Annotated in this window: 45 protein-coding genes (1 of these 45 running past the window's edge); 22 read left to right on the forward strand and 23 right to left on the reverse strand. The window is 43.3% G+C overall.

Annotated elements, in window-relative coordinates:
• Together DN068_RS19155 and DN068_RS19160 are read left to right on the forward strand one after the other, a co-directional pair.
• Nucleotides 1–548: the 3' portion of a C40 family peptidase gene (locus DN068_RS19155; protein WP_165836464.1), read on the forward strand. It extends 235 nt beyond the left edge of the window; 548 of the gene's 783 nt are visible here — the last part of the coding sequence; its start codon lies off the left edge, out of view; the stop codon is at nucleotides 546–548.
• 283 nt (nucleotides 549–831) lie between these two features.
• On the forward strand, nucleotides 832–1,890 hold the full coding sequence (locus DN068_RS19160; protein ID WP_111000554.1) for a tetratricopeptide repeat protein: 1,059 nt from the start codon (nucleotides 832–834) through the stop codon (nucleotides 1,888–1,890).
• Nucleotides 1,891–2,068: 178 nt separating this feature from the next.
• Here the strand turns inward: DN068_RS19160 and DN068_RS19165 are convergent, their stop codons facing one another.
• The 4 genes from DN068_RS19165 to DN068_RS19180 all read right to left on the reverse strand — a co-directional run bounded on the left by DN068_RS19165 (nucleotide 2,069) and on the right by DN068_RS19180 (nucleotide 6,783).
• Nucleotides 2,069–3,154, reverse strand: a complete 1,086-nt coding sequence (locus tag DN068_RS19165; protein ID WP_111000555.1) for a hypothetical protein — start codon at nucleotides 3,152–3,154, stop codon at nucleotides 2,069–2,071.
• A 414-nt stretch (nucleotides 3,155–3,568) separates the two neighbouring features.
• Nucleotides 3,569–4,126 (reverse strand): translation initiation factor IF-3, encoded by a 558-nt coding sequence (infC, locus tag DN068_RS19170; protein ID WP_111000556.1) that lies wholly within the window; start codon nucleotides 4,124–4,126, stop codon nucleotides 3,569–3,571.
• Between the two features lie 72 nt (nucleotides 4,127–4,198).
• Nucleotides 4,199–6,157 carry a threonine--tRNA ligase gene (gene thrS, locus DN068_RS19175; protein ID WP_111000557.1) on the reverse strand — a complete coding sequence of 653 codons (1,959 nt, stop codon included), beginning with the start codon at nucleotides 6,155–6,157 and terminating at the stop codon, nucleotides 4,199–4,201.
• 122 nt (nucleotides 6,158–6,279) lie between these two features.
• Nucleotides 6,280–6,783, reverse strand: coding sequence for a hypothetical protein (locus tag DN068_RS19180; protein ID WP_111000558.1), 504 nt, complete (start codon nucleotides 6,781–6,783; stop codon nucleotides 6,280–6,282).
• A gap of 236 nt (nucleotides 6,784–7,019) precedes the next feature.
• Between DN068_RS19180 and DN068_RS19185 the strand changes: the two genes are divergently transcribed.
• Nucleotides 7,020–8,291 carry a sensor histidine kinase gene (locus DN068_RS19185; RefSeq protein ID WP_111000559.1) on the forward strand — a complete coding sequence of 424 codons (1,272 nt, stop codon included), beginning with the start codon at nucleotides 7,020–7,022 and terminating at the stop codon, nucleotides 8,289–8,291.
• Nucleotides 8,292–8,432: 141 nt separating this feature from the next.
• Here the strand turns inward: DN068_RS19185 and DN068_RS19190 are convergent, their stop codons facing one another.
• Together DN068_RS19190 and DN068_RS19195 are read right to left on the reverse strand one after the other, a co-directional pair.
• Nucleotides 8,433–9,017 (reverse strand): carboxymuconolactone decarboxylase family protein, encoded by a 585-nt coding sequence (locus tag DN068_RS19190; protein ID WP_207799040.1) that lies wholly within the window; start codon nucleotides 9,015–9,017, stop codon nucleotides 8,433–8,435.
• Nucleotides 9,018–9,129: 112 nt separating this feature from the next.
• On the reverse strand, nucleotides 9,130–9,693 hold the full coding sequence (locus tag DN068_RS19195) for a peroxiredoxin (protein ID WP_111000560.1): 564 nt from the start codon (nucleotides 9,691–9,693) through the stop codon (nucleotides 9,130–9,132).
• A gap of 156 nt (nucleotides 9,694–9,849) precedes the next feature.
• Between DN068_RS19195 and DN068_RS19200 the strand changes: the two genes are divergently transcribed.
• Nucleotides 9,850–10,119, forward strand: coding sequence for a hypothetical protein (locus tag DN068_RS19200; protein ID WP_111000561.1), 270 nt, complete (start codon nucleotides 9,850–9,852; stop codon nucleotides 10,117–10,119).
• A gap of 18 nt (nucleotides 10,120–10,137) precedes the next feature.
• Here the strand turns inward: DN068_RS19200 and DN068_RS19205 are convergent, their stop codons facing one another.
• Together DN068_RS19205 and DN068_RS19210 are read right to left on the reverse strand one after the other, a co-directional pair.
• The gene (locus DN068_RS19205; RefSeq protein WP_111000562.1) at nucleotides 10,138–10,434 is read right to left on the reverse strand and encodes a hypothetical protein; all 297 of its coding nucleotides are present in this window, start codon (nucleotides 10,432–10,434) and stop codon (nucleotides 10,138–10,140) included.
• Between the two features lie 17 nt (nucleotides 10,435–10,451).
• Nucleotides 10,452–12,467 carry a T9SS type B sorting domain-containing protein gene (locus DN068_RS19210; RefSeq protein ID WP_111000563.1) on the reverse strand — a complete coding sequence of 672 codons (2,016 nt, stop codon included), beginning with the start codon at nucleotides 12,465–12,467 and terminating at the stop codon, nucleotides 10,452–10,454.
• Nucleotides 12,468–12,571: 104 nt separating this feature from the next.
• Here DN068_RS19210 and DN068_RS19215 point away from each other — a divergent pair, with 104 nt between their 5' ends.
• Together DN068_RS19215 and DN068_RS19220 are read left to right on the forward strand one after the other, a co-directional pair.
• A complete protein-coding gene (locus DN068_RS19215) occupies nucleotides 12,572–14,749 on the forward strand; it encodes a S46 family peptidase (RefSeq protein WP_111000564.1) in 2,178 nt (725 codons plus the stop codon).
• Between the two features lie 251 nt (nucleotides 14,750–15,000).
• Nucleotides 15,001–16,626 carry a T9SS type A sorting domain-containing protein gene (locus DN068_RS19220; RefSeq protein WP_111000565.1) on the forward strand — a complete coding sequence of 542 codons (1,626 nt, stop codon included), beginning with the start codon at nucleotides 15,001–15,003 and terminating at the stop codon, nucleotides 16,624–16,626.
• Between the two features lie 111 nt (nucleotides 16,627–16,737).
• Here DN068_RS19220 and DN068_RS19225 read toward each other — a convergent pair whose 3' ends face one another.
• The 5 genes from DN068_RS19225 to xerD all read right to left on the reverse strand — a co-directional run bounded on the left by DN068_RS19225 (nucleotide 16,738) and on the right by xerD (nucleotide 22,157).
• Complete coding sequence (locus tag DN068_RS19225; protein ID WP_165836465.1) at nucleotides 16,738–17,670, reverse strand: LysM peptidoglycan-binding domain-containing protein; 933 nt, start codon at nucleotides 17,668–17,670, stop codon at nucleotides 16,738–16,740.
• A 37-nt stretch (nucleotides 17,671–17,707) separates the two neighbouring features.
• Nucleotides 17,708–19,075 carry a methyltransferase RsmF C-terminal domain-like protein gene (locus DN068_RS19230; protein WP_111000567.1) on the reverse strand — a complete coding sequence of 456 codons (1,368 nt, stop codon included), beginning with the start codon at nucleotides 19,073–19,075 and terminating at the stop codon, nucleotides 17,708–17,710.
• Between the two features lie 156 nt (nucleotides 19,076–19,231).
• Nucleotides 19,232–19,609: a four helix bundle protein gene (locus DN068_RS19235; protein WP_111000568.1), complete on the reverse strand. Its 378-nt coding sequence runs from the start codon at nucleotides 19,607–19,609 to the stop codon at nucleotides 19,232–19,234.
• A gap of 153 nt (nucleotides 19,610–19,762) precedes the next feature.
• Entirely contained in the window at nucleotides 19,763–21,112 is a 1,350-nt protein-coding gene (purB, locus tag DN068_RS19240) for an adenylosuccinate lyase (RefSeq protein ID WP_111000569.1), read from the reverse strand.
• 142 nt (nucleotides 21,113–21,254) lie between these two features.
• Nucleotides 21,255–22,157 (reverse strand): site-specific tyrosine recombinase XerD, encoded by a 903-nt coding sequence (gene xerD / locus DN068_RS19245; protein WP_111000570.1) that lies wholly within the window; start codon nucleotides 22,155–22,157, stop codon nucleotides 21,255–21,257.
• Between the two features lie 26 nt (nucleotides 22,158–22,183).
• Between xerD and aroQ the strand changes: the two genes are divergently transcribed.
• On the forward strand, nucleotides 22,184–22,624 hold the full coding sequence (gene aroQ, locus DN068_RS19250) for a type II 3-dehydroquinate dehydratase (protein WP_207799042.1): 441 nt from the start codon (nucleotides 22,184–22,186) through the stop codon (nucleotides 22,622–22,624).
• Nucleotides 22,625–22,635: 11 nt separating this feature from the next.
• Complete coding sequence (locus DN068_RS19255; protein ID WP_123985415.1) at nucleotides 22,636–22,992, forward strand: hypothetical protein; 357 nt, start codon at nucleotides 22,636–22,638, stop codon at nucleotides 22,990–22,992.
• Between the two features lie 124 nt (nucleotides 22,993–23,116).
• Here the strand turns inward: DN068_RS19255 and recN are convergent, their stop codons facing one another.
• Together recN and DN068_RS19265 are read right to left on the reverse strand one after the other, a co-directional pair.
• A complete protein-coding gene (recN, locus tag DN068_RS19260; protein WP_111000572.1) occupies nucleotides 23,117–24,775 on the reverse strand; it encodes a DNA repair protein RecN in 1,659 nt (552 codons plus the stop codon).
• Between the two features lie 183 nt (nucleotides 24,776–24,958).
• On the reverse strand, nucleotides 24,959–26,836 hold the full coding sequence (locus DN068_RS19265; protein WP_111000573.1) for an acyltransferase family protein: 1,878 nt from the start codon (nucleotides 26,834–26,836) through the stop codon (nucleotides 24,959–24,961).
• Between the two features lie 94 nt (nucleotides 26,837–26,930).
• Between DN068_RS19265 and DN068_RS19270 the strand changes: the two genes are divergently transcribed.
• A complete protein-coding gene (locus DN068_RS19270) occupies nucleotides 26,931–28,103 on the forward strand; it encodes a class I SAM-dependent rRNA methyltransferase (protein ID WP_111000574.1) in 1,173 nt (390 codons plus the stop codon).
• Between the two features lie 554 nt (nucleotides 28,104–28,657).
• Here the strand turns inward: DN068_RS19270 and DN068_RS19275 are convergent.
• Nucleotides 28,658–29,194: a hypothetical protein gene (locus DN068_RS19275; RefSeq protein ID WP_123985416.1), complete on the reverse strand. Its 537-nt coding sequence runs from the start codon at nucleotides 29,192–29,194 to the stop codon at nucleotides 28,658–28,660.
• A 271-nt stretch (nucleotides 29,195–29,465) separates the two neighbouring features.
• Here DN068_RS19275 and secA point away from each other — a divergent pair, with 271 nt between their 5' ends.
• Both secA and DN068_RS19285 read left to right on the forward strand, forming a co-directional pair.
• Nucleotides 29,466–32,795 carry a preprotein translocase subunit SecA gene (secA, locus tag DN068_RS19280; RefSeq protein ID WP_111000576.1) on the forward strand — a complete coding sequence of 1,110 codons (3,330 nt, stop codon included), beginning with the start codon at nucleotides 29,466–29,468 and terminating at the stop codon, nucleotides 32,793–32,795.
• Between the two features lie 190 nt (nucleotides 32,796–32,985).
• Nucleotides 32,986–34,482, forward strand: coding sequence for a S8 family peptidase (locus tag DN068_RS19285; protein WP_111000577.1), 1,497 nt, complete (start codon nucleotides 32,986–32,988; stop codon nucleotides 34,480–34,482).
• Here the strand turns inward: DN068_RS19285 and DN068_RS19290 are convergent.
• The gene (locus tag DN068_RS19290; RefSeq protein ID WP_111000578.1) at nucleotides 34,463–35,032 is read right to left on the reverse strand and encodes a 2'-5' RNA ligase family protein; all 570 of its coding nucleotides are present in this window, start codon (nucleotides 35,030–35,032) and stop codon (nucleotides 34,463–34,465) included. The two genes, DN068_RS19285 and DN068_RS19290, sit on opposite strands and share 20 nt — an antisense overlap.
• A 136-nt stretch (nucleotides 35,033–35,168) precedes the next feature.
• Here DN068_RS19290 and DN068_RS19295 point away from each other — a divergent pair, with 136 nt between their 5' ends.
• The 9 genes from DN068_RS19295 (at nucleotide 35,169) to DN068_RS19335 (ending at nucleotide 44,405) form a co-directional block, all read left to right on the forward strand.
• Nucleotides 35,169–35,723, forward strand: coding sequence for a DUF6580 family putative transport protein (locus DN068_RS19295; protein ID WP_111000579.1), 555 nt, complete (start codon nucleotides 35,169–35,171; stop codon nucleotides 35,721–35,723).
• A gap of 169 nt (nucleotides 35,724–35,892) precedes the next feature.
• Nucleotides 35,893–36,201: a DUF4157 domain-containing protein gene (locus DN068_RS19300; RefSeq protein ID WP_111000580.1), complete on the forward strand. Its 309-nt coding sequence runs from the start codon at nucleotides 35,893–35,895 to the stop codon at nucleotides 36,199–36,201.
• A 128-nt stretch (nucleotides 36,202–36,329) separates the two neighbouring features.
• The gene (locus DN068_RS19305) at nucleotides 36,330–36,584 is read left to right on the forward strand and encodes a 2TM domain-containing protein (RefSeq protein WP_111000581.1); all 255 of its coding nucleotides are present in this window, start codon (nucleotides 36,330–36,332) and stop codon (nucleotides 36,582–36,584) included.
• Nucleotides 36,585–36,670: 86 nt separating this feature from the next.
• Entirely contained in the window at nucleotides 36,671–39,301 is a 2,631-nt protein-coding gene (locus DN068_RS19310) for a tetratricopeptide repeat-containing hybrid sensor histidine kinase/response regulator (RefSeq protein WP_111000582.1), read from the forward strand.
• Nucleotides 39,302–39,402: 101 nt separating this feature from the next.
• The gene (locus DN068_RS19315; RefSeq protein ID WP_111000583.1) at nucleotides 39,403–39,915 is read left to right on the forward strand and encodes a response regulator; all 513 of its coding nucleotides are present in this window, start codon (nucleotides 39,403–39,405) and stop codon (nucleotides 39,913–39,915) included.
• Between the two features lie 72 nt (nucleotides 39,916–39,987).
• Nucleotides 39,988–41,178, forward strand: coding sequence for a pyridoxal phosphate-dependent aminotransferase (locus DN068_RS19320; RefSeq protein WP_111000584.1), 1,191 nt, complete (start codon nucleotides 39,988–39,990; stop codon nucleotides 41,176–41,178).
• A gap of 95 nt (nucleotides 41,179–41,273) precedes the next feature.
• On the forward strand, nucleotides 41,274–42,020 hold the full coding sequence (locus tag DN068_RS19325) for a hypothetical protein (protein WP_123985417.1): 747 nt from the start codon (nucleotides 41,274–41,276) through the stop codon (nucleotides 42,018–42,020).
• A 256-nt stretch (nucleotides 42,021–42,276) separates the two neighbouring features.
• Nucleotides 42,277–43,077 carry a GIY-YIG nuclease family protein gene (locus DN068_RS19330; protein WP_111000586.1) on the forward strand — a complete coding sequence of 267 codons (801 nt, stop codon included), beginning with the start codon at nucleotides 42,277–42,279 and terminating at the stop codon, nucleotides 43,075–43,077.
• A gap of 77 nt (nucleotides 43,078–43,154) precedes the next feature.
• Nucleotides 43,155–44,405 carry a PDDEXK family nuclease gene (locus DN068_RS19335; RefSeq protein WP_111000587.1) on the forward strand — a complete coding sequence of 417 codons (1,251 nt, stop codon included), beginning with the start codon at nucleotides 43,155–43,157 and terminating at the stop codon, nucleotides 44,403–44,405.
• 417 nt (nucleotides 44,406–44,822) lie between these two features.
• Here DN068_RS19335 and DN068_RS19340 read toward each other — a convergent pair whose 3' ends face one another.
• From DN068_RS19340 to DN068_RS19360, 5 genes are all read right to left on the reverse strand, one after another.
• Nucleotides 44,823–45,185, reverse strand: a complete 363-nt coding sequence (locus DN068_RS19340; protein WP_111000588.1) for a DUF4296 domain-containing protein — start codon at nucleotides 45,183–45,185, stop codon at nucleotides 44,823–44,825.
• Nucleotides 45,186–46,100, reverse strand: coding sequence for a type IX secretion system protein PorD (gene porD, locus DN068_RS19345; protein ID WP_111000589.1), 915 nt, complete (start codon nucleotides 46,098–46,100; stop codon nucleotides 45,186–45,188).
• A complete protein-coding gene (gene coaBC, locus DN068_RS19350) occupies nucleotides 46,081–47,292 on the reverse strand; it encodes a bifunctional phosphopantothenoylcysteine decarboxylase/phosphopantothenate--cysteine ligase CoaBC (protein WP_111000590.1) in 1,212 nt (403 codons plus the stop codon). The genes porD and coaBC overlap by 20 nt, the downstream gene beginning before the upstream one ends.
• A 77-nt stretch (nucleotides 47,293–47,369) precedes the next feature.
• Nucleotides 47,370–47,759, reverse strand: a complete 390-nt coding sequence (locus DN068_RS19355; protein WP_111000591.1) for an energy transducer TonB — start codon at nucleotides 47,757–47,759, stop codon at nucleotides 47,370–47,372.
• 38 nt (nucleotides 47,760–47,797) lie between these two features.
• Nucleotides 47,798–48,160 carry a toxin-antitoxin system YwqK family antitoxin gene (locus DN068_RS19360; RefSeq protein WP_111000592.1) on the reverse strand — a complete coding sequence of 121 codons (363 nt, stop codon included), beginning with the start codon at nucleotides 48,158–48,160 and terminating at the stop codon, nucleotides 47,798–47,800.
• Between the two features lie 89 nt (nucleotides 48,161–48,249).
• Between DN068_RS19360 and DN068_RS19365 the strand changes: the two genes are divergently transcribed.
• Both DN068_RS19365 and DN068_RS19370 read left to right on the forward strand, forming a co-directional pair.
• Nucleotides 48,250–48,669 carry a GNAT family N-acetyltransferase gene (locus DN068_RS19365; protein ID WP_111000593.1) on the forward strand — a complete coding sequence of 140 codons (420 nt, stop codon included), beginning with the start codon at nucleotides 48,250–48,252 and terminating at the stop codon, nucleotides 48,667–48,669.
• Between the two features lie 19 nt (nucleotides 48,670–48,688).
• Nucleotides 48,689–49,720, forward strand: coding sequence for an MBL fold metallo-hydrolase (locus DN068_RS19370; protein WP_207799044.1), 1,032 nt, complete (start codon nucleotides 48,689–48,691; stop codon nucleotides 49,718–49,720).
• A gap of 290 nt (nucleotides 49,721–50,010) precedes the next feature.
• On the opposite strand, the gene DN068_RS19375 is transcribed toward DN068_RS19370, so the two are convergent.
• Nucleotides 50,011–50,694, reverse strand: a complete 684-nt coding sequence (locus DN068_RS19375; protein WP_207799046.1) for a MarC family protein — start codon at nucleotides 50,692–50,694, stop codon at nucleotides 50,011–50,013.
• Nucleotides 50,695–50,953: the final 259 nt, after the last annotated feature.

Consider the following 50,953-nt stretch of genomic DNA (forward strand, 5'->3'; position numbering starts at 1 on the left):
TCGCGGCAAGCCATTCTGGTAAGCTCATCTTCGACGAAGCGGAAATGCAGCTGCCTTTAGGTGCCGAAATTCACCTCAAATCGGGTAAAGTCACCGCGGGTTTTTTCCACGGAAAATTCAAAGGCAAAAGATATTCTGTAAAAAAATTAAATATTGCGGAAGCAAATCTAAAGCAGACTGCCATGTTATACATGAACGCGCCTTATCAATGGGGCGGCCGTTCTGTATCAGGAATTGATTGTTCAGGGCTTTCGCAGATGGTTTATAAACTCTCCGGCCAGAAACTGCAGCGTGATGCGTGGCAACAGGCATTGGAAGGCGAAACCGTCGATTTCCTGCAAAATGCACGTTGTGGCGATCTCGCTTTCTTTGACAACGCAGACGGAAAAATAACGCATGTGGGCATGCTACTGGATGAGGCAACCATCATCCATGCAACTGAAATTGCCGGCCGTGTAGTAGTAGATCGCATCGACCCGGGAGGGATTATCAGCACCACGCTCAAAAAGCGAACGCACAACCTGCGTTTAGTGAAACGGTTCTTTTAGACGCACATTTAGATTTCACATTTCTTTATATTTTACCAAAACGTTGGTTTCTACCGTCGTAGCAATAACTACACGTTAACTTTTCGTTCCTTTCCTTTTTTTTAAAGAAAAGTATTTTTTGGTTGAGAACTTTTCCATAATTTCGAATTCTGAGAAAGAGTTATATAAGCAAATATTCTCCCCCCGACATCATTTGTTATTTGCTTCTATTACTTACCTGAAATAACCCACATTTTACGAGGTAACGTAGTTATCATTTTTTTTAATCCATTTTAACATTAAAATGAAGAGCATTCTTATTGCCAGCCTAATGGGGTTAGGTCTGACGACATTAAATCCGTCTGCGTCAAAAGCAGCTGACAGCAACACTATTGTCAACAAAGACAGTTCTGAGCATTACTACACTTTGGGGAAGGATGAGTATAATGCGCGCAAATACTCAAACGCATGGAAGTATTTTGAAAAAGCGGCGGGATTCGACGCCAACAATGAAAATATACAACGCAGCATTGCTGATGTGTGTATGTTGATGAATAAACCTGCGCCCGCCATTAAAGCGCTGGAAAGTGCATATCGCATCAACCAGAACAATGAAGAGGTATTGGTAAAACTCAATCAACTTTATTTCAATTTCGGCAACTGGGACAAAACCATTGAAATGAGCACGAAGATCAAAAAGAAAATGCCACAACAAAAAGGCATTGACTTCATGCTCGGTAAAGCATACTACACGCAGCAAGATTTCGGTAAATCAATACCGGCATTACAAGCCGCAATTAAAGAAGACCCGAAAAATGCGGAGGCCAATTATATGATCGGCCGTATGTATGTGCAAATGTCTAACTATTCAACTGCCGTTCCGTACTATGACATGGCAATGAAACTGGACACTACGCAGCCGCAAAGATTCTACGAATATGCAATGGTACTGGCTACTGCTGAACAATTCGACAAATCGCTTATATGGTTTGAAACGGCTTTACAGAAAGGCTACAAACCTCGCGACGATTTCTTTATGAACATGGCCTATACAATGGCCGATGCTAAGAAATCAGATAAGGCAATAGCTATTCTTCAGGATATCCTGAAACGCAGGCCACAAGACATGAGTCTGTTGAATGGTCTCGCAGATATCAGCTACCACGCCGGTAAATACAAGGAAGCAATCGGCTATTGGGATGATGTACTTGCTAACGACGAAAAGAACGCACGTGCACTTTATATGATCGGCGTTACTTATATCCATATGGGTAAAGATGTCGACGGTAAGCAACTCTGCGATCGTGCTATCCAGATGGATCCGTCACTGGCAGTTCTCAAACACGAGAAACGCCTTCAATAATCAGTCTCTTATTACAAAACCACCAATAAGAAAAGCACCGTTTATACGGTGCTTTTCTGCTTTTATGTATAGTTCTCAATTATTACTTAACTACCTCTTGACTCTAAATACGTAAGGCAAGAATTGCCGGCAATCCCCATCGTCAATTAAAAGAAAGATTCCCTTGAGGGATGGGTGACTATTCATACTCCCTTCCCTGATAAAACACCCGGAAAATATTCTGTCCGATCTGGTATTGAACCACATCATAAAAAAGATCCCAGTTAACCAAATCTGCTGTTGTCACATCATAAGTTTCCCCTTCAGAAAACATACGCAGCGTATTTGTACGATTTACATAAGCGAGTGAATTGTATTTGATCTTGAAGTTCTCAGGATAATAACTTTCAAGTGTATAAATTTCGCCTTTGTAGAATACTTTAAAATAACCGCTCGGATCTTCGTAGGCTACAATGTAATCACCCACCTGATAGGTTGGTGTAAAAAAGCCGATATTATATACACTGTCGTTATAATAGATTTTGAAGTGGTTATCACTGCCTACAAAAGCGACCAGATTATCCCCCACCACGTAACTCGCAGGTTTAAAATCGTCCACTTTTCTTGTTTTTCCGTTCTGGAAAATCCGGAACTGATTGTTGATATCAACGTAAGCGACCGTATTACGGCCCACATCAAAACTATTCACCTGGTAGTTGTCCTGATTAATAATATTTCCATGATAGAAAAAATGGAATTGCCCCGCATAATTGATATATGCCGCAATATTGTCAGACACTTTAATCACATCGATTGGCGCACCAGCCAGGAAGTTTTCGATTGGGTAAACATTACCGTTATAGTATGCCTTGTATTCGCTTCGAACACCATCGTAAAACAAAACCAGACTATCGCCCATAAAATATTGCTGACACATGCCAGAAAGATTCTTCACATTACCATGGTCAAAAACATTCAATGAACTGGCGTTCAAAAATGTCACCAGATTATCCGATACATCAAAAGAATTGGTAAAACCAACATTGATCGTCTTCACACCGCCACCATAGTAAATCTTGAATGACCGGGAATTGTCGAGATATGGGATTGCCGTTCGGCCTACTTTCGTCTGAATTGGCTGCAGATAATCTACCTTCCGAATCATCCCATTGTCCCAAACCATCATCTGATTTTGGATATTGGTGAATGTGGTAAGCGGCTGCGCAATTGCGTAGTTAAAAGAGAGCAGAATGAATGCTAACAGGAAGGCCGGTTTTCGTAGCATAAAAAGCTGAGTTTGGCATGTAAAATACGAGGATAATCGTAAAATAAAAAAGCCAGCCTGAGAACAGGCCAGCCCCTATAAACCCTATCACTATGAAAACTGTTACAAAATTAAAAATGAATCCTGTTTTTCCAAACAAAATGATTTGTAATAACAAAACAAAAACAAAAAAGCCAGCCTGAGAACAGGCCAGCCCCTATAAACCCTATCACCATGAAAACATCTTGGTTGCTATATATGCAAAAATGTCTTTGAGATCACGTTATTTGAAGGCACAAAGTTACGTTTATTTTATTTTTCAAACAAGGAATTGCTAAAGCCACCCTATAACAGAAAAATCTAAAGTACCTAAAGATTCAACGAATTATATAGAATGACTAAACACAATTAACTTATTTCCAACAAATATAAATTTTACTTCTTCTTCTTAGGTGTAAAAATCACCAGCATTCTACGGCCTTCCATCTTTGGCATTGATTCCAGTGAACCGAATTCAGCCAGACGCTCCGCGAATTTGAGCAGCAACAGCTCCCCTCTTTCCTGGAACATGATGGCACGTCCTTTAAACTGAACGTAACATTTTACTTTATTTCCTTCCTGAAGGAACTTTTCGGCGTGCTTGGCTTTAAAATCAAAGTCATGCTCGTCGGTATTTGGCGTAAAACGAATTTCTTTTACCTCAGACTGTTTTGCTTTTGCCTTTTGTTCTTTATCCTTTTTCTTTTTCTCGTAAAGGAATTTTTTATAATCTATAAGACGGCAAACAGGCGGTACTGCATTAGGAGAAATTTCTACGAGATCCACTTCTTTTTCGCGCGCCATCCGCAATGCATCTTGCAGCGAGTAAACGGCAGGCTCGACGTCCTCGCCTACTAAGCGTACTTCCGGTGCGGTGATTTCTTCATTGAGACGGTGCTCATTTTGTGGTACTCTAGGCCGAAATGGCGGTTTTCCTTTGCTTCTTTTTTGCATTAATGGTTATTAAAATGATGGCAAAAATAGTGCATTTGTATTATCAAAACACTTTTGCCGTTAGTAAAAACTTTATGCCAGTGCGTTTACTTTTTTGCCGCTGGTCTGATGCGCTACCAGTTCTCTCATTTCAGAAACAAATGCTTCGAACAACATAGTTCCTTTGTCTCCTTCTCCGTGTTTGCGCACAGCAACTGCGTTATCGTTCATTTCTTTTTCACCGATAACAAGCATGTAAGGCACTTTCATCAATTCTGTATCGCGGATTTTCTTACCGATTTTCTCATTACGGTCATCCACTTCCGCGCGGATGTCTGCTGCTTTCAGCTGATTGGCAACCAGATGTGCATATTCGCTGAATTTTTCGCTGATCGGCAACACTTTTACCTGTACCGGCGCCAGCCAGAAAGGCAAATTACCACCACAGTGTTCCAGCAATACGGCGATAAAACGTTCCATAGAACCAAACGGCGCACGGTGGATCATTACCGGACGTTTGCGGGAATTATCTGAATCAACGTATTCCAGTTCAAAACGCTCAGGCAGGTTGTAATCTACCTGAATGGTACCAAGCTGCCAGCTGCGGCCCAGCGCGTCTTTCACCATAAAATCGAGCTTAGGACCGTAAAACGCTGCTTCACCGTACTCAATAACGGTTTTCAGGCCTTTTTCCTGCGCTGCTTCCATGATAGCGCTTTCTGCAATCTGCCAGTTTTCTTCGCTACCAATGTATTTGCTGCGGTTTTCTTTATCGCGCAGAGAGATCTGAGCTGTAAAGTCAGGGAAATCAAGTGAATTCAATACAAACAATACGAGATCGATTACTTTCTTGAATTCTTCTTTTACCTGATCCGGACGACAGAACAAGTGTGCATCATCCTGAGTAAATCCACGTACACGAGTCAGGCCGTGCAATTCCCCGCTTTGTTCGTAACGGTAAACAGTACCGAATTCAGCCAAACGCAATGGCAGATCTTTATAAGAACGCGGTGAAGACTTGTAGATTTCACAGTGGTGCGGACAGTTCATCGGTTTCAGCATAAACTCTTCGCCTTCCTGTGGTGTAGTAATCGGGCGGAATGAATCCGCACCGTATTTCTCCCAGTGACCAGAAGTTACGTAAAGCTGTTTGCTACCGATATGCGGAGTAATTACCGGCAGATAGCCGCTCTGCATCTGCGCTTTCTGCAAGAATTGCTGTAATCTTTCGCGAAGTAATGCACCTTTTGGCAACCACATTGGCAAGCCGCTACCTACTTTTTCGGAGAAAGTAAACAGTTCCAGTTCTTTACCGAGTTTGCGGTGATCACGTTTTTTAGCTTCTTCCAGCAAAGTCAGGTATTCGTCCAGTTCTTTCTGAGCCGGGAATGTAACACCATAAATGCGGGTAAGCATTTTATTTTTCTCATTACCACGCCAGTATGCACCGGCAATGTTCATGAGTTTGATCGCCTTGATAAAGCCTGTATTCGGGATGTGCGGGCCACGGCAGAGATCGGTAAAATCACCTTGTGTATAAAAAGTGATTTCGCCATCTTTCAATCCTTCCAGCAATTCCAGTTTATACTGATCGTCTTTTTCTGTGAAATAAGCGACAGCTTTATCTTTTGGCATATCCTGACGGAGATAGGCACTATTCTTCTTCGCCAGTTCTTTCATTTTGTCTTCCAGCTTTTTCAGGTCTTCTTCACCAATGGTACGGTCGCCCAGATCCACGTCGTAATAAAAACCATTTTCGATAGAAGGGCCGATACCGAATTTTACACCCGGCATTGTTGCTTCCAGCGCTTCTGCCAGCAGGTGGGCAGATGAGTGCCAAAACGTTGATTTTGCACCTTTGTCATCCCACGTCAGCAAACGCAGCGTAGCATCACTATTAATAGGACGGGTTGCGTCCCAAACTTCTCCGTTAACTTCTGCGGCCAATACTTTACGTGCAAGGCCTTCGCTGATCGATTTTGCGACATCAAGGGAGCTTACCCCTTCCTGATACTCGCGCACTGAGCCATCTGGCAAAGTAATATGTATCATAAAATAAAAAAACTCGTTAGAATGGATGCAAAGGTACAATTTGCGCTCTGCATTCGATAAATGCTATAAAAAACCACCGGTTAGCAAAACTAACCGGTGGCAAATGTAAAATATCTGACCGGTTAAAACTTGTTATACGTGCTAGCAATGTGTGCCGTATCTATATCGCCGAGCTTGCCGTTCGGATTTGGATAATACACATCATAGCGGATAGAAAAACTGTTGTCTGAAAAACTTACAATAGCTCCTTTTACTTCATCCGTATTAAAATAAGACGGCGCACCCGATATAATTAACTCATTATCACTATTTACGATCTGCCAGGTAAAAGGCAGCGTCGGCTGATCGGTCGGAGAACATTTTCTCGTACCGCCGTTTACGTCGCCGGTATAGTTAACACCAAATTCCAAATAGTTGTCTGCTTCGCAGGAATCCATGTATGATGTACCGATTCCGTTGAAAGAAGAGTCACCTTGCTTAGTGCCATATTTTTTCGTCGTGACCCTGAAACTACCAAGGTTCCATTTGCCGCTGCGCAGCGTGTCCTGACGACTGGTGGGTTCATCTACTTTTTTGCAGGAATAAACGAGGGTTGCCAGTAAAAAAACAACTAAAGTTTGTTTCATTGCTTACTTCTGATTAAAAAACACCTAAAGCTAATGAATTAATTATGTTTACAAAATATTCCGATCAAAACTATTATTTCGCAGAAACCATACGCGGGAATCATTATCTTGACCTTCGCCACCGGATTTCCGCAGGCAAAACGAATTAATAAACATTTCACATGAAGTTAAAACCGCGTTAAACCGTTCATTCCCTGATGCATCGGGCTGTTTTGCTTATGTAAATTTGTTGCTGCATGAAAAAAGTTTTCCCCGTAATAGTCTTACTGATCACCCTTTCCGTACTCGGCATCATGTTCATTCAGATGCAATGGATACGTAATGCCATTATTGTAAAAAAAGATCAGTATACGCGTGACATCCAGAATACGCTGGAAGATGTAAAGGAAGATACTTACAAAGGCTTTCTCGCGGGCCGCAATGTAAATTATGTCAGCACGCCGGAAGACCGCGAAATGCTGCTGGAACACCTGTACAGTTCGCAATATTTCTCGGTGGAGGAAATGTCGCACTACATCGAAAAAGACCTGAAAGCGAACAACATCAAGCAAACTTTCGAATTCAGCATTGTGAATTTTATGAATACACAAGTGCTGTACTCACCTGGTTTTAGAAACGAATATTTCAAAACGGCCAATCATATTCTGTTGACACCGGACAATTCTTTTAACCAGGAAGTTCTTTACCTGCACTTAAAAGAGCCGCAGAATTATATCATCAGCAAAATGGGCTGGATGATTGCTGCGTCTATCCTTTTCACCTGTATTATCATTTCTGCTTTCGCATTAACCATTCGTACCATGTTCAATCAGAAAAAACTTTCCGAAGTGAAATCTGATTTTATCAACAATATGACGCACGAATTTAAGACGCCGCTGGCAACTATTTCTTTAGCGGTTGATGCGCTGAATAATGATAAGGTCATTCACGATGAATCAAAAATCCGTTATTACAGCGGCATCATCAAAGACGAAAACAAACGCATGAACAAGCAGGTCGAAAAAATCCTGCAGGCAGCCCGCATCGAGCGTCAGGACATTAAACTGAACTTACAGACACTGGACGTACATGAAGTAATCCGTAAAGTGGCTGATAATTTCGCGCTGCAGATTCAGGAAAAATCCGGCACGCTCAATCTTGACCTTCATGCTACAAAACATGTGATTCAGGCCGATGACGTGCATTTCTCCAACATTATTTTTAACCTGCTGGATAATGCCATTAAATACTCAAAAGAGAACCCGAAAATCGAGGTAGAAACCCTGATGGCCGGCAATCAGCTTGCGATCCGTTTTAAGGATAATGGTATCGGTATGAATAAGGAAACGCAGGCAAGAATCTTCGAGAAATTCTACCGGGCACATACGGGCAATCTCCACAATGTAAAAGGTTTCGGGCTTGGGCTCAGTTATGTAAAAGTCATGATTGAAGCACATGAAGGCCGGATCAAAGTGGATAGTACACCTGGCAAAGGAAGTATTTTTACGATAACATTACCAGCCACTTAATCGTTGATTTCTGATCGCTGAGTTTTGATTTTGTTCAGCGCTAAAATACATTTTCAAAGTAAAAGCGGATCAAAATTCGATCCGCTTTTACTTTTTTATTAATACCCATAAACCAGAATTCGGGAACTCGGCCGTCAGCGATTAAAGAATGACCGCCAGGCTTTTGATCACTGCAACCAGGCGGATCGCATCATAGATACGTTGTTCCGAAGCGCCATGTTGTTTTACAGAAGCTTCGTGAGAAGTCACGCAACGTTCGCATCCGTTAAGTGCGGAAACTGCCAGACTCATCAGTTCAAAAAATTCTTTACCCAATACCGGATTCATCATAATACTCATGCGAAGGCCGGCAGGTTGGTTATTGTAGAAATCCACATTATGCATATAGTGACGGAAACGGTAGAACACGTTATTTGTGTTCATCAACGCTGTACAAGCATGTGTTTCTGCGATTTCCGCGTCCGTAGCACCTTCTTTACGTGCCAGCGCATCAAATGCGTCAATCAGGATTGTATGCTTTTCATTTACCGCAACGGACAACGCCAGCAGATATGCCTCTTTTTTATTAAGGTTGGTACTATTCAAAGTCGTACTGACATTCAGCTTTAAATCTTTAATAAAGCGGCTGTCTGCAGCGGCCAGTTTTTCAAGACTGATGCTGTTTATAGACACATCAATCCCCAGATCGTTCAGCATATTCTGAACGGTTTCATTTTGTATTGGCATAATTGATTCTTTTGAAAGGAAATTCATAATAAAGCACCTGCTGAAAAAGCTCAAAACAGGTGCTTTGTATGATTGATAACTAAGACATGACGTCTGTTGTAAAAGAGAAGAACTAAGCTACTTCTTCAGCCATTTGCTGAGACAGCGTAGTTTCGCCTTTGTTCCAGTTACAAGGACAAAGTTCGTCAGTTTGCAGAGCATCCAGTACACGCAGTACTTCAGCTACGTTACGGCCTACACTCAGGTCGTTTACATTCACCCAACGGATGATGCCTTCCGGATCAATGATGAATGTAGCACGGTAAGCGATTTTTTCGCTTTCTTCGAGGATACCCAGATCTTCAGCGAGGCTTTTTGAAGTGTCAGCGATCATTGGGAAACGCAGACCACGCAGATCAGCGTGATCATGACGCCAGGCGAGGTGAACGAATTCGCTATCTGTAGAAGCACCCAAAAGCAGTGTGTCGCGGTCTTCGAAATTGGTAAAGTTTTTGTTGAATTCAGCGATTTCCGTAGGACAAACGAATGTAAAATCTTTTGGCCACCAGAACATTACTGACCATTTGCCAGCGATATCCGCACTTCCGATTTCTTGAAATTCTTTACCTTTTTCTAAAGATACTACTGCCTTTTTCTTGAATTCAGGAAACTTCTTTCCTACAGTTGCAATGCTCATAAATTGTGTTTGTTTTTTGATTGATAACGACGCAAAGTTCGTACGAAAACACAAAAGCTGCAACGCCTACGTCTTCTATTTTGACTATTAAAAAATAGGCGTTATCAATCTATCTTCCAATAGATGAAACAAATAGGCAAAATTTGTCTTATTGGTATGACCCCGTCTGATTGGAAGCAGCGCGTTCAGGGAACTAAGCGTCTGCGCGAAGATATTAGTCATCCGCACGAAGGAACTAACCGTCCGCACGAAGGAACTAACCGTCTGCACGAAGGAAGTAACCGTCTGCACGAAGGAAGTAAGCATCTGCACGAAGGAAGTAAGCGTCTGCACGAAGGAACTAACCGTCTGCACGGAGGAAATAAGCGTCTGCACGAAGGAAGTAATCGTCCATTATGGCAAATAAAAAAGGATGTTTCTGATTGAAACATCCTTTTGAGGTATTTAATTCATTGAAATATCTGGCATTGAGGTGGAAAACTCGTGATGGTAAAGCAAAAGATGGCATTGCACATCAGAAAAAAACGAAAAAAGAGGAAAATCCGCAATGTATCCTGAAGCTTCTGTCTCGTCTTCGGCACGAATAATGCACCAGATAAAATTTTTCAGCGCCGCCACACTGTAGGAAAGTAATCTTCCATCAGACGCCAGCCTGTCTATATGCTGTTTTTGTTCTTCTACTGCAGTTACCGGAATTTCGGCATATTGCGGTAAGGAAAGCTGAAAAAAGAATGCTGCCATTTCTATTCGTTTTTAAATCATCGTAGCAAAGTAACGTTTCCTTTTTTAGTAAGGCGTTGGCCCGTAGTACAGAAACCGTCCGCTTCCCACACGTAGACACCTACTGCTGCAGGATCGCCGTTGATTTTTCCATCCCATTGTTTAGTAGGATCAGTCGTAGAAAACACTTGTTTGCCCCAACGGTCATAAATATTGAAGTAATTCAGCTTTATGATTTGTTTGTTGAGCAGACCAAAACGATTCTGGCCGGCCACATTGGTTTCTGGCGCGAAAGCATTAGGCAGTACGAGATCTTCGCAAGAAAGATGTACCACTACGGTATCGATCGCGGCACAATGTAATGTATCATTCAATTCAGTTACCTGCAGATAATAAGTCATATCCTGCAGCGGTGTTGCCACCGGATTAGTGATCATCGTATTGCTCAGGTACTGACCTGGCGTCCAGGTGTACATAAAATTGCCGTTAGTACTTGTAAGCGGGCCGCCAAGTACGGTAGATGAACCATCAGCAAGCACGCGATCCGGACCAGCATCGGCTACCACTTTACTTACATTTACATGAATTGGCGTATCTACAATACAACCGTTCGGGTAAGTAAGTGTTACGTAGTAAGCATTAGAATATGTCGGCCATACTTTTACTTTCAGACCTGTAGTGTCATCAATATTATAATACGGATGCCACAGGTATTTTGCCTGATAAGACTGAATAAACAGGTTAATGCTGTCGCCCTGGCAAATAGTAGTATCATTACTGATATTCATTTTCGGGATCGGCAACACTGTAATTTGTTTACATTCTACAGACATCGTTGGCAAACCTTCATCTACTGCGAGATAAACCGTATAGGTACCTGGTGCATTATAGATAACAGAAGGAGGTGTTGCGGTGTTAGAAGAAGCTACACTGGAATTGGTACACTGAGGAAAACCAACCTGAGTGAGTGAATTGTCGGCATTTGTAGCATAAGCATACAATTGATCACCCATGCGCATTACGTTGGAAAGACCCGCCGGATTAATAAACGCACCGCTACCGGTACCATATAAATGAGCAGAGAAAGTACCACCTGTGAAAGAAGGAATATCAATACGAGTCAGTTCGCTGCTTACGTAATCAGTAATAAACGCATAAGTACTACCGCAGTCCTTAATAACAGAGATTGCAGAAGGGCCGAACAGTTTGCCATCCACATTACCTACGTTCGCGCCAGTAGGTGTACCAGACAGACCAGTGCCCATATCTAATACAGAAAGAGAACTGTTTGTTTCGTTAGTCACCAGGAAATACCAGTTACCGGCGTCCATCACGGCAGCCATATCGCTTGGACCAGAAAGGCTACCCACGTTTCCTAATGTAGTAATGATCGGCGTAAATGAGATATTATTACCAAAGTTGAGTCGGATCAATTCATCTTTTTGCTGATCTACGAGATAACCGTAATAGTTAAAGCCGTCACTCGCAACAAAAAGACCGCGTGGTGCTTCCATCAGGCCGCCCGGGTTACCGAAGTTCACACCGCTTGGTGTGTTTGCCAGCGTGTTTCTGAAATCATAGCGCGCCACAGATGCGTTCCCAGCGCTGGTACCACCTGCTACAAACACATACCACTTACTGGAATCCTGTATGATATAGATGGAAGAAACAGAATCTGGCAGCGTCCCTTCTACATTACCGAAATTGGTAACTGTAGGGATATTTGTAAGACTGTTACCATAATCGAGACGCAACAATTCCGACGAATACTGATTTGCTACGAACCCATAATAATTACCGCCGTCTTTAGCGATTTCGATACCTGCAGGGCCATTGAAAGAGAAACCTTTTCCTTGATTAGTCAATACCGGCGTATTGGTAAGATAGCCAGAGCAAAAACCCCAGTAATAAGAAGAGGCGTTTGTGGTATTGTTGGTCAGGTAAACAGGTTGTCGCACACAGACAGTGTCGGGCGCGTCAAACAGGTTTTGGGCTTTCAAAATATTCAGTTGTGACACTATCAGGAGTGCTACAAAGAGTAGGCATTTTCTCATAATACTGAAAAGAGTTTCACTTTCTAATCGGCTAATATAACAAAATGACTAAAACTTTTATAGCAATGGACATTTTTTATTTTCTTTAGGCCCAAATTCAGACTATGTCTCAAACCACACTAATTTCCCGCGTGTTATCGCGCACTGCGGTCCTGATTTTATCGGTGGCTTCCAGTTTCACTACACATGCAAAAGAAGGTATGTGGCTGCCTCCTACCGTTAAAAATCGCGAAGCTGACATGAAAGCGATGGGGCTCGAAATCCCTGTTGAAAAATTATACAACGACAATGGTACCGGCTTCAATAATGCGGTGGTATTGTTTGGTAAAGGTTGCACCGGCGAACTCGTTTCATCCAAGGGGCTGATCCTTACCAACCACCATTGCGGTTATGGTTCTGTACAAGCTTTAAGCGGACCAGGTAAAGATTATTTTGCCAACGGTTTCTGGGCGATGAACAATGGCGAAGAACTTCCATGTCCGGGTCTCACGGTTACATTCATCCGTAAAATGGAAAATGTGACAGACAATATCCTCAGCAATCTCGCAGATACTATGAGCGGTCCGTCCCGCGACAGCATCATTGCACGCCGCATTAAAAATCTGGAAAAAGGATATCAGTATGCCACAAAACTGGATGCCATGATCAAACCGTATTTTAATGGCAACCAATATTGGGTCATCGTCAGCGAAACTTACCGCGATATCCGTCTGGTTGGTTTTCCGCCAAACGGTGTAGGTGTTTTCGGTGGCGATTATGACAACTGGATGTGGCCGCGCCATAACGGCGATTTCAGCGTGTTCCGCATTTACGCAGGCAAAGACAACAAACCTGCTGACTACGCGAAAGACAACAAACCTTACGAAGCCAAACAATTCTTTACCATCAACGCCAAAGGTTATAAAGAAGGTGATTTCACCATGGTTTATGGTTTCCCCGGCACTACGCAGGAATATATTTCTTCGTTTCAGCTGAACCAGATTTATTCCGTCACCGATCCGATCCGCATTGAAGCGCGCACCAAAAAACTGGATGTGTGGGGTAAAAACATGAAAGCTAATCGTGATATTTTCCTGAAGTATACTTCTAAACGTGCTGGTATTGCTAACGGCTGGAAAAAATGGCAAGGTGAAGTACGAGGTTTGCAGATCAACAATGTGATGAGCAAAAAACAGGGTTTTGAAACTGACTTCCAGGAATGGGCTTCGCGCGATACATCTACTCCATTTGCAGAGAACCTGCTTGCGGAACTGGAAGCTTCTGCGACGGCTGCCGACAGCCTTATCAAAGCAGAGGAATATATCCGCGAAGCAGTACTTGGCATTGAACTCATCAATGAAGGATCAGCACTCAACGAAATGATGATGCAGTTCCGCAAAGGCAAAAGCGCTGCCAACGGCGGTGCTGACTGGGAACGCATGGTCAATAACTGGGCTGGTTTCTATAAAAATTATGACCTCAACACCGACAAACAGGTATTCACTACATTGATGCCTTTCTTCTTTGATAAAGCCGGAAACTTTGTCCCTGATTATTTCAAACAGGAATACAAACGCCACGGAAGTGATTTTAATAAATGGGCGGATGATATTTACAGTAGTTCGCTTTTAACTAGTGCAGACAAACTAAATGAATTTGCACAAAAAGCATCGCCAGCCGACAGCAACGAAATCAAAAAAGATCTGGCTTATCAATTATATAAATCAATTATCGTTGAGCGTAATGAACGTGTCGTACCAAAACTGAGCGCCTTCAACGCCCGGCTGGCAACATTGAATCGCCTTTATATGAAGAGTCAGATGAACAAAGATGAAGGCAAAAAAGCTTTTTATCCGGATGCGAATCTGACGCTGCGCCTTACTTATGGCAAAGTTCAGGGTATTGATCCCGATGGACCAGCGCCCTATAGTTTCCAGACCAATCTCGACGAGATCATGACGAGAGAAAATCCGGCGATCGAAGAATTTCATGTTCCGGCTAAATTGAAAGAACTGCACGACAAGAAAAATTACGGCAAATGGGCTGCAAATGGAACAGTGCCTGTAGCATTTACAGCCAGCAATCATACTTCAGGCGGAAACTCCGGTAGTCCGGTGCTGAATGCAAAAGGAGAACTGATTGGTATCAACTTCGATCGTATCTGGGAAGGAACGATGAGCGATCTCTATTTTGACCCGAATCTTTGCCGCAATATTTCAGTGGATATTCGCTACACGCTTTTCATCATTGAAAAATTTGGTGGTGCAGGCTGGTTACTGAAAGAAATGAAATTTGCGAAGTAAGCCCAAGGCGTAAAACTGAAAGTGATCCCACAACGTTAATATCACGAGAGACACCTTCTTTCGTCCATGGCATATAAAAATTGGAAAAAGTAAAAGGTCAATGAAATTTCATTGGCCTTTTTTATGTCCAACCGCTATCAATTTTACACACAACTTCCCTGCTTCTCATTCTTAAACATCCACTTTTAAATAAACCGGCACGTTTTTTGATAGGTCTTAAATAATTATACATATACATTAATACACACACAATGAAAACCATTTTTACACCATTCATCAACCTACTATTTTTTTTTCTACTCTTAACGACTGTTGCAACCGCGCAACCAACTAGTGCTCCTATTTCAGCCCAGCCCTCCCTATTTACTTACTTCACGCCGTTATCTCCAGACATGCCCGAAGGATCTAATATGGCTAGTAAAGCAATCGTTCTTTTGAATAGAGGTTTTCCTTATCCAGAGATGTACGGAAATGAGTGGCTTAGAGGCGCAGATGGTACTGCATTTTTTATTCGTACATTTTTAGATAATACGTCCGACGCTAATAAATTATGTATATGCATGACCGGCCATCAGATAGCTAATTTGTTTCCTGATGGCACTACACCCACCATAGGAAGTAATCTACTTTTATACACGGATATATACATGGGTTATTTAGGACAAGCTATTACTGATTCGCGCGGCAATTCAATAAACCGTACCACAAATTTTTCAAAAAGTTATTTAGCTTCAGCCAAGCTTCTTGAATATTTCAAAGAAGGCACGAGTAAAGATATCGCTCTTCTGCTGGTTGATAAACGAGACTTACCATCGGCCTGGATCGGGACATTAGGTTACGATTTTGACGACGACAACAGCAGCTGGATCGGGAATGCTTTCTATACACTTGCGCACCCACACTATTACCCACAGCGACTTACGAACAACGAGACGGTTACGAATAATGCAACAAACTTCGTTCAACTTTCCAGCAGTGCACCTTATGCCGGCGGTTCTGTAGGCTCCGGTGCGCCACTAGTGATATCTTCGGCAACCACCGGTACTACTCCCATAGTAAAAGGCGTAGTTTCAGGCGGAGTCGACAATCTATGGTTTAATGACCTCAACGGCATTAGATATTATTATGGGTTCAATTCAAACGCTACTAAAATCAAAGCGTTGGAGCAAGCCATCCGTCAAAATTGCTGGAACAAAAGAGATAGTTTTAATATCTCTGTCGGTGGCTTATATCGCATATCGGCTGTCAAAGACAATCAAAGCACAACGAACGCATATAGTCAAAATGTGTCCCTAAACAATGCATCTTCACTTGTTGGTTCCGCAACTTCCGCTTATACAGAAACTACCGAAGACCTGGAAGTGACCCATTTGCATGGAAACATATGCACGATCGGGGACTTTACGCTACCGGTTAATCACCCAACAAGCAGTAAACCTTGGCAGGTTGCCATTGCTTGTAAAGAAATTGATGTAAGCACTGATTTTACTTATACAGCGTCGGGCGAGTCAGAATTAAATCTATCGTCAGTAGTAATTGATGCGGAAACAAGCCCTTCTTCCCGTCAAACTGATAGTACAGTAAAATTAATCACAACAACCAATCTCGAAACAGAGAATCGATTGAGTGTCTATCCAAACCCAAGCAATACAGGTGTATTCAATATCACGGTACAGCTTAAAGGTTCAAACACCCAGCAGAACTATACGCTGCAAATGCTTTCGGCTGACGGCAAAATCATTTATCAGACAACGGGACAGAGTGGGATGCAGCATACTGTGGACATTCACCAATATGCAACTGGCTTTTACTTTGTCACCGTCAGAGATAATAAAGGAAATATACTGCAACGTGCGACTGTTGCATACGGCAACTAATATCGATCAAGCGAAAAACATGCAAAGCTTCTTGAACAACCTAAAAAAGGTCAATGAAAATTTCATTGACCTTTTTTAGGTCCATCCCATTCATGAAAATACAAACCAGCGTTACGGCCGGTAGCTCAGCTCACACCAAACCTTTGTCTCATTCACGCCCAGGGCATTTCTTCCATAGCTACTAATACCGATCAGCGCATTGTAATACTGCTTTGTCTGTGGCATTGGGCCGAGCACTTTTACGTAAATCACTTTTTCATTGCCCGGATTGAAAACCTTTATAATCGTGCCTTTGGGCGCATTGTTGAAAAATGCAAAATATGGTTCGCCCTTGCTCTTCGACTGACCATCAAAAAATACAGCGGCGCCTTTTTCCGTAGTGATATTCTGACCGTTACTCGTTTGCTCATCAAACAGAGCCATAGCATTTGATTTAGGCGTTGCCACCATTGTATCTGCGAGACGCAAGGTATCTGCAGGTATCACTGCCCTCGTCGTTTCTACCGCTGTTGACGGAATTGGTAAAGAAGCAACAGACTTAACTGCATTGGTTGTTTTTGGCGTGGTACTTACCGGAAGCTGCATATCAGTAGCATCGTACATGATCCATCCGATCAATAATGTGCTGCCTGGCGTCACCGCGTTATCTGGTAAATGATTCCACTCCTGGAGGCTGCGTTGCGAAACGCCCATAATTCTGGCCAGCGAAGAAAGCTGATCATCCGTTTTCACATGACGGAAAAGCGGTCGTGTCTCCGAGCCAATCACCGGTGGTTTCGTGATTTTATTATAGGCACCGAGTGGCACGTAAATAACCTTGTGATCTGCGAGATTGTCCTGATAATTGATCTGATTGGCATCCGCAAGCATAGCAGGCGGCACATGATATCTGCGGGCAATTGAAAACACGGTTTCGCCGGGCTTTACCGCATGTTTCAACATCCAGTCATTATCATGACTGACCACAAATAAACTATCATTTTTCTGTGCACGTGAAGAAAAGCAAATGCAACAAAAAACAAATGCAAAGAGGAATTTATACATGAAGGATAAAATTATTGCACACTTGAAGGTACAATAATTATGCCCAATCCGCATCGCTGATATCCATGCGAATACGCCAATGTTTTGGCAGATAATTGTTGAAACGGTTGCCCAATGATTTTACCCAACCAAGTCCCCAACCTTTGTAAGTTACCAGCAGCCAGCCTTTCGGAGCAGCGTCAACGCCAAAGTCTTCTTTCTTTAAGAAACGTAGCGCTTGTTCTTTTTCAAGTTCAATTTTGGCGATGTCTGGGTGAATATCAATGCTCATCGCCAACTCATGCGCCGGCAACCATTCTTTAGCTGTGGGACTACCTAACGTAATACCGGTTTTACGCAAGTAAACAGCTTTCGATAAGATGTGAAAATCTGCTTCGTGAACTGAGTTGATCGCAAAAAATTCTTCTTTACCCGGCAGACATAAATAGTCTACACCCGGTTTTAGCAAAGAGGTTGTTTGTGCATGTACAGTTTTATTGTGCAGCGTTTTGAATTTGGGAGCGCGTATCTCGTCCGTTTCATCCTTCTTACGAATCGCAGCAATGAAGAAACCTTCACCTTTTACCAGATGCGGCATAAAACGATAACCCGCCATTTTTCCTTGAGCAGAATAGGTTTTTACAACATTCCAATTTTCCGGCACATCGATGTCTAATGTCTCGACTTCATAGGTTTCAGCCAGCCAATCCAGAATTTGTTCGTCTTCCTCCGGCGAGTATGAACAAGTAGCATAAAACAAAACACCTTCTTCTTTAAGTGCAGGCCATACATCAGCTAAAATCCGCTGCTGACGCTGACTACAAAGTGCTACGTTATTTTCGCTCCATTCTTCTAATGCACGTGCATCTTTACGAAACAGCCCAGAACCGCTACAAGGCGCATCCACAACAATAGCATCAAAATAACCTTCCAGTTTACCAAAATCACGAGGATCATTACTAGTCACCCAGGTATTCATAAAGCCCCAGCGCGTCATATTCTCTTCCAGAATAGAAGCGCGCGTACGAATAACTTCATTAGAAACCAGGAGACTTTCGCCAGTCAATGCAGATGCGAGCAATGTGCTTTTTCCGCCAGGGGCGGCGCAGAGATCCAGCACTCTTAATTTATCTCTTTCAGGATAAACGGCGCGGAACAAATAATCCAGAAACATCGATGAGGCTTCCTGTACGTAGTAGGCGCCTGCATGATACGCAGGATCGAGCGTAAAGACTGGACGCTCAGGCAATACTCTCCCCTCTGCACACCAAGGCACGATTGCATTTCGCACCAGCGATTGCATTTGCTTTACGGGATGCAAACGCACGCTGGTAACTGCCGGCAGCTGATGCGCCGCCAGAAAGGCTTTTTCATCGAAGCCTTTTACGGATTGGAGATCGTGTATGAGTGATGCCGGAATACTCAAATTGTTACTTATTTTGCTTAAAGCTCAAAGCCTAAAGCTTGAAGCTGTGTGATTACAAATTTGCTTAAAGCCTAAGGCTTAAAACTGTGTTATTACTTTCTTTGCTCAAAGCTTGACACTTAAAACTTAAAACTGCGTTGTTACCAATAGCTGTTCTTAGCGAATAGCACTTGTGTTTTTTGCCCGAATAGATTTTATAAGCCCAATGAGCATTGCCTTTACTGCGTTTATTTTTTCGGAAGCAATATCGTACTTCGGCTTTGGTATAAAATCCAAATCAAAAGCAAGTAATAGACAGTACTCAGTTTCATTAAGCGATCCTAATGCAATATCCAAAAAGTGTACAAAGTCTTTTTCAGAATTTCTTCCACACCCCTCTACGATGTTTAACGGTGTAGAAGCACTTGAACGTTTCAGTTGTGAGGTCAATCCAAACCGCTCGTCGGTTGGAAATCCTGATGCTATTTCCTTATAAATAAACAGACAAAATTCATGCGCCCTTTGCCGAACTTCATAATTTCGATAATTCCTCATAGCATCAAATGTATGCCATTAAAAGCCTGACAATCAAAGCAAAAAGCTTGAATTCTGCTACAATTTGACGCTTCAAATATAAAGCTCAAAACTCGTTATCGGGAGATTGCGCTCCACGGGCAAGTTTTGAGCTTTAGGCGTTAAGCTTTCAGCTTAATAAGGAAACTCCACACCTGTATAGTTATGCGGCGTAATCGCTTTCAGCTCTTTTTTGAGCTTTGCATTAATTTTCAGCGTATCGATGAATTCGTGAATATCCTGTTTAGAGATACCTGCTTTACCGCGGGTCAGCGCTTTCAGCGCTTCGTACGGCTGCGGATAATTTTCACGACGCAACACTGTTTGAATTGCTTCTGCAACTACCGCCCAGTTGTGCTCCAGATCTTCTTTCATTTTGCTGTCGTTCAGCAATAATTTACCAAGACCTTTTTCCAGTGAACGAAGTGCAAGGAAGCTATGCGCCATTGGCACACCTACGTTACGCAATACAGTGCTGTCGGTAAGATCGCGCTGCAAACGACTGATCGGCAGTTTCGCTGCGAGGTGCTCGTACAATGCATTTGCAATACCGAAGTTACCTTCTGCATTTTCGAAATCGATCGGATTTACTTTATGCGGCATCGCGGAAGAACCAACCTCACCTGCTTTTACTTTTTGCTTAAAGTATTCCATCGAAATGTATGTCCACATATCACGACAGAAATCGACCAGGATGGTATTGATGCGTTTCAGCGCATCAAATTGCGCAGCGAGGTTATCATAATGCTCAATCTGCGTGGTGTATTGCATACGTTCCAGACCCAGTTTGCGGCTTACGAAATCGTTACCGAAACGAATCCAGTCGATCGCAGGAAACGCCACGTGGTGCGCATTGAAGTTACCGGTAGCACCGCCGAACTTTGCAGCAAACGGCACGTGCGACAGTTGACGAATCTGACCCTCGAGACGTTCTACAAACACCATAATCTCTTTACCGAGCGTAGTTGGAGACGCCGGCTGACCGTGTGTACGCGCCAACAGGGAGATTTTTTTCCAGTCTTTTGCCATTTTGCGCAGTTGCAGCAAAATGTTTTCCAACGCAGGCATATATTGTTCTTCCAGTGCTTCTTTCCAGGAAAGCGGCACTGCAGTATTGTTCACATCTTGAGAAGTAAGGCCAAAGTGTACCCACTCTGCTACATCTCCTGCGCCCATTTCATTGAGCTTTTCTTTGATGAAATATTCAACAGCCTTTACGTCGTGGTTCGTGGTACGTTCAATGGTTTTGATCTGCTGAGCGTCTGCTTCAGTGAAGTTTTCATAAATGCTACGCAGTTTCGCAGCTTTTACTTTTGCCGGCAGGACAAAGATTTTCTTTTCAGCGAGGAAAATGAAATATTCGATCTCTACACGAACGCGATAACGGATCAGGCCAAATTCTGAAAAATACGGAGCCAGTGAGGCAAGCTGGGCACGGTAGCGGCCATCTACCGGGCTAATTGCTGTAAGCGCTGTTAAATCCATGGCTGCAAAGATAACCTGATTGGGGTAATTAGTTAAATAGGTAAATAGGCAAATATGTCAATGTGCTGAATGTGGGAGAATGTGTCTTTGCGAGAAACCCTCGTTATATGAAGCAGACTCGCGCTGAGATCCCCTTCAGGGGTTAAGGGTTAAATCTCGGATGATATTTCTCCATGGTATTTCGCAGAAAACTCCGATCCAGATGCGTATAAATCTCAGTAGTGGTAATACTTTTGTGGCCCATCATTTCCTGAACAGCACGCAGATCAGCGCCGGCTTCTACAAGATGCGTGGCAAAAGAATGTCGTAGCGTGTGCGGATGGATTGTCTTTTTCAAACCGGCTTTTATCGCCAGATCTTTTAGAATCATAAAGACCATTACCCTTGACAATGAACTGTTTCGGCGATTCAGAAACAAAATATCTTCGTTTCCTTTCTTCGGTTCCATTTTAGCACGTATATGCTCCCGGTAAATACGGATATGCTTTACAGCTTCGCCTCCAATCGGCACGAGCCGTTCTTTATTCCCCTTCCCTACTACCCGTACAAAACCGATATCGAGATATAAATGAGAAATAGCCAGCGAAATCAATTCACTCACACGCAAACCGCAACTGTACATTGTTTCCAGCATTGCGCGATTGCGTAATCCTTCCGGTGTACTGTGGTCAATCTGTGCAAAAAGCATATCAAGCTCTTCTATGCTCAATACAACCGGCAATGCCCTTTTCAGCTTGGGCGCCTCTAGCATTTCCGTAGGATCTTCTGCCAACATACCTTCCAGCTCCAGATACGCGTAAAAAGATTTGAGTCCGCTGAGAATGCGGGCTTGTGTACCAGCCGAAAGTTCCAGTTCGTTGACGTATTGAAGAAATAATTGTAAATCCTGAAGGCAAAGTGTATTCGCACTTTTATCGGCAAGCGACTGATGTGCGTAATCACGAAGCATGGTCACATCATGCAGATAAGCTTCTACTGTATTTTCAGACATCGACCGCTCGATCCGCAGATATGCCTTAAAACCGTTTATGTTCGCATCCCACATTTTATTCTGAGCCTTATCTTTACTTTATGATTACGATCGCAATTGTGAATGGCCCAAATTTAAATCTTTTAGGCACGCGTGAGCCGGAGATTTACGGAAACCAGACCTTCGAAGCTTACTTCGAAGAGTTGAAAACTATGTTTCCGCAGGTTCAATTGCAGTATTACCAATCGAATGTGGAAGGTGAACTGATCAATTTCCTGCACAACTGCATGGGCAAGGTAAATGGGATTGTGCTGAATGCAGGCGCTTATACCCATACCAGCATTGCGCTCGCTGACGCTATCGCAGCAATTATTATTCCAACCATTGAGGTGCATATTTCCAATGTAATGGCACGTGAAGATTTCCGCAAAACCTCTTATATCGCAGCAAAATGTGTGGGTTCAATTTCTGGTTTGGGTATGATGGGATATAAACTGGCGGTGGAATACTTCTTAAGTCAAAAGTCAAAAGTCAAAAACTAAAACTATTGACAATGAAATGCATCCTGGTTGCTTTATTTCTCATTGTTTCCACTTGCATTTCTTGTAAACCGGACATGCAATTTGATAAAGAGAAATGGAATTATCAAACTGATCCTGCATTCCCACCAGACTATAGAAACCGTATGGTAAATGACCTTACCCAACATCATCAGCTCGTCGGACTTCATTATCCACAATTGATTCAACTTTTAGATCAGCCTAGTTTTATTGATAGCGCCGCAGTTAGCTATGAATTAGACGTTGACTATGGTAGAGACATTGATCCTGTTTACATAAAAAACTTAAACTTCTACTTATCGAAAGACTCGATTGTTACTTCATTTAAGATAGAAGAATGGAGGAAATAGCTAGCTAACTCATCAACTCTGCCATTCTACCCAACGAAACGGTCAGACGACTCGAAGCCGTCCGACCGTTATACAAAAATTTCCATGCCACTCCAATCATCAATCTCAAATATTAAATCGCAAATTAGTTAACCAGTTCTCTTGCATTCTGCAACGCAGCGTCACTTGGTTGTTCGCCACCGATCATACGCGCTATGGCCAGCACACGTTCATCCGGCTTCAGTTCACGAACCTGTGTAGTAATGCGCTGATCTTTACCTGATTCTTTATACACATAAAAATGACGCGAGCCTTTAGCTGCAACCTGCGGCTGATGCGTGATACAGATCACCTGATGGTATTGTGCCAGATCGCGGAGCAGCACACCTACCTGACGCGCGGCTTCACCCGAGATACCCGTATCCACCTCGTCAAAAATCAATGTTGGCAAATGCATGGCTTTCGCCGTGAGTGATTTTATAGAAAGCATGATTCGACTCATTTCACCACCAGATGCAGCTTTATGAATTGGTAAGAACTGACCGCTTTTATTGGCGTCGAGCAAAAACTGAACTTCATCCATACCCAATAGTACAGGCGCTTTCAGCGGTTGCAATTCTATTTTGAATTGTGCATTCGGCATACCTACCAATGCCAATAATTTATTTACTTCCTTCGAAATTTCCGGAGCAATTGCTTTGCGTTGTCTGGAAAGCTTTTCTGCTGCGGTTTCCAATTGCTTATAAACTACGCCTTGTTCTTTGGCGAGCTTTTCAATGGTATCATTTAAGTCAAGTGTAGCCTGTAGTTCATTGCTCAGTGTCGCCTGCAACGCCAACAGTTCATTGGTCGTTTGCACACCATGTTTTTTCAACATTTTATACCCTGCGTCCAGACGTTCCTGCAACTCCTGCATTTGCTGCGGATCAATGTCCACATGGCCTTCCAGTGTTTCCAGTTCACCCGCAATATCCTTCAGTTCTGCCCATACAGACGTCAGACGTTCACTCACCGCATTTACTTCCGGCATTACATCCGTAATACTTTGCAGCTGCTGACTCACACGTTTTAATTCATTAATCAGTGGCTGTTCACCTTCTTCTAAACTATACCGACCACTTTGCAATACCGAATGAATCCGCTCTGCATGTGACATCTGCTTCATTTGCTGCGCCGCGTTTTCCAGTTCGTCCTCAACAAAATTCATTTGCGCCAATTCATCCAGTAAAAACTGTTTGTAATCTGCTTCCTTTTGAAACTGCGCTTGTTTGGAAATGCTTTCGGTCAGTTGCTGTGAAATCTTGCGGTATTGACGGTACAATTGCTGGTAATCTTTGAGCAAGGCGCTGTTCTGCGCAACGGCATCCAGCACATCCATCTGAAAATTATCATCCTCAAGTGCTAAATGATCAAATTGCTGATGGAGATCTACCAACAGCGAACTAATACGATTGAGCGTCTGCAGATTTACCGGCGTGTCATTGATAAAAGCACGGGATTTACCACTGGCGCTGATTTCGCGACGGATAATACATTGCGATTCTTCATCGAGCTCCGCTTCGCGCAATGCTTTCTGAAACGTATCATTATTACGGACATCAAAATGACCTTCTACCACACATTTTTCATCTTTATTGATGAGTACAGACGTGTCGGCTCTTTCGCCTAAAATCAGCGATAGTGCTCCGAGAATAATACTTTTACCAGCGCCGGTTTCACCTGTTACAATATTCAGATGCGCGTCTGGCGTGACGGTAAGATGATCAATGATGGCGTAGTTTCGAATGATAAGTTTCTGCAGCATATGTGTAAATCAGGACAAAAATAGGAGGATTGGATGTATTATAACAGGATTGATTTCAGATGTGCGGAAAAGTTAATTCTGTTCCGTGTTTTAGCCTTAAAACGCACATGTCTTCAATGTTTTTTCTTACGAAACGAGATCGATAAATGGCTTAGCAATTCAAACTATTCCAAAAATCAAACATTAGCGATTACCGTTTTTTAATGTACCCGTACCACGCATTTTTACGAAAATTTCATTGAGCACTTTCATTGTTTGCGGCGCTGTTTCTTTTGCATAAAGAATCGAAGCATACAAATTGATATGGTTTGCATCGCAATAAATCAGTGAATCATGGTAAAAAGGAGCATCTTTAAATATTTCAGCCTGCGATATATTCAAATAATAGCAATTAGGAAGTGAATCTATCGCCTTCAATAATTTTTTATCGATCACTTCGTCGTTAACCGTTTTTTGAAACCTGGTCTCCTTATTCTTCCGGACAATTGATTTATTGGCTTTGTACGGATTTCTAAAAAGGTTCGGCCAGTCAGACATCAGAATAAAGGATTGATCCGGCCGAAGGCTTTTAATAAAATTGATAATGACAGGCGTAAAGTTTTTTCTGCTTTCATTTATTTTCATTTGAAAAATAATGATGCGACTGTTCGCGATCTCACGTTCCGCAATTGGGATAAGTTTATTGTAACTTTCTGTCGTTGTTTCACCCGAAACACCTGGGATAAGCGGCACTTCGCTGGCAGAAATTGTTCTGAACCTGAATTTTTCAATTTTGCCCAGGTAATCAAAATAAGCATTCATACAAAAAGCGTGACTGTCGCCGATCAGCAGTATTTTTTTATCATCATTTCTAAGTGTCGTATCACCGAATGTCCCAACCTGTTTGAAATAGGCTCCGTGCGAATCCCGGCCCAGCTGTTTTGAAATATCTAAAAAGGCCGGTATTGGTGGCACTTGTACGAGTCGTTCGTTTAAAGGTTTCAGGCTAAAAAACAAAATCCCAAAGACCGCAACCGATGAGATAAGGTAGCCGTAGAGCATTTTATTCCCAACTTTCCGCATTGGCTTTTCGATACCATAAAAAGAAAGCAATGCCAAAAAACTGGTCAATACTATTATGTACAGCAGATGTGCCGGTGCAAACTCATATTCTACAAAATAATACCTGAAAAAAGCCATGATCGGCCAATGCCATAAATAGATAGCATAAGACAATTCTCCAGTGTATATCATTGCCCTGGTTTCCAATATTCTTTTCGCCGTATTGTCAGGAGACAAGAGTAACAACGCAGCACCACCACAAGGCAGTAATGATAATACCCCGGGAAATGGCGAAGATTCACTGAGGCAAAAACAACTGATCACGATCAGCGCGATTCCCGTGCAACTCATCAGCAGGCCATATTTTCTGGAAATTGTGTTATTGGCAGAACCGATGCTTAGCAGGGAACCAATTAAAAATTCGGGCATTCGGGCCAGCAACGAATAATACATAATACTTTTAGCACCGCTAAAAATTTTAAATGTGCTATAAGCCAGCAAAGCAGCAATCAAAAAGCTGATAACAGGTAGCAGCCATTTCCTTTTCACGAAGACCAGCAGCAGTGGCAAGAACAAATAAAACTGCATCTCTACCGCAAGGGTCCAGGTATGTAAAAAAGGGTTTTCTGTGTTTTGTGTCCCGAAATAAGTATTCAGCGCGGCAAACCAGTGATTGTTATAAAATACGGCACCACGAATCACAGGGCTCCAGATTGTTACCATGATATCCGTAGACAGGTACACAAACGCCGCAGCGATCGTTACAATAATTAATAACGCATAATAAGCAGGTACAATTCGTTTAATTCTACGTTTATAAAAATCTATAAACGAAAAATGGCCCTGTTCCGTTTCGGATAAAATGATGGAACTGATGAGATAACCCGATATCACGAAAAAAATATCCACCCCGACAAAGCCGCCAGGCAACCAGTTTCTATTGAGATGAAAAATAAAGACGCACAATACAGCAACGGCCCGTAAGCCTTGTATGTCCTTTCTGTAATGTGCCAATGCCATAAACTATAAAAATAATAACATTAATAAAGCGTCTGATTTAATTTTCTTTTGCCTGTTGTTGCGTTGTTATGGATGCACAACTTACTTTTGCGCCATGGCAAAATTTTTTCTGAGAAAAAAAATTGGTGATCGTGTTGTAAATGGCCATCCGTGGATATTTGCAAATGAATTGGGTGACAGTGACGGCACTGCAGAACCCGGAGACATCGTAGAAGTATATTCTTATAATGGCTCTTTTATCGGGAAAGGATACATCAACCCTGCTTCGCAAATCCGCATTCGCCTGGTAACACGCGAAAAAAACGAAGAAGTAAATGATGAGTTTTTCTATAACCGCATCCTCGAAGCATGGGAATACCGCAAGCAGATCGGCTATGTGGAAAACTGCCGTCTGATCTTTGGTGAAGCAGACGGATTGCCGGCACTGGTGATCGACAAATTTAATGACCATCTGGTAGTACAGACATTAGCCCTGGGTATGGACCGTTGGAAAACCGCCATCGTAGCGGCTTTGCAAAAGATATTTAACCCAAAAGGTATTTACGAACGGAATGATGTTCCGGTACGTGAACTGGAAGGTTTACCGCAGCAAAAAGGATTTCTTTCCGCGCCGTTTGATACCAATATTGTCATCAACGAAAACGGTCTGAAATTTCACGTAGATATTGAAAATGGCCAAAAAACAGGTTATTTCCTCGATCAGCAGGATAACCGCCGCGCTATTCAGCATATTGTAAAAGGAGCGGACGTACTGGGTGCATTTACCTACACCGGCACTTTCGAAATCCACGCCGCGCATTACGGTGCCAAATCCGTATTAGGCCTGGATATTTCTGAAAACGCGGTTGCGCAGGCAAACAAAAATGCCGCGCTCAACGGACTCGAAAATATTGTAAAGTTTGAGGCGATGAACGCCTTTGACGTGCTGAAGCAATGGGGTAAAGAAGGGCGCAAATGGGACGTTGTAATGCTTGACCCGCCTGCGTTTACCAAAAGCCGCGAAAACATCCAGAAAGCAATTACCGGCTATAAAGAAATTAACCTGCGTGGTATGAAACTGATCAAACCGGGCGGCTTCCTGGTAACGTCTTCTTGTACCAATCTGGTGCCACCGGAATTGTTCCTGCAGATTATTGAGATGGCTGCCAAAGATGCGCGCCGCAAAATCCGTCAGGTGACCTGGCAGACACAATCTTCCGATCACCCGATCTTATGGCACGTGCCGAATACGCAATACCTGAAATTCTTGATCGTACAAGTAATGTAAGAAGCGTTTTATAGTAAAGACCAGCTCAAGGGCTGGTCTTTTTTTATTGACGAAGCTGCAATTACTGCCATGATTCAATCAACTACTTTCCCCACTCATGTCATACTGACTTTGACGAGTCTAAAATGGCAGTAGAAATTATGTTCATACAAACTTAAAACTGCCTGTTTCAGTATAAAATGTCACTGGCTTTCCCTGTATTCAAATATTTATAAAAATATACAACCTTCCTTAACGCCAAAAGCGGAAAGCCTGCGGGCATAGTCTATTCTGAAATATTCCAATTACAGAAAAATATAGCCAGTGAACGTGACCAGAATCAAGCCTTTTATCCTACAGATAATTATCCAGAAGGTAGGTTCACCTCAATGCGATTAGTCTGCACACAGTAGCACCTTGCACAATTAGCGACCGCGTAGGGCGGCGAGCCCGTTCACAGCCTGATGCAATTGGAAAGAATTTGGTTGGCGCGTAGTACTTCGGGATACTCGCACCGACACGCAAAAAAGGTTGCCTTGCGGCAACCTTAAAAAAGCTTATTTATGATCGGAAAATTATAATTGGTTGTACACTACAACGTCAGTAGCTCTCGGAATACCGTAGTACTGGTATGTTTTGTGTCTGTAGCCTTTCTTGATGTAAGCGTCTGTATCACCTTCTTCTGGGATAGTAACCCAATCGTCACCTTTGTGCCAGCGATAAACAGCGATTGTATTAGGACCACGGCGAGTCAGTGCATAAAACTGGAGTTTTTTACCAGTATAGCCCATTTTCAGCATTTGGTCATCAGTATATTCATCTTCAGCGATGCTTGCCTGATCTTTCGTTACCGGGTTAAACCAGCTGTTTACAGCTACGCGGTCAGGAGCCGGATTGCGGTAAGCAGTGAAAATTTGTGTTTTGTTTTTCCAACCCCAGTTCAGCATCTGGCCTTCCTGATATTCACCATCGGCAACGGTCACAAAGTTTTTATCCGCTGCATTATACCAACGATAAACAGAAACAAGCTCATCACTTCCCTGAGAAAAGCCTTTGTTTGTATATAGAGCCGTAGCCAATACAGTGGTTAAGAGGAAGAAAGTTTTTTTCATAATTAAAACGCTTTTTCTAAAATCGCTTCCAAAATACATAAAAATTTTTTTGACCTGCAATAGCTGCCAGCATTTTTTTTCAGAGTTTTTTAACAGTATCCCCTCACCTTGTTCAAATCCGGCAATTGGCGTAGCTTTGGACCCTTATGTGCCAAGCTGTCAGTTTTTAAAAATTAGCACAGCTTTTGATGTATCATATGAAGTACGTGGGAGTTAAAGGATTAGACAATTTGCCCAGGTTAAACAACTAATTAGTAAAACACAAAAGACAATGATTGGTTTTCTTTCAAAATTATTCGGCGGAAGCAAGTCTGATAAAGACGTAAAACGCATTACGCCGCTGGTTTCAGAAATCAACCGTGTGTACGGTGAACTGAAATCCCTATCCAATGATGAGCTGCGTAACAAAACTCAGGAATTCCGCCAACGCATCCGCGAGCATCTGAAAGGTATTGATGAAGAGATTGCAGCAAAAAAGGCTGAAGGAGAACAACATAGCGAAGATGAAATTCAAAACCGCGAAGCGATTTATGATGAAGTAGACAAACTTATCAAAAAGCGCGACGAACAAATAGAAGAAGTTCTGGAAGAAATCCTTCCGGAAGCATTTGCAGTAGTAAAAGAAACAGCACGCCGCTTTTCCGAAAACCAGCAAATGGAAGCTACCGCTACCGAACTGGACATGGCGCTGGCTGGCCAGGGCCGTGAATACGTCCGTATCGACGGTCAAAAATCTTACTTTAATAATACCTGGTCTGCTGCAGGCAGCGTGGTTACCTGGAACATGGTACACTACGACGTACAGCTGATCGGTGGTATCACACTCCATCAGGGTAAAATCGCTGAGATGGCGACGGGTGAAGGTAAAACACTCGTATCTACCCTGCCTTCTTACCTGAATGCACTCGCCGGCGAAGGCGTACACCTGGTAACGGTGAATGATTATCTCGCCCGTCGTGACCAGGAATGGAACGGCCCGCTGTTCGAATGGCTCGGCATTACTGTTGATTGTATCGATAAACACCAGCCAAACTCTCCGGAACGCCGCAAGGCTTATATGGCCGATATCGTTTACGGTACAAACAATGAATTCGGTTTCGATTACCTGCGTGACAACATGGTGCATCATCCGGAAGAAATGGTACAACGCAAACACCATTTCGCAATGGTCGATGAGGTGGATAGCGTATTGATCGATGATGCGCGTACTCCGCTCATCATTTCCGGTCCGGTACCACGTGGCGACGAACAACAGTTCCACATCCTGAAACCGCGCATTGAACGCCTTCTCGAAGCACAGCGCCGTATTACCAACCAAGCGCTCACAGAAGCTAAAAAACTAATTGCCGAAGGCAAAACAGATAAAGAAACAGGTGGCCTGGCATTATACCGCTCATTCCGCGGCTTGCCTAAAAACTCTGCGCTCATCAAGTATCTGAGTGAAGAAGGTAACCGTCAGATCCTGCAAAAAGCAGAAAACTATTTTATCGGCGAGCAACAACGCAACATGCCGAAAGTAGACGCTGAGCTCTTCTTCGCTATCGATGAAAAAAACAATAGCGTAGATCTTACAGAAAAAGGTCTTGCGCTGATCACCGGTTCTGGTGAAGATCCAAACTTCTTTATCCTCCCGGATATCGCTACGGCGCTGGCAGACATCGAAAAAATGCCTGTTCCCGAAGATGAAAGAAGACAACGCAAAGACGCTCTGATACAGGAATACGCGACCAAAACCGACCGTATCCATTCCGTTCAGCAATTGCTGAAAGCATATACCCTCTTCGAAAAAGATGTGGAATATGTAGTAATGGAGGGTAAAGTAAAAATCGTTGACGAACAGACTGGTCGTATTCTTGACGGTCGTCGTTACAGCGACGGTCTGCACCAGGCGATCGAAGCGAAAGAAAACGTAACAGTGGAAGCTGCTACGCAAACCTTCGCAACAGTAACGCTGCAGAACTACTTCCGTATGTACCACAAACTTGGTGGTATGACCGGTACCGCGGAAACTGAAGCAGGTGAATTCTGGGAAATCTACAAACTCGATGTAGTAACGATTCCAACCAACAGAGTGATCTCACGTAAAGATCAGCAAGATCTGGTGTACAAAACCAAACGTGAAAAATATAAAGCCGTAATTGACGAAATCGAAGCAATGACCAGCGTGGGCCGTCCGGTACTCGTAGGTACTACTTCGGTGGAGGTTTCTGAATTGCTGGGCCGTATGCTGCAGCAAAAGAAAATTGCGCATAACGTACTCAACGCGAAACAACACTCTCGTGAAGCGCAGATCGTTGCTGAAGCCGGTTTGGCTGGCGCGGTGACCATCGCTACCAACATGGCGGGTCGTGGTACGGATATCAAACTCGGCCCTGGTGTGAAAGAAGCGGGTGGTCTGGCCATTATCGGTACAGAACGCCACGAAAGCCGCCGTGTTGACCGCCAGCTGCGTGGTCGTGCCGGTCGTCAGGGAGATCCGGGTTCTTCTCAGTTCTTCGTTTCTCTGGAAGATGAACTGATGCGCCTCTTCGGTTCTGAGCGTATTGCCGGACTGATGGACAAAATGGGCCATAAGGAAGGTGAAGTGCTGCAACACAGCATGATCTCCAAATCCATTGAGCGCGCACAGAAAAAAGTAGAAGAAAACAACTTCGGTACGCGTAAGCACTTGCTGGAATACGATGACGTAATGAACGCGCAACGTGACGTAATCTACAAACGTCGCAATCACGCGCTGTTTGGCGACCGTCTCAGCATTGACCTCGATAACGCAATGTTTGATGTATGCGTAGACGTCGTAGCTCAGTTTGAAGACAACCGCGATTTCGAAGCGTTCAAACTGGAAGTGATGAAACATCTGGCAATTGAGCCGGAAATCGCCGCAGAAGAATTTGCAAAAAGTGATATCAACACTATTGGTGATAAACTGTACCATCAGGCAAAAACATTCTACACACGCAAAACCACTGCTATCCGCGAACATATGCTGCCAACACTGGCACAGATTCTGGAGCAGAACGGCGAACGTGTCGAAAACATCGTAATTCCGTTTACCGACGGTGTCCGCGGTGTTCAGGTGTATGCTAATCTGAAAGAATCAGTAGATTCAGCAGGCCGTCCGATCATCCAGACTCTGGAAAAAACCATGACACTGGGTATGATCGACGAATCATGGAAAGACCACCTCCGTGCAATGGACGATCTCCGTCAGTCTGTACAGATGGCACGTATGGAGCAGAAAGATCCGCTTTTGATCTACAAATTCGAAGCGTTCAATCTCTTCAAACAAATGCTGCTGGAAACTAATCGCAATATCGTTTCATTCTTGCTGCGCTCTGGCATTCCAATGCAGGAAGCACCGCAGGAAGCACAGGAACTCCCTGAATACCATACCGACATGAGTGACCTCTATGACAACAGAGAGGAAATTGATGAGGCTGGTCAGGATTATGCTGCTGACGAACACGATTATTACACGGAACCGGGTGGTGAGGCAAGACAACCAGTACAGGCAGGTCCAAAAATCGGCCGTAATGATCCTTGTCCTTGCGGAAGCGGTAAGAAATACAAAAACTGCCACGGTCGCGGATTAGTAAGCTAATTTTTCATAACCGTACATAAAGAGAAGCCGCTGTAAGCAATTACAGCGGCTTTTTTATTTGGGCGCCCTAAGTAGGTTTCCCGCAAAGACGCGTAAGAGGCAAAGACGCAAAGCTCTCACAACAGATCACTCCCTTTCAGGTTTTGAATTTTGACTTTTAAATTTCGCAAACACCATACCTTTAAACAATATGATCCGAGCTATTCTGTTTTCTTCCCTGATTCTTGCTGCAACGCTGGCCAATGCCCAAACAAACTGGCAATTAAAAAGTCCGGCGAAAAATAAAATCTGCGGCGCGTCAGTTGAAGAGGCTTATAAAAAACTCAATGACAGAACTGCTAAAAACGTAATTGTCGCCGTGATTGATATTGGCACCGACATTACGCATGAAGACCTGAAAGGCATGATCTGGACCAATCCCAGGGAGATTGCAGGCAATGGCATTGATGACGACCACAACGGTTATATCGATGATATCAACGGCTGGAATTTTATCGGAGGTAAAAACGGTAACCTGCTATACGAAGCGACCGAAGAAACCCGCATGTATCAAACATTACGCAAACAATGGTTCGGCCGGGATACAACCAATCTCAAAGAAGCTGACAGTGCAGCGTTCGCCCAATTTAAAAAAGCAAAAAAACAATACATCGTTGCACAAAAACAACGTGACGGCGACGCCAAATCGATGACCACGATCTACAATCTCAATCAGCATTGGTTCTGGCGGCAAATCTTTCATATGGCAGCGGGCGGTAAACAATTTGACACAGACATCGCAGAAGCCAAAGAGATGACGGTACAAGGCGCTGCCTACAATAAAATCAATGTCGATTCACAACGCATCGCTATTGTGGGCGATGACCCAACCAATCCGCACGAACGCTATTATGGCAATAACGAAGTGTACACGTCAGCATCCACACATGGCACCCATACTGCGGGCATTATTGCAGCCGTGCGAAACAATAACATTGGCATCAATGGCGTCAGTAACGATGTGCGCATCATGGTGCTCCGTGCGGTGCCCTGGGGCGATGAGCGCGATAAAGATATTGCCAATGCGATTCGCTACGCGGCTGACAATGGTGCATCGATCATCAATATGAGTTTTGGCAAGTACAAATCTCCGGATAAATCGGTGGTAGATTCCGCGATTGCTTACGCGACTGCAAAAGATGTATTGTTCATACATTCTGCCGGCAACGAATCAAAAAATATTGACACGGTAAATTGTTATCCAAATCCACGCAGTTCAGCTGCAGATGCTAACGACAGTAACTGGATTGAAGTAGGTGCCAATGGCAAAAAGAAAGGCAAAAAGCTACCGGCGAGTTTCTCCAATTATGGTCAACATGCTGTGGATATTTTTGCACCGGGTGAAAACATCTACGCTACATTGCCCGGGAACCAATACGGCAAAGAATCCGGCACGAGTATGGCCGGCCCTGTAGTGGCAGGTGTTGCAGCAATCATCCGTGCTTATTTCCCCGACCTTTCAGCAGCGGAAGTAAAATCACTCCTGGTAAAAACTGCGTACAAATACGATGGTAAAGTGCGCACACCCGGACACAAAAAAATGAAGGTGAAGTTTTCTACGCTTAGTGTAGCCGGAGGCATTGTAGATGCAGCAGCAGCGGTAGATGCAGCGAAGAAAGAGAAAACCCTTATTTCTTTGCAAAAGTAAAATGCCCCACGGGCGTCCAGACACCATCGTCTAGCCGTAACAAGGTGAAATTTTCCTGCATAAAGGCCGCATCAAACACGCGGTCTTTAAATCTGGCCCAGAGCTCCCGGAATTTTCGCGGTTCGGTATCTCTGTAGGCAACGGTGACATGCGGCGTAAAATGCTTCATCCAGATCACCTGCGCACTGCGCGTTTCTTCCCAGATGCGCTGCAAGGTTTGAAATAAATGAACCAATTCGGGATTGTCTTCCAGATGCATAAACAGCACTGGTGTCTTTGGATTGGGAAAGCAAGAAAAATCCCGCAATACAATTTTGAATGGATGGATTAAATCAGCAACTTGTTGAAAAACCGGACTTTTCTCAACAGCTGCCGTCGCTTTAAACGGCGGAATAAGCGTAATATGAACCGGCCGGGAAAGTGATTTTTTAAACCCGAAATCCTGACTGATCTCACGTTGCACAATCCTGACTTTTTCATTCACACCTTCAGGAAACAGTAATGCTACCAGGTAAAGGTTAGTTCCGGCAGTCTGTTCGGGATGATTCATAGCTGACCAATGGCTGTTTCCTACACATTTATAATAACATACAAAAGAAACGAAATATATTTACAAAAAGCAATTATCAAGCCGTTTTTCATTTTTAATCATTAGTTTTTACCTTTGTTTCCAGAAGATTAATCAGATGAAACGTAACTATTCAAATATCCTGATCGCTGCCGGCCTTATTTTCATGGCTGCGGCTACGCGCGTATTAAATGCAGATATGCACCTGTACAACTTTGCTCCTGTTGCCGCACTCGGCCTGTTCAGCGGTGCAGTGATCAAAGACAAGCGTTATGCATTCCTGCTGGCGCTGCTCGGTCAGTTCGCTGCAGATCTGTATTTCCAGCTGTTCACCAACGTACAAGGTTTCTACGGCATATCTCAACTGTTCACTTATGCAGGGCTGATCTCCGCTACATTCCTCGGGACTAAAATGGGTGCTGTAAAACCAGTAAAAGTATTGGGTTACACACTTGGCGCTTCTACCCTTTTCTTCATCGTTTCTAACTTTGGTGTTTGGGCAGAAGGCATGTATGGTTACAACTTTGCCGGACTGGTAAAAACTTACACAATGGGTTTGCCATTCTTTAAAAACACCATTCTGGGTGATCTTTCAGGTAGTGTAGTATTATTTGGCCTGTACACTTTATTGCAACGTTCTTTCTTCTCGAAAATGGAAAAAGCAACTGCTTAATTCCTTTCTCGAGATTTTTATAGAAGCGCATTCCTCACGGGTGCGCTTTTTTTATAATACCCCAATACCCTAAAGGGGAATTTCAGCGCGAGTAATAATTTCCCGCAAAGATGCATAAGTGGCAAAGGGCGCAAAGCACTCGCAATTTTTTACTTTTGAATTTTGACTTTTGAATTTAAACGAAGTAAAGATCAAAGAAAACTCATGGTTTGCCCGGCTCGCAGCGGCAAAACTCGGCAGTGAGCGGGTAGCGATTGTCTGGCGACACACCATTCATCTGCACAATACTACAAAATCTGAATTCCTTGCAGATCAAAGATGGGTAGATCACGAACTAAAACATGTGGAACAATTTGAACGCTATGGCTGGCTGCAATTTGCCTTTTTGTATCTCATAGAGAGTATCCGCCACGGTTATTTCAATAATAAATTTGAACAAGAAGCCAGAGAAGCAGAAAACGCCAAATCTCACCCCTGATTTCTAAAGGGGAATCTCTGCGCAGGTCGGCCCACAAAATTTACTCGCACCGGAACTCCTCTTTAGGGGTTTTGGGGCTAGGATAATTCAGTCGCGGGTATTATCTTTGCCGGAAATTAGAATTTTCCATGCCACAAAAAATAAAACCAACAAGTCGTCAAAAGAGCATGTTTTTTCTGCATGTGGTTGTTTACTTCGTAGCTATGGCCGCAATCTGGTATCTCTATAAAGCAGAAGGCGATCGTACGCACAAATGGGTTTATCCTTGGCAGGCATGGATTACAGCAGCATGGGGCCTCGGTATCATCGGCCACGCTTGTTCGCTGTTTACATTCTACGAAGACAAAGGTCTGGACGAATACCACCGTCAAATGCACAATTAGTATCAGGTTCCTGATAAAAATCATATATAAAACCCCTTGCATTAACGCGAGGGGTTTTTAATTTTAGACTATATCGCTATATAATCATGGATACCCCAAAATATAAACAACTGTTACAACAATATAATACGCAGACCAACGAGCACGATCGTATCAATACGTTGGTGGAAATGGCTATAGAAGTACGGAACGTAGATGTGGAACGTGCCAGTGAAATGGCCGATGAAATCATTTCGCGTTCCCGGAATGAGCATTATCTGCGCGGTGAAGGCAGAGGCCTTAATCTCAAGGCATCATGTCTCTGGCAAGAAGGAGAATACGAACTGGGACTGGAAATGCTCAATCAGGCTTATCCCATTGCCAAACAAGTAAAAGATCGCCGGCTGGAAGCACGCATTCTCAACTATTACGGCAATATCTACCGTGACCTTGGCGATCTCGCGAAGGCACTGAATTATTACGAGACAGCGCTAAGCATCAATGAAGAGCTGGGCGACGAATTTGCGCAATCAGTGAATCTCACCAGCATTTCCAATCTGCACTATGATCTGAACGATTATGACAGCGCGCTGGAATATGCTTTAAAATGCCTGCCGATCTTTGAGCGCGAACACGATACCAGCCGCCTTATTACTATCTATACCACCCTGGGAAATATTTACTTCAAGCAAGAGCAATACGGCGAAGCCCTTCGTTATTTTGAGGACAACCAGGACATTTCAGAACCAGAAACAGCAGCCTATGTAATGGCATTAAGCGGTCTGGGTAAGGTTTATTATAAAACACTGGATTTTGCGAATGCGCACAAGTACCTGTCCCAGGCGCTGGAACAATCGCACGATCTGGGTAATGCCGAGGTACAGATCATTTCCCATTACTATCTCGGCAGATTGTACATGGATGAAGGCAACCATGTATTGTCGCTCGAACACCTCAATGCTTCATTCAAGCTTGCGCATGAATACATGCGCCGCCATGATATCATGAGCCTGCACGAAGCCCTTTCGATGCTGTATGATAAAACCGGCGATATCCCGAAAGCTTTTTATCACCTGAAAAGTTTCGAAGACCTGAAAGAAGAAATCTTCAAACAAAAAACGCTGAACAAACTCCGCAATCTTCAGATACGCCAGCAAATAGAATTGGCACGAAAAGAAAAAGAAGTAGCAGAAAGAACAGCACAGCTCAAACAGCAGTTCATGGCCAATATGAGCCACGAAATCCGCACGCCGATGAATGCCATTGTAGGTATGACGCGACTGTTGCTCAGCAAATATCCTAAACCAGAGCAAGTACGCTATCTCGAAGCCATTCAGCAATCGGCCGATAATCTGCTGGTCATTATCAATGACATTCTGGATCTTTCTAAAATCGAAGCAGGCAAAATCGTTATCGAACAAACGCCTTTCTCCGTTGGTGAAGTAGTACAAAGTATGCGCGATATGCTCATGCTGAAAGCCGAAGAAAAAGATATCGATCTCCGCATTTATGTAGATCGTCAGATTCCTAAACGCTTACTGGGCGATCCTACCCGTATCAATCAGGTGTTGATCAACCTGGCGGGTAATGCCATAAAATTTACGGAGAAAGGTTACGTGTCCGTTACTGCCCGCCTCGAAAAACTCGACGAACAATATTTCCATATCCGGTTTGATGTGGCCGACTCCGGGATCGGTATTGCACCCGATCAGATCGACAAAATATTTGAAAGCTTTACCCAGGCAGGCACTGATACTACCCGTAAATTCGGCGGCACCGGCCTTGGTCTGACCATCACCAAACAGCTGGTAAAACTAATGAACGGCGAAGTGCATGTGGAAAGTAAACTAGGTGAAGGCACTGTATTCAGCGTACTGATTCCGTTTGAATCCGTTTCCGACGAGATGGAAGCCGAAGAGAAAAAAATGGTTGACGACGCAACCATGCAAAAACTCTCTAAAGCCAAAATCTTATTGGTGGAGGACAATGAATTTAACCGCATGGTGGCAGAAGATACATTGAAAGAACTATTGCCGGATATCACGCTGGAAGTAGCCGTTAACGGTCAACAGGCTTTTGACATGGTGAAAGACAGCCATTACGATATCGTACTGATGGATATTCAGATGCCCGTAATGGACGGCCTGGCAGCCACCCGCCTGATCCGCGCAACCCTGCCGGAGCCGGCCAGAGATACGAAAATCATTGCCATGACGGCAAATGTTTTGCAGGAAGATGTGCAACATTATTTCGACATTGGGATGAATGCTTATGTGGCCAAACCGTTTCATAACGATGAACTCCTGCTGCAAATGGCTTCTGTAATGGAACCGGAGAAAAAAGGTAAAACCGGCAAACAAACAACGCAGTCAATAGCGGAAGAAACACCTGCCAAACCAGTCATGGGACCGGTTACGGACCTCTATTTCCTGAAACAGCTGACCAATGGCAACCAGGAGAAAATGACCAAATACGTGAGTATGTTCCTCGATAACGCACCCCGTTTATTGTCGAGCATTGATACCGCTCTGGCAAAAAGAGATTTCCCTTCGCTGAAAATTGCTGCGCATTCGTTGAAGCCACAACTTTCTTATATGGGCGTCAAAGAAGAGATCAGCAATATCTTCCTGATTGAGCAAACGGCGAGTGAAGCCGGTCACTATGACAAGCTGGCGCCGCTCATTGAGATACTGAAACAGGTATGCGAACAAGCGTTTAAAGAACTGGGAAACAAATAATAAATAGCCTGTTTGTGAATAATTAAAGAATACTTAATCACAAACAGGTTTTGGCATTTTAATATATTTATCTATTTTTCTACAAAATCTAATCAATTTCTATGGCAGACCAAAAGCGCGTCATTTTCCTGGTCGATGATGAACCTATTCAGAACGAAATGTTGAAGGACTACCTGTCTGAACGTTTTTTGTATGATATCAAGGTTTACGACAATGGCGAAGAAGCATTGCAAAACCTGAATCTGAACCCGGAAATTGTTGTGCTGGATTACCATCTGAATGCACATCGCGCTGACGCAAAAAACGGCGTGGAAATCCTGAAGGAGATCAAAGACAAAGCACCAGACACTCAGGTGATTATGCTTTCTGGTCAGGATAAAATCGAAGTTGCTGTAGACAGTATCAAATATGGTGCTTACGACTACGTGGTAAAAGGCGAAACTGCTTTTTCACGTACAGAAAACATCCTGAATAATATCAGCGAACTGCACAAAGTAAAAACCATCAATAATGCATATAAAAAGACCATTATCCTGCTTGCCGTAGGTATTGGCCTGATCATTCTGCTGGCGTTTTACCTGATGTTCTTCACAGACGCTTATTCCCATTTATAAACCTTGACCCGCGTCTCCTTTTTTACAGCATCTTATTTACATTTGCTGCTTCTATTTTATTAAGTGCACATCATGCAATTAGCAGACAGACTGAAAAGATTCTCTGAGCCACAAACGATTCGTATGGCCAAACTCAGCCGCGAACTGAAAGCTCAGGGTCTGGATATTATTGATTTAAGCCTCGGCGAACCGGACTTCCGTACGCCTGAACATATTTGCAACGCCGCTACTGAAGCGATGAACGCCGGTTATACCAAGTATCCGCCGGTAGCTGGTATCCCAGAATTACGTGCAGCGATCTGCACCAAATTACAACGCGACAACGGCCTGCAATATGCACCGGAAGAAGTAATGGTATCCACTGGCGCAAAACAATCTCTGGCTAACGCAATTCTCTGTACGATTAATCCGGGTGATGAAGTAATCATCCCTACTCCATTCTGGGTTACTTATGGCGCACTTGTACAATTAGCAGAAGGCACGAACGTGTTTGTGGATTGCACCATCGATACGGATTTTAAAATTACACCCGCGCAACTGGAAGCAGCGATTACAGAGAAAACAAGAATGTTTATTTTCTCTTCGCCTTGCAACCCAACAGGTACCGTTTATAGCAAAGAAGACCTCGCTGCATTGGTAGCAGTTTTCGAACGCTATCCGAATATCCTGGTCATCAGCGACGAGATTTACGAATACATCAATTTCCGCGGCGGGCATGAAAGCATTGCTCAGTTCCCGTCCATGCGCAACCGTACAGTTGTTGTCAACGGATTCTCTAAAGGGTTCGCGATGACTGGCTGGCGTCTGGGTTATATGGCTGGTCCGAAAGAAATTGTACAAGCCTGTGAAAAATTCCAGGGGCAGTTTACATCGGGTGCCAATTCTATTTCGCAGCGGGCGGGCGTGGTAGCGCTCACTGGCGATATGGCACCAACGAAGCTGATGACTGAAGCATTTCTGCAACGTCGTGATTTTATCATTCCGGCACTGGCGAATATTCCAGGTGTGAAGATCAATAATCCGGAAGGCGCGTTTTATGCATTTCCCGATATCAGCTCTTTCTTTGGAAAATCTTTCGGAGAAACGACCATCAACAACGATGAAGAAATGGCAATGTATCTGCTCCACGAAGGTCATGTAACAACCGTAATGGGCAGCGCTTTCGGTGCAAACAGGTGTCTCCGTCTTTCTTTTGCCACCAGCATGGGAAATCTGGAGAACGCTGTAAAACGCATTGCAGAAGCATTGGGCAAATTGAAATAGTTTTTTAGGTTTCCTCTTTTATAGTGAAAGGCTGTCTGGATCAGACGGCCTTTTTAGTTTTTATCGATAATATTGCGGCCTAATAAACATTCCTGATGAACCCTAAAAAATTCATTGTCGGCTTCTTTACTAATTGGACCAGACCAATTCTTTTCTTCGCTTTCAGTTTGGTTTTATTGGTTTGCATTCACTGGCTTTCCGGCAATTTCACCGCTGAGGGAATTGCATTCTTAATTTGCTGTTTCGCAATGCTGCCAATCATTTTTTCCATTATCTATCAATTAGTAAAAAGGCAGTTTAAAAAATCTCTGTTGAGTTTCGGGGCGTTAATCGTTGGAATGGTAATGATTGCTGTGATTTCAATTATGGCATTTTTAAAAGAACAATTTTCACCCGACCATTATGCTGACAAACTGATTATTCCCCATAATATTACTATCAACATACCGTCAGATACCACATTCTCACCATCAGACATATTATCTGACTTCCAGCTTTATAAAGGAGGACAGCGAGGCTTTTACAACTATGCCATTTGGATAAAAAACATCGAAAAGGGATATTGTTATTTGAAAGCATTTGAAATAACGCACAATGATCCGTTGTCTGCTAAAGAGCTAAAAGCTGATAGTAGAATTGATGTTTTTAATCCTTCTGATACCACGATACATCTAGGGATGGGCCTGAATAAATATGGAGGACCAAAAAATTTTATCATTTATGAAGGCGATTGGGGCAAATTTTATGCCGCCAGATTTGAACTATGGTTTGTACCAGCAAACGGTGCACCAGAGCGTAAAATTGCGGAGAAGAATTTTAAAATTGAAGGCTGGATGCGGTAAACAATAAACAGTTGACAATAGACAATGCAACAACATAGCTTACGTTTTTTCATGCCATTTCTTCGAAAGAGAAATCTCGTGGAATAAGTACACTAAACATCAATACAGTTGCGGTCAGAGACCGCTTCCGCACGAACGAAGTCTGGAGACTTCGCTCAACTGAATCCGATTTCGCGAGGTGAAAAGAATTACTATTTTAGGCTTCAATGTTTTTAATCGACAGAAAAACTTCGCAAACCCGCTAACACCTTGATAAATGATAACCATTCAGGAACTCCTCTTCAATCGTGGACTCGACCAATCCGCAAAAATTAAACTCGTGAGGCATAAGGACAGCCGAACAGATATATACAGTTTGTACAGAACGGACCGCGCTGCTTTTTTAGCCTATCAAAATTCTCAAACAAAAGATATATTCAATAGTGTTGATTATATTGTTTCATTCGTTGGTGAAGAAGGCTTGCTGTCGCGTTTTATAGGAGTTTACAAAGTAACAGACAAGCTATTTTCAGCATCGGGCCGTTTTGAATATCAGATGGAAGAGGTTGCCGGATTTGAAGACTTGAAGGAACGGGTCATTATAAGATGGGAAAACGCTATTTCCTGGCATCAGTGGATAAAAAATGAAATGGAAGTAATAGAAATCCATCCCGGACTTCATTACAAACAGTTTACTGACTATTCGGACTTCATTTTGAATTTTGACGAGCTGAAAGAAATTGTGACAAGGCAATATAGCGATTGGAAGAAAATGCTTTCCGCCACAAAAGGCATCTATTTAATCAACGACACAAAAACAGGTAAACTATATGTTGGCTCTGCTTATGGAGAAAATGGAATTTGGGGGCGTTGGTGCGATTATGTTTCCACTAATGGGCATGGCAACAACAAAATGTTGAAGGAACTTATCACTAATGACCCAACTCACGGAAATCATTTTCAATTTTCTGTTCTAATGCTTCTCCCACGAACAATTACAAATGATGAAGCCATAAAAAAAGAAACCCTGTTTAAAAGAAAACTCGGAACAAACTCTTTCGGACTTAACGATAATTAGCAACTTAATATCCGGCGCATTTATTCAACCATCTCGCCTTACGAAGAGAGATCTATACTCATTAAATCCCAATAAAAATGGTAACCAAAGGAAACAGAAGCAACGGACAACCCATCCATGTAGAAAATGGAACTGCTACCAATCTCGTACGACTTCCATTAGACGGAAAAGACTTTAATGAAGAATGGATACAGAAACTAGTCCACAATAATCCAGCGATCTTACCTACTAATGAAATTGAACCTAGCTTCAGTCCACTGATTGCTATTGGTCGGGAAATTGCAACAGCCGCAGGTTATCTCGATAATTTGTTTGTTTCGCCCGACGGATATCTGACTATCGTAGAAACAAAACTTTGGCGAAATCCAGAAGCAAGACGTGAAGTTGTAGGGCAAATAATAGACTATGCAAAGGAGTTACACAAATGGAATTTTACCGACTTAAATAATGCCATCGTCGCGTATAATCGCCTTCACAATAGTAATTCAGACGGACTTTGGGCAACTGTTCAAAAGCAATCAAACCTCAATGAATCTGACGAGCAATTTTTTGTAGACAACATCAGCAAAAACTTAAAACGCGGACGGTTCCTGCTCCTCATTGTAGGAGATGGCATTCGGGAAAGTGTGGAAGATATGGTTGACTATTTAAGTCAATCACCTCAATTACATTTTACGTTAGCATTAATTGAATTGCAAGTCTTCAAGCTAAGCGCGGATAACAATTCACTTATCGTGATTCCACAAATCGTAACACGAACAAAGGAAATCACAAGAGCAATCGTACGAATTGAAGGATCCAATGCTGATGATTTGAAAATTAATATTGAGACAGATCTTGGAAATGAAGCAACGGATAAAAAAACAGCTACGGCCAGACTCTCCATTACTGCCGAAGATTATCTGGCGCGGCTGGAATTGAAGACGACCGGACAAATCGCCGATTTTGCAAAACAGATAATAAAAGATGCTCAGGATGCCGGTTATTACATCGAATGGAACTCCGGCAGCTTTGGCGTTAAACTACCCGATCCGCAGGGAAGCGATGTAAAAATAGCTTTATTCACCGTCGACAAAACAGGAATGGTGTATCTGGGATTTTCGCAGGGACAATTAATTAAACTCGGGCTACCTCTGGAATTAAGTTATGATCTGGCAAAAGACACTGCGGCCATTCTTCCCGGTATCCAACAAAATCTAGTGACAAAAAACAGCTGGAATAAATATTCAAATCTTTCTGACCTCAAACCTGTGTACGCACAATTTATGGATAGAATGAAAAGTTACGTTGATGAGATTACGCTTACCGGACAAAAAAACGGCTCGTAGGAAATTGAATCAAAGAGTGCTATTTCGCGGGACCCTTCCTGCGTGCCAATGACACATTTAAAATTGAGTTCAATTTCAAGGCTCTTAGTTTGGCAGCACAGTAGCAATGAAGCTCAATCAAGCGACCGTCTAAGCCACGGAGTGATCTGGGTTAGACTGCCCTTTTTTGCCTACTTTTTTTGGCATAAAAAAAGTAGGAGAATGATGGTTCGAAGCCAGATTTGAAGGACTTTTGCTAAATCAAGGTGTCATTGTCTTTTGATTGCGGGTACCGAATAATTGGTCAGGGTGACCATATTATTATTGACATTCGCAAATTCACCCACTGTATCAAAGAAAACGGTCAGACGACTCATGCCGTCTGACCGTTTTGCAATTAAATACCTTGACGTTTCACACTCACAACTCGGCGATTCACTATTTCGTCGGATTACTGCCTTCCATTTTATTAAAATCGCCCAACATACGCGCGTACACACTATCGATCTCGTCGGGATGCAGCTGGTACCATTTTATACTGCTCTGAAACTCTTCCTGCGTTACGTTGTAGTGCCGGAAAATCTCTTTATAGAAAAGCGCCAGCGAATCCATATTCTTATCGATAACCGGATGCGTGGAATCCTTTAGCACCATCGTCGAATACGTTTCCGCCAGCTGAATATCTGTAAGAATTGACCTCATCGTCTCTTGTGACAAATGCGGTTCTTCTTTCTTGCAGGAAAAAGCAAGACTGGTAAAAACAACGATCAGTAAAAAAGAACGGAAATATTTGAAGGCCATTTATTTTAAGCTATTGTATTTAGTAGTATTGGGTACGTCCATCGCAGCAAGCATCGTCACATAAGTCCCACGTTCTTCACGTGGCAATTGTGCCACTGCGCTGGCAAGCTCTGTACTCTTTGCGGTAAAGAAAAACTGAATCAGCATCGCCGACGGATTGTCTTTGTTGAGCTGTGACAAGATTGGAATACCTGCCAGGATTTTCTTGCGTGCATCTGCCGGTTTCGAAAACATGTTATCCAAACCCTCGCGGTGCATACTGTACCAATAAGTACGGAACGTAGAAAACCGCGGACTCAGCAACTGATCCACCAGCCAGTAACGATTCTTTTTATCTTCAAATGCTTTCCAGCCCGATATAGCTTTAGATTCCGGTGCATTATTCACAACATTCTGTGCCTTTTTAAAATAAGCATTGCCTCCATTCGGTGAAAAACTATCATAGTCCAGACCGAGAACGACGTACGCATAATAAGCCAGCACTGCAGTAAGGTTAGATTCCATCGGGTCTGTGCCGCTCACACGATTATCATCAAATGTAAGATTGCTGTATTGCGCGTAGTGAAACACAAGGTCACGATCCATATAATTGACCATAGACGTGTTGTAGTTCGTATTATACACCGGTCTTGTAGACTGGATATTAATCGTGGCTGAATAGATATCGTCAGATGTTTTATCCGTCAGGTTAATGAGCACGTTCACATCAATGCGTTCCGTTACCTGATATTCATCAGTTGTCCATTTACGCGTGTTCAGAAACTCCGTGATTGCACGTTCCATCGCGGTGAATACCTGCGGATCGGTGTTCTGTATTTTTTCATGCATCACTTTCACCTTACAGTTGAGTTCCTGTGCTTGCGCAAACAAGCTGCAGGCCAGCAGGCAAAAGACACTAATTATTTTCCGGTACATGTTGTGTTTCCAGTATGTATTTTATGATCGCACCAGCCGCATCTTTTTTACTCTGCAAAGGCAAAGTAACATGCGATCCACTACGATCTAGGATGGTAATTTTGTTTGTATCGTGTCCGAAACCAGCACCTTCGTCCTGCAATGAGTTCAGCACAATCATGTCTGCATTTTTATTTTGCAGCTTCTTCAGCGCATTGCTCATTTCATTATTCGTCTCAAGCGCAAAACCAACCAACAGTTGATTTTCCTTTTTTATCGCTCCGAGACTGGCTAGAATATCCGGATTTTTGGTAAACTTAACCTCTAACGTATCCGATTGCTTTTTTATTTTTTGCGGCGCCACCTCTTCCGGACGGTAATCTGCCACAGCCGCAGCGAGAATTGAAATTTCAGCTCCGTCAAAATGTGCCATACAGGCGTCATACATCTGACGCGCACTTTCTACATGAATGGTTGTGATATTTTTATGAGTAGCACTGTAGTGCGACGGCCCCAAAACCAATGTTACTTCCGCGCCATTCGCTGCCAATTCTTCCGCTATCGCGATGCCCATTTTGCCGGTAGAAAAATTACCGATAAAACGAACAGGATCAATGCGTTCATAAGTCGGCCCAGCCGTAACCAGCGCTTTCTTGCCCGCCAAAAGTTGTTTTTTTCCTAAAAAACTATCGAGATAAGAAACAATCATCTCCGGCTCCGCCATTCTCCCCTCTCCGATCAATCCGCTCGCGAGCTCGCCATGTGCCACAGGAATGATATGGTTGCCAAAAGACTGCACTTTCTGCAGATTTGCTCGGGTGCTTGGGTGAATCCACATATCCTCGTCCATTGCCGGCGCAATAAAAACAGGACATCTGGCTGAAAGATAAACTGCGTTGACCAGCGAATCGCAAAGGCCATTGGCCAATTTGGCTAAGGTATTAGCGCTGCAAGGTGCAATAATCATTGCATCCGCCCAAAGCCCCATTTCTACGTGATTATTCCAGGAAGCACCGTCGGTCACGCTATTGAGTACCGGATGTTTGGAAACGGTCGCCAATGAAAGCGGGCTCACAAACTTTTCGGCCGCAGCAGTCGTAATCACCTTTACTTCGGCGCCTGCTTTTATGAGCAAACGAACCAGCTGCGGTGTTTTATAAGCTGCAATGCTGCCCGTGACGGACAATACGATCTTTTTACCTGATAAATTCATCTGAAATGTGGCTGTAACTTCAATACTTGCTGCAAATTACGCTTTTTTGGGCGGTCTGGTTCCAGACTAAAGGGTAATTATTCCAAACGGAAAGTGATCGGAAAAACTACTCTAGTATCGACTGGATTCCCTTCCACACGTGCTGGTTCCCAGTCAGGCATAATCGAAATCAAGCGAGCGACTTCACGATCACAGCCTTTTGATACACTTTTTATAATATCATAATCTACCATTTTGCCATTTGCGTCAAGGAAGATTCTGACATATACTTTACCTTGAATGCCTTCGTCCCGATCTTCTGGCGGATATTTAATATTGTCAACAATGAATTGGACCAAGCCACCCTTATATTTCAATTCAATAACATTATCATAGGGTTTCCCGGTTGTGTCAATTTCCTTTTCACTTTCATCAAAAAAAGTCGAAGAAATAATTTTCCCTTCTTTATAAACAATTTTGTTAGACACAAATCCCTTCTCCGGATTATACCATTTTTCAGTATCGGTTAGAGACTCTCTCGTGTAAGGCGTCCCAGACTATCATAATATTTCCACAACCCTTTTTTGCGTCCATCCACAAAAGCACCTTCCTTTTTTTTCTTGCCGGTATGCCAATAGTAAATGCAAATACCATCCATTCCCCAATTCTCCTGATTGTTCGTTTGGGCTTCAAATTTTATTACACCATCCATCCAATACTGATTGACGGAATACTTCTTCTGTTTCCCTTCCTGATTTACCTGAAAATATTCAGCACTTCGCGCATCAACAAGCTGACCTTTCGAACTGATAAAAAGGGTATCGGTATTCGCTTTTACAAAACACGGCAGGCTCAACAGCACCACCAGATAAGGAAATAGTTTCTTCACTTATAAAAAATTTACCTGCAAATATATTATTCCAAAAACTCCCATCATAACAACTCATAACTTCTAACTTAGAACTTATAACTCAAGCTATGATCCGCACTGCTACTCTCCAAGATCATTCTGCCATTTCCGAATTGCTCACCCAACTCGGCTATCCTGGCACAGAAGCCTTTCTTCCGGAAAAACTAGAACGCATGCTGCAAGATCCCGACGAATTGATGTTTGTTTATGAAACGGAAGAAAAAGTAGCTGGTTTTATGTCGGTACATTTCATTCCACAGATAGCACGTCGCGGCGATTATGCGACGATCAGCTTTTTCGCAGTTGATAACACCATGCGCAGCAAAGGAATTGGCAAAGCAATGGAAGATTACGCCACGGCAAAAGCTATAGAACGCGGTTGTGAAGGCATTTTCCTGCATTGCAATACACACCGTGCCGATGCACATCGTTTTTATTTTCGTCAGGGGTACACAGAATCTCCCAAATATTTATTGAAGAAATTGTAGTAGTCGCTACCTTCATATCATGGCAAGAACTTTCGGCAAAAGACCTTCAGGAGCGCGGTTACAAAGAATGATGCAATCGCCTAATTATAGAAAAGGGGTGTTTCATAATTTATCACCAACGCCAGTAATGGCCGAAGACGCCAGCTTCTGGAAAACATTGAAGGATTTCCTGAACAAGCCGAAGAATGTTCGCCCCGACAAACCACTGCCGGTAATTCATGCAGACCTGCGCAATTTACCAACTGATGCGCCGGTTATTGTTTGGTTTGGACACTCTAGCTATTATCTGCAGATCAACGGTAAGAAAATACTGGTAGACCCTGTTTTCGGGAAAAATGCATCGCCAGTGCCGTTTATGATCAAACCATTTGCAGGTACTAATGTGTTTTCCATCGCTGATTTTCCAGACCTCGATATGGTGATCCTCACACACGATCACTATGATCATATGGATTACACGACCATGCTGCAAGTGAAACATAAAACAACGCATTTCTATACCATGCTCGGCGTTGGTTCGCATCTGGAATATTGGGGCGTGCCGCCTGAAAATATTACCGAATTCGACTGGTGGGAATCGCAACAAGTCGACAGCAACACAACGCTCACAGCTGCACCTGGTAGGCATTTCAGCGGTCGCGGACTAAAACGCGGCGAAACGCTCTGGGGTTCATTCATTCTCAAGACGGGCGATTACAATTTATATCTGGGTGGCGACTCTGGCTACGATTTTCACTTCAAAAAGATTGGCGAAGAATACGGTCCATTTGATCTTGCGATTCTAGAATGCGGACAATACAATAAAAACTGGCCGCATATCCACATGATGCCGGAAGAAACGGTACAAGCCGCGATTGATCTAAATGCAAAAGTTTTGCTGCCAGTACATTGGGGGAAATTCGACCTCGCACTACATCCGTGGGACGAACCAATCAAACGTCTGGTAAAACACGCTGCAGAACTAAATCAAAAAATCATCACACCGATGATTGGCGAACCGGTGAGAATTGGCAAAGATTTTCCGGATAAGCAATGGTGGAGCCTCCTCTAACTCCTCCGAAGGAGGAGGACACTCAACGCGAGCAAATCCCCAATAATGCAAGATATTTGCAACAAGCGGGAGCACTCCGGTAAAACATAGTTGCGTCGCACATTTCATCGCCAGAAAATCGATTATACAGAACATGCCACGAAATAGGAGCGAAGAACCCGCAGAAAGTTCTCCTCCTTCGGAGGAGCTGGAGGAGGCTACTACTCGCGTTTGTCACCCTGACGAAGGAAGGGTCCCGCGAAATGAGTACGAAGCTCACGTTGTAATCTCCCTCTAGGGGCTAGGGGTGACTAAAGAATATTGAGATGAAAAATCTTTGAAATCCCCGTCACCGCAATTTGTATTCCTACACAAAACGTAAGGAACGAAACCAGTTTCGTAATCACTACACCGCCGGATTCACCGAGGCGTTCCATCAGTTTTTGGCCCTGCAGACAGCAGATATAGATCAGGGCGCATAAAATAATCACGGCCAGGATAATGACACCGTAGCTCAACGCCAGTTCCACCATGTTATCACGTTTTGAAGGCAAGCTGGCCATGAGTGTAAAGATCACGGAAATGGTACCTGGCCCTAAACAGATCGGAAAAGAAAGCGGATAAAATATTTTGTTTTCAATTTTAGCAAATGTGCCACCGTCTGCTACCCTATTGCCCGATTTTTTATGTTCACTCTCTGCTTCGGAATCCTGCAATCCTTCAAATCCAGCTTTGCAGATGAGAATTCCGCCAGCCAGTTGTATGACGGGAATGGCAAGATTAAACAGTTGTAAAACGAGATGTCCGAGAATGAGGCTGATGATGCCAACCAGCATGCAGTTGCGCGTAATCCGCCATACAACCAGCTTTCGTTCACGCTCACTTAATCCTGTCAGATACCGGTTTACAATGAGCGCATCGCTTATCGGATTAACCGGCGGAAACAACGCCAGAAACGCAGAAGTAAAGCCGTAGATTAAATGATGTATCTGCATGAAAATGTGAGTTAGCGCAAATACTAATTTAAGATGTTTCCCGCAAAGATGCTAAGAGGCAAAGGCGCAAAGTTTTTCTCTCACGGCGATCACAACGCCACAACATGCATAATAATCGGACGACTTCGAATCGTCTGGTTGTTATTCATTGCATCAATTAATACACACATTTTGTGCAACCCCGCGGGTCATTGCGATGAGTTGGCAAACAGCAAAGCTGTGGAAACGAAGTGGCAACCTGATTTCGCGCCGGGTAAAA

The organism is Taibaiella soli, from assembly GCF_003236175.1.
Classification (GTDB): Bacteria; Bacteroidota; Bacteroidia; order Chitinophagales; family Chitinophagaceae; genus QKTW01.

What these genes read in the sequence shown, in the direction of transcription:
- DN068_RS19160 (WP_111000554.1), top strand. Translation starts at nt 832, where the DNA reads ATGAAGAGCATTCTTATTGCCAGCCTAATGGGGTTAGGTCTGACGACA.
- DN068_RS19165 (WP_111000555.1), bottom strand. Translation starts at nt 3,154, where the DNA reads ATGCTACGAAAACCGGCCTTCCTGTTAGCATTCATTCTGCTCTCTTTT.
- infC (WP_111000556.1), bottom strand. Translation starts at nt 4,126, where the DNA reads ATGCAAAAAAGAAGCAAAGGAAAACCGCCATTTCGGCCTAGAGTACCA.
- thrS (WP_111000557.1), bottom strand. Translation starts at nt 6,157, where the DNA reads ATGATACATATTACTTTGCCAGATGGCTCAGTGCGCGAGTATCAGGAA.
- DN068_RS19180 (WP_111000558.1), bottom strand. Translation starts at nt 6,783, where the DNA reads ATGAAACAAACTTTAGTTGTTTTTTTACTGGCAACCCTCGTTTATTCC.
- DN068_RS19185 (WP_111000559.1), top strand. Translation starts at nt 7,020, where the DNA reads ATGAAAAAAGTTTTCCCCGTAATAGTCTTACTGATCACCCTTTCCGTA.
- DN068_RS19190 (WP_207799040.1), bottom strand. Translation starts at nt 9,017, where the DNA reads ATGCCAATACAAAATGAAACCGTTCAGAATATGCTGAACGATCTGGGG.
- DN068_RS19195 (WP_111000560.1), bottom strand. Translation starts at nt 9,693, where the DNA reads ATGAGCATTGCAACTGTAGGAAAGAAGTTTCCTGAATTCAAGAAAAAG.
- DN068_RS19200 (WP_111000561.1), top strand. Translation starts at nt 9,850, where the DNA reads ATGACCCCGTCTGATTGGAAGCAGCGCGTTCAGGGAACTAAGCGTCTG.
- DN068_RS19205 (WP_111000562.1), bottom strand. Translation starts at nt 10,434, where the DNA reads ATGGCAGCATTCTTTTTTCAGCTTTCCTTACCGCAATATGCCGAAATT.
- DN068_RS19210 (WP_111000563.1), bottom strand. Translation starts at nt 12,467, where the DNA reads ATGAGAAAATGCCTACTCTTTGTAGCACTCCTGATAGTGTCACAACTG.
- DN068_RS19215 (WP_111000564.1), top strand. Translation starts at nt 12,572, where the DNA reads ATGTCTCAAACCACACTAATTTCCCGCGTGTTATCGCGCACTGCGGTC.
- DN068_RS19220 (WP_111000565.1), top strand. Translation starts at nt 15,001, where the DNA reads ATGAAAACCATTTTTACACCATTCATCAACCTACTATTTTTTTTTCTA.
- DN068_RS19225 (WP_165836465.1), bottom strand. Translation starts at nt 17,670, where the DNA reads ATGTATAAATTCCTCTTTGCATTTGTTTTTTGTTGCATTTGCTTTTCT.
- DN068_RS19235 (WP_111000568.1), bottom strand. Translation starts at nt 19,609, where the DNA reads ATGAGGAATTATCGAAATTATGAAGTTCGGCAAAGGGCGCATGAATTT.
- purB (WP_111000569.1), bottom strand. Translation starts at nt 21,112, where the DNA reads ATGGATTTAACAGCGCTTACAGCAATTAGCCCGGTAGATGGCCGCTAC.
- xerD (WP_111000570.1), bottom strand. Translation starts at nt 22,157, where the DNA reads ATGTGGGATGCGAACATAAACGGTTTTAAGGCATATCTGCGGATCGAG.
- aroQ (WP_207799042.1), top strand. Translation starts at nt 22,184, where the DNA reads ATGATTACGATCGCAATTGTGAATGGCCCAAATTTAAATCTTTTAGGC.
- DN068_RS19255 (WP_123985415.1), top strand. Translation starts at nt 22,636, where the DNA reads ATGAAATGCATCCTGGTTGCTTTATTTCTCATTGTTTCCACTTGCATT.
- recN (WP_111000572.1), bottom strand. Translation starts at nt 24,775, where the DNA reads ATGCTGCAGAAACTTATCATTCGAAACTACGCCATCATTGATCATCTT.
- DN068_RS19265 (WP_111000573.1), bottom strand. Translation starts at nt 26,836, where the DNA reads ATGGCATTGGCACATTACAGAAAGGACATACAAGGCTTACGGGCCGTT.
- DN068_RS19270 (WP_111000574.1), top strand. Translation starts at nt 26,931, where the DNA reads ATGGCAAAATTTTTTCTGAGAAAAAAAATTGGTGATCGTGTTGTAAAT.
- DN068_RS19275 (WP_123985416.1), bottom strand. Translation starts at nt 29,194, where the DNA reads ATGAAAAAAACTTTCTTCCTCTTAACCACTGTATTGGCTACGGCTCTA.
- secA (WP_111000576.1), top strand. Translation starts at nt 29,466, where the DNA reads ATGATTGGTTTTCTTTCAAAATTATTCGGCGGAAGCAAGTCTGATAAA.
- DN068_RS19285 (WP_111000577.1), top strand. Translation starts at nt 32,986, where the DNA reads ATGATCCGAGCTATTCTGTTTTCTTCCCTGATTCTTGCTGCAACGCTG.
- DN068_RS19290 (WP_111000578.1), bottom strand. Translation starts at nt 35,032, where the DNA reads ATGAATCATCCCGAACAGACTGCCGGAACTAACCTTTACCTGGTAGCA.
- DN068_RS19295 (WP_111000579.1), top strand. Translation starts at nt 35,169, where the DNA reads ATGAAACGTAACTATTCAAATATCCTGATCGCTGCCGGCCTTATTTTC.
- DN068_RS19305 (WP_111000581.1), top strand. Translation starts at nt 36,330, where the DNA reads ATGCCACAAAAAATAAAACCAACAAGTCGTCAAAAGAGCATGTTTTTT.
- DN068_RS19310 (WP_111000582.1), top strand. Translation starts at nt 36,671, where the DNA reads ATGGATACCCCAAAATATAAACAACTGTTACAACAATATAATACGCAG.
- DN068_RS19315 (WP_111000583.1), top strand. Translation starts at nt 39,403, where the DNA reads ATGGCAGACCAAAAGCGCGTCATTTTCCTGGTCGATGATGAACCTATT.
- DN068_RS19320 (WP_111000584.1), top strand. Translation starts at nt 39,988, where the DNA reads ATGCAATTAGCAGACAGACTGAAAAGATTCTCTGAGCCACAAACGATT.
- DN068_RS19325 (WP_123985417.1), top strand. Translation starts at nt 41,274, where the DNA reads ATGAACCCTAAAAAATTCATTGTCGGCTTCTTTACTAATTGGACCAGA.
- DN068_RS19330 (WP_111000586.1), top strand. Translation starts at nt 42,277, where the DNA reads ATGATAACCATTCAGGAACTCCTCTTCAATCGTGGACTCGACCAATCC.
- DN068_RS19335 (WP_111000587.1), top strand. Translation starts at nt 43,155, where the DNA reads ATGGTAACCAAAGGAAACAGAAGCAACGGACAACCCATCCATGTAGAA.
- DN068_RS19340 (WP_111000588.1), bottom strand. Translation starts at nt 45,185, where the DNA reads ATGGCCTTCAAATATTTCCGTTCTTTTTTACTGATCGTTGTTTTTACC.
- porD (WP_111000589.1), bottom strand. Translation starts at nt 46,100, where the DNA reads ATGTACCGGAAAATAATTAGTGTCTTTTGCCTGCTGGCCTGCAGCTTG.
- coaBC (WP_111000590.1), bottom strand. Translation starts at nt 47,292, where the DNA reads ATGAATTTATCAGGTAAAAAGATCGTATTGTCCGTCACGGGCAGCATT.
- DN068_RS19365 (WP_111000593.1), top strand. Translation starts at nt 48,250, where the DNA reads ATGATCCGCACTGCTACTCTCCAAGATCATTCTGCCATTTCCGAATTG.
- DN068_RS19370 (WP_207799044.1), top strand. Translation starts at nt 48,689, where the DNA reads ATGGCAAGAACTTTCGGCAAAAGACCTTCAGGAGCGCGGTTACAAAGA.
- DN068_RS19375 (WP_207799046.1), bottom strand. Translation starts at nt 50,694, where the DNA reads ATGCAGATACATCATTTAATCTACGGCTTTACTTCTGCGTTTCTGGCG.